Consider the following 55222-nt stretch of genomic DNA (forward strand, 5'->3'; position numbering starts at 1 on the left):
AATCGTCATGGGATCGGTCCTGTATGCGGGCGATCACCGCAACGGCAATGCCCGTGCGACTGTTCGATCAAGCAACACCGACAGAGGCGCCCGCACCGGGTTACGGCGAGATGATCGGCCGGGAATCTACCGAGCGGCCTCCGTCGTGCTGACTATGCACCAGCACCTCGCAGATACAGGAATCTCGACGTGCAAGGACAAAGAGGTGCTTCACAAGCTCGGGATTCCGGGTTCGCTCGCTCAGCGCGAGCGCCCCGGAATGACACTGTTATGGCAGTGTGCGCCGCCCCCCTACTCCACCTTCGCCTTGACCGGCTCGATCACCTCGAAGTTCGGCGAGAAGTCCTCGAACAGGCCGAACAGTTCGCGCAGCTTCAGCGGGTTGCCGCTGACCCAGAGGTCGCCGCTCAGCACCGCGCCGAGGAAGCCGCGCTGCTTCAGCGAGATCGCGTCGAAGGTGGCGCGGTTCAGGGTGACGCTGACGTCGGCGTTGTCGGACAGCTTACCGGAGACGTGAGTCAGCGCCGAGTTCTCCAGGTTCATGGTGTAGGTCTCCTTCAGATCGGTGAAGGTCCAGTTCACCACGATGTGCTTGCCTTCGGCCTTCGCCGCATTCAGCCGCACCGCGAGGAAGTCGAACGCCAGATCGATCGACACGCCCTTGAGTAGATCGGGATTGGACGTCACGGAGTCGGTCTTGATCAGGCCGTTGCGCAGCTCCTGCGCGCCGAGCAGATAGGCGTTGCGCCAGGTCGACGCTTCGGCCTGATAGCCAAGCTGCTCCAGCGCGTCAGCGCCGAGCGCGCGGGCTTCGGTGTTGGACGGATCGGCAAACACCAGCTTGCTGGCCACGGTCGCCACCCAGCGATACTGCCCGGCCTTGTAGTCGTCGCGGGCGCGCGCCAGCACCGCGGCGGCGCCGCCCATATACTCGATCTCCTTCTTGGCCTGCTCGGCACGCGGCAGCGGATTGAGATCGGCCGGGTTGGCGTCGTACCAGCCGAGATAGAACTGATACACCGCCTTGGCGTTGTGGCTGACCGAGCCGTAATAGCCCCGCGCGGCGAATTCACTCGTCAGCGACGGCGGCAGCGTCAGCCGTTCGGCGATTTCGGTCGGCGTCAGGCCGTGATTGAGCAGCCGCACGCTCTGGTCGTGGATGAATTTGTAGACGTCGCGCTGCTTCTTCAGATAGCCGACGACGCGGTCACGGCCCCACACCGGCCAATTGTGCTGGGCGATCACCACATCGGTCTTGTCGCCGTAGCGCTCGATCGCCTCGCCGATATATTTCGACCACAGCCGGCCGTCACGGATCGCGGCGCCGCGCAGGGTGTAGAGGTTGTGCAGCGTGTGGGTGGTGTCCTCCGCCATGTTCAACACCTTGAACTGCGGATAGTACGAAATCATCTCGGACGGCGCTTCGGATTCCGGCACCAGATGGAATTCGATCTCGACGCCGTCGATGCTGCGGGTCTCATAAGCCTGCTTGATCAGGTCGTTCGGCGCGATCAGCGACACCGTGCCCTTGGCCAGAGCCTTGCCGAGACCGGCGTCGACTTGGCCACGATCGCCGACCGGGAGCTGGGTGCCGAACTGGAATTGCGCGCGGCGGCTCATCGCGTTGCCGGCGATGACATTCTCGGCGACCGCATGCTCCATGAAGCCAGTCGGTGCGATCACCTTGACCTTGCCGCTGGCCGCGTCGGCTTCGTCGATCAGGCCACGCGCCCCGCCGAAATGATCGATGTGGCTGTGGGTGTAGATCAGCGCCACCACCGGCTTCTTCGGCCGGTGCTGGTAGTACAGATCGAGCGCCGCCTTTGCGGTCTGCACCGTCAGCGTGGTGTCGGTGATGATCAGCCCGGTGTCGCCCTCGACGATGGTGACATTGGCGATGTCGAGCCCGCGGACCTGATAGACCCGCTCAGCCACCTGAAACAGGCCACTGGCGAGGTTGAGCTGCGCCTGCCGCCACAGGCTGGGATTGACCGTCGCGGAGGGCTGATCGCCCTTGAGGAAGTCATACGGCTTCAAATCCCACGCCGCCGGCGCACCCGGCGGGCCGGGGACAACGCCGTCCGACAGCGACGCGATCAGGCCGCGCTGCGCGTCCTCGAAGTCGGCGCGGTCGGCGAGCGGCAAGGTCTTGGTGATTGCCTCATTGGCGGCGCGGGTCGCCGGCTCGGCGTCGTTGGGTTGCGCGGCGAGCGGCGTGGCCAGCAGCGCCAGCGCCGCGGCGGTCGCTAATATCATCGACGGTATAATTCGTGCCATGCTCAATCTCCGGAAGGGCACGGATCATCACCCGGTTCCCGCCGCAATGACCATTGCAATCCCGCCCGCGAAACCGAAATTTCCTCCCGCGATCTCGGCTCTCCACAGCTACGGTTTTCCCGCACTGCAAAGTATTCCGTAACGCGAATTGAACATGATCGCGCTTCACTGACACCACCAACGGCGGCAGCCCGCCGGGCGGCTGGGCGGAGGGAGAGTGACGATGCGCTATTCGGCCGAAGACCTGCAGGCCGCGACCCAGGCTGGCGTGATCACGCCAGCGCAGGAAGCGGCGCTCCGCACCTTCCTGGACGCACGTCACCCAGCGGACGCGAGCGACGGCCCGCGCTTCGATATCGTGCATCTGCTCTGGTATGCGGGCGCGCTGATCGTGATCAGCGCCATGGGGCTGTTCTCGACCATGGCGTTCGCCGGCCTTGGCGGCGCGGCGCTGACCGCCACCGCGCTGATCTACGCCGTCGCGTTCTGGTGGACCGGTCACTATCTGTGGCACGTGAAGAATCTACGTACGCCGGGCGGGCTGTGTATCGCCGTGGCGGTCGGGATGATGCCGCTGGCGGTGTATGGCGTGCAGGAGGCGTTCGGGCTGTGGTCGGAATTCGGCAAGCCCGACACCGTTCGCAGCTTCTACATCTGGGTCAAAGGCAGCTTCATCTTCATGGAGCTTGCCACCATCGTGGCGGCGCTGGTGGCACTGGCGTTCTACCGCTTTCCGTTCATCGTGTTTCTGATGGCGGTGGCGCTGTGGTTCCTGTCGATGGACCTGGTGCCGTGGATCACCGGCACGCCGCACGGCGATTTCGAAACCGCCCGCAAGGTCTCGATCGGCTTCGGCGCCGGCATGGTGATCGCCGCGATGCTCGTGCATCTGCGCCAGCGCAGCGGCGACTTCGCCTTCTGGCTGTACCTGTTCGGCGTGATGACGTTCTGGGGCGGCATCACCGCGACCTCGAACGGGACCAACCTAGACAAGGCGCTGTACTGCGCCATGAACGTGATCTTCCTCGGCATCGCCGTGGTGCTGGGCCGGCGGGTGTTCGCGGTGTTCGGCGCGCTCGGGATCGCGATCTATCTCGGCGATCTCGCCGAAAAACTGTTCCGCGACTCGCTGCTGTTCCCGTTCGCGCTGTCGCTGATCGGCATCGCCATCATCGCGCTCGGGCTGTTCCTGCATCGCCGCCAGCCGGCGATCGAGGCATGGTGCGACGCGCGGCTCCCCCACGGGATGAAGCGGCTGCGAGTGGCGCCGACATAAGCAAAACGCGCGCGGGCGGCCGCCCTTTATTCGCCGGGCGCTTCGCCCCATATTGCCGGCATGGCGAAGACTCCTGACAAGCCTGGCAAGCCGGCAAAAACCCCAAAATCCAAAGCACATCGGCCCGACGTGAAGCCGATTGGGCCGGCGCTCGCCGAGCTTCTGAATCCGGCGCTCAATCGCGGCGATGCGGGTCTCGGCTCCGGCACCGGCTTGCAGCCGCCGCCGGACAATTCGCACGACCGCCGCACCGGCGGCGAAGCCGCCGTGCATCGCGGCCGCGCTTCGACGGCGAAGGTGGGCGACGGCGCCACACCGCGGCCGACGGCGCTACAGCCCTATCCGCAGCCACCCGGCGCGAGCCGAGGGGGCCTGAACGAGGCGCCGCAGGCGAATTACGGAACTGCCGCCACCATTCCGACACTCGATCCGGAGCTGGCGCGGCAGCTCGGCCTGCCGACCGAGGAGGACGACGCCGAAGCGCTGGCTCGTCCGCCGCGCAGCAAGATGGAGGCACTCGGCGTCAAGGCCACCGCCGACGCACTGGAGAGCCTGATCCGCGACGGCCGCCCCGAATTCAAGGGCGAGGACGGCGGCGTCAAGCTATGGGTGCCGCACCGACCGCCGCGCCCGGAGAAGTCCGAAGGCGGCGTGCGCTTCGTGCTGAAATCCGATTACCAGCCGCGCGGCGACCAGCCGCAGGCGATCAAGGAGCTGGTCGAAGGCATCGACCGCAGCGATCGCACCCAGGTGCTGCTCGGCGTTACCGGCTCGGGCAAGACCTACACCATGGCCAAGGTGATCGAGGCGACGCAGCGCCCGGCCATCATCCTGGCGCCGAACAAGACGCTGGCGGCGCAGCTCTACGGCGAGTTCAAGAACTTCTTTCCCGACAACGCCGTCGAGTACTTTGTCTCGTATTACGACTACTACCAGCCCGAAGCCTACGTTCCGCGCACCGACACCTATATCGAGAAGGATTCCTCGATCAACGAGCAGATCGACCGGATGCGCCACGCCGCGACCCGCGCGCTGCTGGAGCGCGACGACGTCATCATCGTCGCCTCGGTGTCGTGCATCTACGGTATCGGCTCGGTCGAGACCTATACGGCGATGACCTTCGCGCTGAAGCGCGGCGAACGGATCGACCAGCGCCAGCTGATCGCCGATCTGGTCGCACTGCAATACAAGCGTACCCAGGCCGACTTCACCCGCGGCACCTTCCGGGTGCGCGGCGACGTCATCGACATCTTCCCGGCGCACTATGAGGATCGCGCCTGGCGGGTGAAGATGTTCGGCGACGAGATCGAGGGCATCGAGGAATTCGACCCACTCACCGGTCACAAGCAGGACGAGCTGGAATTCGTCAAGATCTACGCCAATTCGCACTATGTGACGCCGCGGCCGACGCTGATCCAGGCGATCTCCTCGATCAAGACCGAACTGAAGTGGCGGCTCGATCAGCTGCACGCCCAGGGCCGGCTGCTGGAAGCGCAACGTTTGGAGCAGCGCACCACCTTCGACATCGAGATGATGGAAGCGACCGGCAGCTGCGCCGGCATCGAGAACTACTCACGCTATCTGACCGGCCGCCGGCCCGGCGAGCCGCCGCCGACGCTGTTCGAATACGTGCCCGACAACGCGCTGGTGTTCGCCGACGAAAGCCACGTCTCGATCCCGCAGATCGGCGCGATGTTCAAAGGCGACTTCCGCCGCAAGGCGACGCTGGCCGAATACGGCTTCCGGCTGCCGTCCTGCATGGATAACCGGCCGCTGCGGTTCGAAGAATGGGACATGATGCGGCCGCAGACCGTGGCGGTGTCGGCGACGCCGGCGGCGTGGGAGCTGAACGAGAGCGGCGGCGTGTTCGTCGAGCAGGTCATTCGCCCGACCGGGCTGATCGATCCGCCGGTCGACATTCGCCCGGCCCGCACCCAGGTCGACGATCTCGTCGGCGAGGTCCGCGCCACCGCGGCGCGCGGCTATCGCACGCTGATCACCGTGCTGACCAAGCGGATGGCCGAGGACCTCACCGAGTTCCTGCACGAACAGGGCATCCGCGTGCGCTATATGCACAGCGACATCGACACCATTGAGCGCATCGAGATCATCCGCGACCTGCGGTTAGGAGCGTTCGACGCGCTGGTCGGCATCAACCTGCTGCGCGAAGGTCTCGACATTCCGGAATGCGCGCTGGTGGCGATCCTCGATGCCGACAAGGAAGGCTTCCTGCGCAGCGAGACCTCGCTGATCCAGACCATCGGCCGCGCCGCGCGAAATGTCGACGGCAAGGTGATCCTCTACGCCGATCAGATCACAGGCTCGATGCAGCGTTCGATCGACGAGACCAACCGCCGCCGCGAGAAGCAGATCGAATACAACACCGCGCACGGCATCACGCCGGAGAGCGTCAAGAAGTCGATCGGCGATATTCTGAACAGCGTGTACGAGCGCGACCACGTGCTGGTCGAGATCGGCGACGGCAAGGGCGCTGGCTTCACCGACGACGCCGCGGTGATCGGCCACAATTTCGAGGCGGTGCTGGCCGATCTCGAAACCCGGATGCGGGAAGCCGCCGCCGATTTGAACTTCGAAGAAGCCGCCCGCCTGCGCGACGAAGTCAAACGCCTGCGCGCCACCGAGCTCGCAGTGATCGACGATCCAACGGTGAAGCAGCGCGGCGTCGCGGCAAAGGCCGGCAGCTACGCCGGCGCCAAACGCTACGGCGACGCCGCGAACTTGCCGGCCGATGCCAGCAAAGGCGGACGCGGGAAGGCTGGAGCGCGCGGCGGCGCCGCCACTTCACCCTCCCCCTTGCGGGGAGGGTCGGCCGAAGGCCGGGGTGGGGGTACCCCAGGCACAGCGTCAAAAGTCCACAAGCCCGACCTCGACGAAATGGGCATCGCCGGCTTTCACGAGTTCAAGAAAGTCCAGCGCCCCAAGCCGCGCAAACCCTCGCTCGACGAGATGGGCCCGGGCACGGAGAGCAAGATCTATCAGCCGACCTCCAGCCGCGAAGCCGGCCCCGAATTCGGCCCCTCCCCCCGCTCGACCGGCGGCGCGCCGGGAAAGCGGGGTGGGTGGAAGAAGAGGTGACATGCCGCCGGCGGGGCATTCCGCTTGCGATATTCCCCAACGGGGAATAGCTTGTTCGGATGATCCGCTCGTTTCGAGATCCGGCGACCGCGCGGCTGTTTGCCGATGAGGACGTGCCGCGGTTTCGCGCGATCGAGCGGCAGGCTCGTCGAAAGCTGCTGCTGCTGGATGGCGCCGCCAAACTCGACGATTTGCGGCAACCTCCGGGCAACAGGCTTGAGGCCTTGAAGGGCGATCGCCGCGGCCAATACTCGATCCGCATCAACGATCAATGGCGGATTTGCTTCGAGTGGCGTGAGGACGGCGCAGAAATGGTCGAAATCGTGGACTATCATTAGAGGCTGGCGGCATGGCCAAACCAAAGCAGCTCCCCCCGATCCCTCCTGGCGAGATTCTGATCGAGGAATTCATGCGCCCGAACGGGATCAGTCAGAACCGGCTGGCGCGCGATATCGACATCAACCCGGCCCGGGTCAACGACATCGTGCACGGCCGCTCTGCGATCACCGCCGCCGTCGCCCTGCGGCTGGCGAAGTACTTCGGCACGACGCCCGAACTCTGGATGAACCTGCAGGCGTCCTACGACCTGCGCCGTGCCCGCGCTGCGGACTGGCCCGCCATCGAGCCGCGCGTCCGCGTGCTCGCCGCGGAGTAGACGCTACGGCTCTTTCGCCGAGCTCCCGTGGCAGTGCAGCGGGCTGCAAGCGGCGGCGCGCCAACCCCAGCGACGACGCGAGCGGGAAGCCTCGGCAGCCCGGCACTCTTACTCTTCGATCAGAACCCCGACCGCCGCCGCTACCTCGGACCGATCCTCGATCAACACATACTCCCCGCGTCCCAACGTCGCCGCGCTCGCCGTGACCACCGCGCGCTTCGGGCAGATGCCGAGGCAGCTGGTGGTGACGAGCTTCGGCCGCTTGCCACGCTGCGCAGCGGCGGCGCGCTTCAGTTCGGCCTTCAGCGCCTGCTTCAGCTTCTTGCCGCCGTCGATCTTGGACAGGCATTTGACGCAGATCAGCACCGGCGGCGGGCGTTTGGGGCGGGCGATAGAGGGGGAGGATTTGGCGGGCATGAACGTAATATAGGGACGATCTGCGATCGTAGGATGGGTTGAGCGCAGCGAAACCCATCAGGCCCCATGCACGCGGGTGATGGGTTTCGCTTGCGCTCAACCCATCCTACCAAGCCTCATCGGCTGCTCCGTCATTGCGAGGAGCGTAGCGACGAAGCCATCCAGCTCCGTGCACGCGGCTGGATTGCTTCGCTGCTCGCAATGACGAAGCGGAGCGGGAAAGCCTCAAGAAGACGTGGATGGCCGGGACGAGCCCGGCCATGACGGCGTGGAGAGGTCGTGAAAAGCAAAAAGGGCGACGCGTGTGGCGTCGCCCTTTTCGATGACTTAGCAGTGCTGCGCGGGATTGATGGGTTTCGCTTTGCTCAACCCATCCTACGAAATCCCGCAGTCTCGCCTCACACCCGCTCGATGATGATCGCCGGGGCCATGCCGCCGGCGGCGCACATCGTCACGAGGCCGCGCTTGAGATTGCGGCGCTCGAGTTCGTCGAGCACGGTGCCGATCAGGATCGCGCCGGTGGCGCCGATCGGGTGGCCCAGCGCAATCGCACCGCCGTTGACGTTGACCTTGGAGCGGTCGAGGTCGAGATCGCGCATGAACTTCTCGGCGACAACCGCGAACGCTTCGTTGATCTCCCAGAGGTCGATATCGTCCTTCGTGAGGCCGGCCTTCTGCAGCACCTTCTTGGCGGCCGGCACCGGGGCGTTGAGCATCAGAGTCGGATCGTCACCGATATTGGCCATCGCCAGGATCTTGGCGCGCGGCTTCAGGCCGTGCTTCTCGGCATATTCCTTCGAGGTGAGCAACACCGCCGCGGCGCCGTCGACCACGCCCGAGGAGTTGCCGGCGTGATGGACGTGCTTGATGTCGACGTTCGGATACTTCTGGTTGATCAGCTTGCGATAGGTGGTGCCCTTGTCGTCGAGCGGATAGTCGGCCATCGCGGTGAAGGCCGGCTTCAGCGCGGCGAGGCCTTCGGCGGTGGTTTCGGGACGCGGATACTCGTCCTTCGCCAGTACGACCTTGCCATCGTCGTCGACCACCGGAACGATGCTCTTGTCGAAGCGGCCTTCCTTGATGGCGATCTCGGCGCGGCGCTGGCTTTCCAGGCCGAGCGCGTCGAGCGCCTCGCGGCTGATGCCTTCCATGCTGGCGATCGCGTCGCCGCAGATGCCCTGGTGCGACTGCGGATGCACCTTGGCGAGGCGGGCGTTGCCCGAGCCCATGCCGAGCGGCGGCTTGCCGGCCGCCATGTCCTCGGCGGCCATCGCGGCGGTCAGCGACATCATCTCGGTGCCGCCGGCGATCACCACGTCTTCCATGCCGCTCATGATCTGCGCCGCGGCGAAGTTCACCGCGGTGATGCCGCCGCCGCAGAAGCGGTCGAGCGTGGTGCCGGAAGCCTTGATGTCGTAGCCGGCGTCGAGTGCGGCCATGCGGCCGAGGTCGCCGCCCTGCTTGCCGCGCTGGGTCGAGGTCGACCAGATGATGTCGTCGACGTCGGCGGTGTTGAGCTTGTTACGTTCGGCGATCGCCTTCAGCACGGTGGCGGCGAGGTGCTGGGGATGCATGTCGGCGAGAGCGCCCTTTCCGACTTTGCCGATGCCGCGGGGGGTGCGGACTGCGTCGATGATGTAGGCGTCTGCCATCTTGTTCTTCTCCCGATGTTGTTTGCGGTTTGTTGGGGCTTGGCGGCGAGATTGTCCGAGACGAGAGCGAAGTCAAGCCGCGGCAGCGATGCCGCACCATGCAATCTGTGGCGCGCGCCGGGTTATGCCGCGCGGCGGAACTGACGAATTGCCAACTGCGGTGCGCCTCTGCATAGTCGCGCGCCAACAAGACACTTCTGGGGGACTACCAACATGGCCGAGGCCGATCTCGACGCGATCATCCGGCAGCTCGCAAAACAGCAGACCAAGGCGCTCACCGCCGCGGTGAAGAAGCGCCGCGACGCGCTGCTGGCCCGCGCCGCCAAGGCCAAGGATGCCGGCGGCAAGGCACAGGGCAAGGCGCTGGCGACCGCCGCCTATGAGCAGGGTCTGGCCGCGGCGAAGCGGCTGCAGACCGCCGCCGACAACGCCGCCGATGCCTACGCCCGCGCGATGCGCAAGGCGGCCGAAGATGCCGCAGCGGCCGCCGCAGCGGCTTCCAAGCCGAAGGCGGACGACAAGCCCAAGCCGACGGCTAAGTCCAAGACCTCTGCCAAGCCCAAGGCGACCGCCAAGCCGAAGCCGGCGAAGGCGGCGGCCGACAAGGCCGAGACCAAGCCGGCCAAGACCGGCGCGAAGACGAAGGCGGCCAAGAAGGCCAAGCGCTGAGCCAGTTCGGCCGTTGAGATGGGCGGCTCGTCCGCCCGTCTCGCTCCAAGCCCGCGGCTCGCGCTCCGCATCACCTCACGATCCGCGAATCAGATGGCGCAACGTGCCGCTATCTTGCGATGCTGATGCGCCGTGCGGCTCACCGGCCGGTATCGCCTAGCTGACGTTTGCAGCCTCGGTACGCTATCCGCCTCGGACTATTCCAGGCACGCGCCGGGCGATTACTCGATATCGGGCGCAACTACTCGAAAGCTGCAGAGAAGCCGGCAAAACCATGGCGGTTTAGTCCGACCAATGCCTGTGAAACGGGCGTTTAGAGCCGGCATTTCTAAATTTGTGCAATGCACAAAATACGATTGCAATTAGCTCTTAGTGTAACTAATCGGAACCGACAGCGCAGCAAATTGCAAAGGGCAAGGCGACCACCGCGTCGCCAGGTGCCGCTGCTTGCATCGACAATCAACCTTTCCCAACGGGATTGCCAATGACAGAGCATAGTCTCTGGCGGTTCTCGCGTGCATTGCATCGCGCCCTTAACGACCGTCAGACTGAAGACCTCGCCACCATCATCGACGACAATATCGACTGGGCGATCTACGGCCCGATCGACATGTTTCCCTTCTTCGGTGCCCGCCAGGGCAAAGAAGCCGTCCTCGAAGTCTGCCGCCAGATCGCCGACAGCGTGCGGATCTATCGCTATCACCGGGAGTCGGTGATGCTGGGGATCGACTCCGCCGCCTCGATGGTCCGCTACTCGCTGACCGCCGCCGGCACTAACCGGCCGATCAGCGTGCGCATGGCGCTGTTCACGCAGTTTCACGGCGGCCGGCTGACCAATCTGCGGATGGTGCTCGACACCTTCGACCTGGTCGAACAGGCGCTCGGCCGCCCGATCCATCTGCCCAAGATCGCCTGAGACAATCGTCCAAGTTGTGGTGCTGCCGGCGTCTCCCCTGAGGCTGGCAGCCGCGTCGTTAATGGGACGTTGAGGATTGTCGCCGAAACACCGAGACGGCGCCGCAGAACGGCCGCGATGCGGTCAAATTGCGCTGGAGTCATGCGGCGGCAGATTACGTGCGGGGGATCCCCGCGCGGCGTGACGCTCACACAGGGGACCAACCGAATGAACGCCATTCCTTCCGAGAAGATCGAGACCACCGAAACCGACGAGAACCTCGCCGCCGTTTCCGAGGTCGAAGCCGGGATCCGCGACTTCGTCCGCAACGACATCGCCTATCTGCGCCGTCCCTCGGCGATGACCTCGACCACCGACACCGCCGCCGCTCCGGCCGCGACGCTCGGTCTCGAAGGCACTGCCGAAGCCGCGGTGAACAACGTCAATTCGCTGATCCAGCGCGTTGCCGGCACCTCGCTCGGCGAGATCGAAAACCTGATCGGTGAGCTGGAGACGCTGCGCGACCTGCTGCACGCCGAAGGTCAGCGGGTTCAGCGCGAGATCTCGAGCTACGCGCAGCTCAGCCAGGCGGCGATGAAGTCGACCCGGATGATCGCCGACAACGTCGCGCAGTGGAAGCGCGCCGCCGAGACCCTGCGTCACGGCTGATCCGGCGTTGCCGGGCGAGCCCGGCAATCACCGCTCTGAAAACGCAAAAGCAGCCATCGCGAGGTGGCTGCTTTTTTGCGTGCGATCTCGGATTTTAGAGAGGATGGCCGGCGGGGACGCCGGCAGCCGCGAGCTTTAAGCTCAGCGGTCGGAGAGCGTGGTTGCGGAGTCGAGGCTGTAGGAGCCCACCGCGTAACCCTTCACAACCATTCCGGTGGTGATCATCACCGCCAGCGTCACGGTGGCGAAGATCACGCCCACCCATTTCAGTCCAGCTTGGTCAGCCATTGTCTTCAATTCCCTCAGCCCTGCGTTCGTCGACCGTGACGCTCGCAGGGTTCACAACGTCTTAATATCCCGGCCGTTCCGGGGCCGTCTCGGTCAAAAGCCTCGCATTTGGTTAAAATGCGAACGGCTGTGTCCCCCTCGCCTCAGTTCACTCCGCGTTCGGCCGGCGCGGCACGAACGCCGTGGCGAGGAACGAGAACACCACCTCGCCGCGCTGATTGATCCCGGTGTTACGGGCCTGCATGATTCCCCACTGCGGCCGCGAATCAGACGGCCGCAGACTTTCGACCTGCTTGTAGTAGGTGATGGTGTCGCCAGCCAGCACCGGCTTGAGCCAGCGCAGCTCGCGGAAACCCGGGGACGGACCGCCGGTCGCCACCAGCTCGCCGCGCTTGGCAGCCTCGGCGGATTCCCGCTGCGCGTCCGCCACCATCAGCTTCATGCACACCGCGGCGACGTGCCAGCCGGAGGCAGCGAGGCCGCCGAACAGCGAGTTCTTGCCGGCCTCCTCGTCGAGGTGGAACGGCTGCGGATCGAACTGCGCCGCGAACGTCTTGATCGCGTCGGCCGTGAACGTGAACGTACCGACCTCACGGCGTTCGCCGATCGTCATGTCTTCCAGGAAACGCATGGTGATCGTTATCCGTTGCTGCCGGCGGCGCTGGTCGCGTCCGCGTCGCGGCGCTTGACGATGATCGGCGACACCATCTCGCTCAGCATCTGGCCGTGGCCGTTGCGCACGTAGCACTTGAAGGTGACGATCCCGGTTTCGGGCCGGCTCTTCGACACCCGTGCTTCGATCACTTCGACGTCGAGCAACAGATCGTCACCGGGGCGCAGCGGCGACATCCAGCGCATCTCGTCGACGCCCGGTGAGCCGAGCGACGCGGTGTCCTTGATGAAGCCGTCGTACATCATCCGCATCATCAGCGACGACAGATGCCAGCCCGAACCCGACATGCCTTTCAGCATCGAGGCGTTGGCGGCGTGGTCGTCCAGATGCATCGGCTGCGGATCGTATTCCGAAGCAAAAGCGATGATCTCCTCGCGCGTCACACGGCGAGGTCCATAGCGGCCGAAGTGGCCGGGCGCGAAATTTTCGAAGAACAGGGTTGTCATGGCATTTGCTGGTGGGAGGCCCGATTGTGGCCGTTATTGCGGTCGATCACAAGCCCATCATTCGGTTTGTTGGGGGAGACCACCGATGTTCAATTTTCGGGACCTGTTTCAATGGGACCGCTTCATCACGCCGACCATCATCAAGACCTTCTACTGGCTGGTGATCGCGTTGACCGTGCTGTTCGGCATTTCCGGCGTGTTTTCCGGGCTGGCGGCGATGGCGGTGAGCCCGTTCGGCGGTTTCATCCTGGTGCTGTCCAGCCTCGCCTCGATCCTGGTCGGGATCGTGTTCTCGCGCATCGTCGCCGAGTTCGTGCTGATCGTGTTCCGCATCAACGAACACCTCGGCGCGATCCGCGATCAGCAGGGATTCAGATAAGCCGCGACGAGGTGTCGCTCGTCATTCCGGGGCGCGAACGCAGTTCGCGAACCCGGAATCCAGAGATTGTTGCGAACAGAGATTCCGGGTTCGCGCTTCGCGCGCCCCGGAATGACTCGCTGAAAGGACGGCGCTCGAAGAGTTTCGCCGTCAGCCTTAGGTATTAAACCTGAAGTGCATCACGTCGCCGTCGGCGACGACGTATTCCTTGCCTTCCAGCCTGAGCTTGCCGCCGTCGCGGGCGCCGGCTTCGCCGCCGAGACGAATATAATCGTCATAGGCAATGGTCTCGGCGCGGATGAAGCCCTTCTCGAAGTCGGTGTGGATCACCGCCGCAGCCTGCGGCGCCTTGGTGCCCTTGGTGATGGTCCAGGCACGGGCTTCCTTCGGACCGACCGTGAAGTACGTGATCAGGTGCAGCAGCTCGTAGCCGGCGCGGATCAGCCGGTCGAGACCGGCTTCGTGCAAGCCCAGCGTGTCGAGGAAGTCGGTGCGCTCTTCCTTCGACAGCGTGGCGATTTCGGATTCGATCTTGGCCGAGATCACCACCGCGACCGCGCCCTCTTCCTTGGCGCGCGCCATCACCTGTTCGGAGAAGCTGTTGCCTTCGGCAGCCGAGCCTTCCTCGACGTTGCAGACGTACAGAACCGGCTTGGAGGTCAGCAGGCCGAGCATCCGGAACGCGCGCTCCTCCTCGGGCTTGCGCTCGAGGAAGCGCGCCGGCTTGCCGTCGCGCAACAGCGTCAGTGCGCGGGTGACCAGCTCGAGCTGCTCCTTGGAATCCTTGTCGCCACCCTTGGCCTTCTTGGTCAGGTTGTCGACGCGCTTTTCCAGGCTGTCGAGATCGGCGAGCATCAGCTCGGTCTCGATGGTGTCGATATCGGCGAGCGGCGCGACCCGGCCCTCGACATGGGTGATATCGCCGTCCTCGAAGCAACGCACCACATGCGCGATCGCATCGACCTCGCGGATGGTGGCGAGGAACTGGTTGCCGAGGCCTTCGCCCTTGGAGGCGCCCTTCACCAGACCCGCGATGTCGACGAAGGTCAGGCGGGTCGGGATGATCTGCTGCGACTTGCCGACCTCGGCCAGCTTATCGAGCCGCGGATCCGGCACGGCCACTTCGCCGACATTCGGCTCGATGGTGCAGAACGGATAGTTCGCCGCCTGCGCCGCCGCAGTCTCGGTCAGCGCGTTGAACAGCGTCGACTTGCCGACGTTCGGCAGACCGACGATCCCGCATTTGAAGCCCATGATATGTCCTGCTGTTCGAGGCCGACGCCGCAACTAAGATACCGCGTCATACGCGGGCTTGACCCGCGTATCCATCTCCTTCGCGAGAAGATGGATCGCCGGGTCAAGCCCGGCGATGACGCTGTTACTTGTTGCTGCCCTTCGGCTCGCCCTTGTCGTTGTCGTAGAAACCCTTCGCCTGCATCGCCAGATGCACCTTGTTGGCGAAGGAGGCGTCCTTACCCTTGGCGATCAGGCCGGCGTTGTCGGCGGCGATCTCGCACAGCGCTTCGACCCACGGCCGCTCGCTCTTGGCGAAATCCCCGAGCACGTGATTGTGCACCAGCTCCTTCGCGCCCGGATGGCCGACGCCGAGCCGCACGCGAAGATAATCGTTGCCGATATGCGCCGAGATCGAGCGCAGGCCGTTATGCCCGGCAATCCCGCCGCCGACCTTCACCCGAACTTTCGCCGGCGGCAGTTCGATCTCGTCGTGAAACACGGCGACCTCGCTCTGGCCGATCTTGTAGAAGCTCGTCGCTTCCTGCACGGCGCGGCCGGACTCGTTCATGTAGGTGAGCGGCTTGAGCAGTGTGATGCGCTCGCCGTCGAGCACGCCGTCTGCGGTCTCGCCCTGAAAACGACGGCGCCATGGCGAGAAGCCATGACGCCGCGCGATTTCGTCGATGACCATGAAGCCGATGTTGTGCCGGTTGCCCTGGTACTTCGACCCGGGATTGCCCAACCCAACGAACAGCCGCATGACGCGGAACCCCGCGCCGGATTACTTCTTCTTGGCCGGCGCAGCAGCCGCGGCCGGAGCCTTGGCGGCAGCAGCCGGAGCCTTCGCCGCAGCAGCCGGGGCAGCAGCGGCCGCAGGCGCGGCACCCGCCGCAGCCTTGTCGTCGTTGTAGCCCGACGGCGGCACGATGGTGACCAGCGTGACGTCGTCACGCGACACCGACTTGACGCCGGTCGGCAGCGCGATGTCCGACAGATGCAGCGACACGCCGATGTCGAGGGTCGACACGTCGGCTTCGATGAACTGCGGAATGTTCTCGGCCGGGGCTTCGAGCTCGACGGTGTGGGTGACGATGTTGAAGGTACCGCCGCGCTTCACGCCCGGAGCCACTTCGAGGCCCTTCAGGTGCAGCGGCACGCTGACGCGGATGGTCGCGCCGGCGCCGAGCCGCAGGAAGTCGACGTGGATCGGGAAGTCCTTCACCGGATCGAGGTGATAGTCGCGCGGAATGACGCGATGCTTCTTGCCGTCGAGGACGACGTCGAACACCGTGGTCAGGAACCGGCCGGCGAGAATCCGCAGGCGGAGTTCTTTCTCTTCGACCGAGATCGGCAGCGGGGATTGGTTGTCACCGTAGATCACTCCGGGCACGCGGCCGGCGCGACGCTCAGCCCGGGCGGCCCCCTTGCCGCTCTTCGGACGTGCGGTCGCCTTCAGTTCCAAGACGCTCGTCATCTGCTTAAGTCCTTGATCTGTAAAAAGTTAAAGGCCGCAAAGCGGCCCATTGCACACGTCGCGGCAAGCCTCCAGGGGTGCGGGGGCCGCGGACGTGGCCGGTTTCTAGCCGCAAAGGCCGCAAATGACAAGGAAATCGCGCCTTCGGAGCACGGCCTCATCCTGAGGAGCCCGGCGCCGCCCGCAAGGCGGCGGCGGGCGTCTCGAAGGATGCGCCCGGGTGTAAGCTTGACCTCATCGGCCTTCATGGTTCGAGACGGCCGCTTCGCGGCCTCCTCACCATGAGGGACTCAGGTAGGGTAAATTGGCGACTGTCCGCCGTCCTTACGCCAGCGCGGTCGGAGGCTCGGAGCCACCACCCTGGCGGGCTTCCAGCGCGGCGATCCGGGCCTTCAGGGCTTCGTTCTCTTCGCGGGTCAGGCGGACCATTTCCTTGAACGCCTCGAACTCCTCGCGCTTCACCAGATCGAGGTCGCGCAGGATCTTCTCGGCTTGGCTGCGCACCACCCCGTCGATCTCGCGCTTGACGCCCTGGGCGGCACCGGCAGCGTCGTTCATCAGGCGGCCGATCTCGTCGAAAAGCCGGTTGTTGGTCTGGGTCATGGTCGAGATCTCCGTCGCGCGTCTTGCGCGGTTGCAAGCCAAACGGGCATTGGCGGTGACAATGGCGATGGATCGGGCCTACTTCAAGGCCGCCAGGCGGGACCTGCGCCGGCCCGATCCGATTTGCCATTCCTTGCGACGTTCGCACCCCCGTCGCAAGGTCGATTTAAGCATCGGTCTGGACGACACGCGGCGCCAATTGACGCTGTACCGTTGCGGGCTTTGGAGATAAGCCAAACGAACAATGCCATTCTTCGCCGTCGCCTTTCCCGTGTTCGATCCGGTGGCCGTCGCGATCGGTCCGTTCGCGATCCGCTGGTACGCGCTGGCTTACATTGCCGGCATCGTCATCGGCTGGCTGTATGCCCGGATGCTGCTGCAGCGACAGCGGCTGTGGGGCGGCCCGTCGCCGATCTCGCTGGAAGCGTTCGACGACTTCATCCTGTGGATCACCATCGGCATCATTCTCGGCGGCCGCACCGGCTACGTGCTGTTCTACAATCTCGACTTCTTCATCCGGCATCCGGCTGAGATCTTCGAGCTGTGGAAAGGCGGCATGTCGTTCCACGGCGGCTTCATGGGCTGCGTGCTGGCGGTCGTGCTGTTCGGGTGGAAGCGCAAGGTGCCGATCCTGTCGCTCGGCGACATCACCTGCGCGGTCGGCCCGATCGGGCTGTTCCTCGGTCGCATCGCCAACTTCATCAACGGCGAATTGTGGGGCCGCCCGGCCGACGCCTCGGTGCCGTGGGCGATGGTGTTTCCCAATGCCGGCCCGCTGCCGCGGCATCCGAGCCAGCTCTATGAAGCCGGACTCGAAGGCATCGGCCTGTTCGTGATCCTGGCGCTGATGATCCGCGCCGGCGCCCTGAAGCGGCCGGGCCTGATCATCGGTGCGTTTCTCACCTTCTATGGCCTTGCCCGCATCACCGGCGAATTTTTCCGCGAGCCCGATCCGCAGCTCGGCTTCCTGTGGGGCGGGCTGACCATGGGCATGCTGCTGTCGGTGCCGATGGTGATCGTCGGCATCGTGGTGATGATCACGACGTGGCGGCGTGGGCGCGTCACGCCCGCGGCGGCGGCGACACCTTCCAGCGAGGCAGCCTCATGATCGACCAGACGGCGCTCGCCACCGAGATCAAGCGGCTGATCAAGGCCGCCGGCCCGATGCCGGTGTGGCGCTATATGGAATTGTGCCTCGGCCATCCCGAGCACGGTTATTACGTCACCCGCGACCCGCTCGGGCGCGAAGGCGACTTCACCACCTCGCCCGAGATCAGCCAGATGTTCGGCGAACTGCTGGGGCTGTGGTCGGCTTCGGTGTGGAAGGCCGCCGACGAGCCGGAGACGCTGCGGCTGATCGAGATCGGCCCGGGCCGCGGCACCATGATGGCGGACGCGCTGCGCGCGCTGCGGGTGCTGCCGGTCCTGTACCAGTCGCTCAGCATCCATCTGGTCGAGATCAATCCGGTGCTGCGTCAGAAGCAGCAGACCATGCTGGCCGGCATCCGCAACATTCACTGGCACGACAGCTTCGATGACGTGCCGGAAGGCCCTGCGGTCATCCTCGCCAACGAATATTTCGACGTGCTGCCGATCCACCAGGCGATCAAGCGCGAAACCGGCTGGCACGAACGGGTGATCGAGATCGGCGCATCCGGCGAATTGGTGTTCGGCGTCGCCGCCGATCCGATCCGCGGCTTCGAGGCATTGCTGCCGCCGCTGGTGCGGCTGGCGCCGCCCGGCGCCGTGTTCGAATGGCGGCCCGACACCGAAATCCTGAAGATCGCCAGCCGAGTGCGTGACCAGGGTGGTGCGGCGCTGATCATCGATTACGGCCATCTGCGCAGTGACGTCGGCGACACCTTCCAGGCGATCGCCAGCCACAGCTACGCCGATCCGCTGCAGCATCCCGGCCGCGCCGACCTCACCGCACATGTCGATTTCGATGCGCTCGGCCGCGCCGCCGAGAGCGTCGGCGCCCGCGCCCACGGCCCGGTGACGCAAGGCACATTCCTGAAACGGCTCGGCATCGAGACGCGCGCGCTGTCGCTGATGGCCAAGGCGACGCCGCAGGTGTCCGAAGACATCGCCGGCGCGCTGCAGCGCCTGACCGGCGAAGGCCGCGGCGCGATGGGCTCGATGTTCAAGGTGATCGGAGTGTCCGATCCCAAGATCGAGACGCTGGTCGCGCTCAGCGACGACACCGACCGCGAAGCCGAGCGCCGGCAAGGGACCCACGGATGATCATTACCTCGCCGCTGCTCGGCGCTGCGCCGGGCCTGCGCCATGCGTTCTTCACCCGCGAGGGCGGTGTGTCGGACGGCATCTATGCCGGACTGAACGGCGGCATCGGCTCCAACGACGATCCGGCCAAGGTCGCCGAGAACCGGCGGCGGATGGCGGAAGCGCTCGGCGTCACGCCGGAGCGTTTCCTCACCGTCTATCAGGTGCACTCGCCGGACGTCGCCGTCGCCGAAGCGCCGTGGGACCAGGCGAGCCGGCCGAAGGCGGACGCCATCGTCACCCGCACGCCGGGCCTGGCGATCGGCGTCACCACGGCCGATTGCGGCCCGATCCTGTTCGCCGACCCAGCCGCGCAAGTGATCGGCGCCGCCCATGCCGGCTGGAAGGGCGCGCTGACCGGCGTGCTGGAATCCACGCTGGACGAGATGGAGCGGCTCGGCGCCCAGCGCAGCCGTGTGGTCGCGGCGATCGGTCCACTGATCCGGCAGCCTTCTTATGAAGTCGGCGACGAGTTCGTCGCCCGCTTCACCGCGGCTAACCCGGCCTATGCGGCCTTTTTCACTGAAGCGGAGCGGCCCGGCCACGCGATGTTCGATCTCGGCGGCTTCATCCGGATGCGGCTCGAGGCCGCCGGCGTCGGCATGATCGATGACCTCGGCATCGACACTTATCCGGACGAGCGGTTCTTCTCCTATCGCCGCACCACCCATCGGAGCGAGCCGGACTACGGCCGCCACGTCCACGCCATCGTGCTCGACCCGGACGCCTGAGACCGGCCAAGCCTCGCCGAAGCTTGCCAAAGATGAACGGGAATTAACCACGTTCGTTTACGCCCGAGGCGACGCCGATCCATCTAATATTTTGAAAATTTTAGAGAAATTGATTTTTTCAGCCTGCAAAGGATTAACCTGGTACTCGCCCCGCCCTAGACCTTAATGCATTTTAACGATATCGCTTCCGTCGTTCGGCGGCCGCTGCGCCGCGCTTTCGACGGGACCCTGCATGTTGGCTCGCCTGCCCCGCCAGATCGCCACGCGCACCACGCGCACCGCCCTCCTGCTCACTTTGCTGACCGGCCTCGCCGGCTGCGTCACCCAAGGCGGCACCGGCCCGATGGCCTCGGCTGGCGGCAGCGGCGTCGCGTTCGAATCCATCGACGGCCCGCCGCCGCAGGTGTTCGACCGCATGGTCGCGGTGCTCGACAGCGAATCCAAGCTGCGCCAAATCCCGGTGGTGTCGCGCGAAGGCGGCGCGGCATATCGCGTCCGCAGCTATCTGTCGGCACAGGTCCGCGGCAACCGCACCAATATCGCCTGGGTGTGGGACGTGTACGATCGCAACCAGCAGCGCACGTTGCGGCTGTCGGGCGAGGAACCGGCCGGCAACGGCCGCGATGCCTGGCAGCAGGCCGATGACGTCGTGCTGCGCCGGATCGCGCAGGCCGGCTTCACCGGGATGAGCGGCTTGGTGAACGGCGGGTTACCTGCCGACACTGCACCCGCCGCAGCCCCGGCCGAGCGCGGCCCGGCGATCGCAAGCGCCGAGCCGGCACCGGCCGCGAGCAGCGATGCGCCCTCTGCAGCCCTGAGTTTCGCTGCACGCTGATTGCTGCAATTGCACGCTACATAGGTCGAATCCGCACCGGAAAACCGTCACAACGGGTTGCCATCGCTGGCGACCGGCTGGTATCACCTCGCTCGCAAAACAGTCCGATTTCGCGAGTCAACCGATATGCTGAACGTAGTATCCACCGCGCCGAGGGGGGACGCGTCGATGTCGGGCAAGAACGGATCGGTCAAACTGGTCGCCGGCAATTCCAACCCGGCTCTGGCGCGCGACATCGCCGAATGGCTGAAGATGCCGCTCACCAAAGCGAGCGTCCGCCGCTTCGCCGATAACGAAGTCTTCGTCGAGATCCAGGAGAACGTCCGCGGCTCGGACGTCTTCATCATCCAGTCGACGTCGTTTCCGGCCAACGACCACCTGATGGAACTTCTGATCATCACCGACGCGCTGCGCCGTGCCTCGGCGCGCCGTATCACCGCGGTGATCCCGTATTTCGGCTACGCCCGCCAGGATCGTAAGGTCGGCTCGCGCTCGCCGATCTCGGCCAAGCTGGTCGCCAACCTGATCACCCATGCCGGCGTCGACCGGGTGATGACGCTGGACCTGCATGCCGGCCAGATCCAGGGCTTCTTCGACATCCCGACCGACAACCTCTACGCCTCGCCGGTGATGGTGCGCGACATCAAGGAGCGCTTCGACCTGTCGAAGGTGATGGTGGTGTCGCCCGACGTCGGCGGCGTGGTCCGCGCCCGCGGCCTCGCCAAGCGCCTCAACACCCCGCTGGCGATCATCGACAAGCGCCGCGAGCGCGCCGGCGAGTCCGAAGTGATGAACGTGATCGGCGACGTCGCCGGCTACACCTGCATCCTGCTCGACGACATCGTCGACTCCGGCGGCACGCTGGTGAACGCCGCCGAAGCGTTGCTCGCGAACGGCGCGACCGCGGTCTCCGCCTACATCACCCACGGCGTGCTGTCCGGCGGCGCCTGCGCCCGCATCAGCAACTCCAAGCTCAAAGAGCTGGTGATCACCGACTCGATCCAGGCCACCGAAGGCGTCTGCAAGGCGCCGAACATCCGCACCATCACCATCGCGTCCCTGATCGCCGAAGCGATCGGCCGCACCGCGGCGGAAGAGTCGGTGTCGAGCCTGTTCGACTAAGTTTCCCTGACCTCCGTCGTCACTCGACGCAATCAGCCTCTCTTTTGTCATTCGGGGGCGCGCCCCAATCGCGCTGCCTCTCTGTGTGTCATTCCGGGGCGCGAGCAGAGCTCGCGAACCCGGAATCCATAACCACCGCCGGTGCTGTGGAGCACGGCGGGACGACGGCTGTGCGCGACTAACGAACACAGGGAATATGGATTCCGGGTTCGCGCTTCGCGCGCCCCAGAATGACGAACGAGAGGTCTATTTTCGGAAGCGCGTCGAAGGACCTACTTCAACTACACGATCCCCGCCGCGACCTGACCGCGCAGGCGTTCGAGGCTGAGCAGGGTGTCGGCACAGGCGTGGGCGACTTCGGCGCCCTTGGCGGCGAAGTGCCGCTGGAAGTGCTCGGTGTTCGACTCGCCGCGCTCGAAGCTGTGCGGCGTCGCCACCGCGGAGAACACCGGCACCTCGGTCTTGAGCTGCACGTCCATCAGCGCCTGGATCACCGTCTGGGCAACAAAGCCGGTGAGACCGTCATCGACCACGAGGCCGGCCGCGACGATCGCGGTGTAGCGCCGGGTCTTCGCCAGCATCTGCACGTGCAGCGGAATCTCGAACGAGCCCGGCACTTCGAACAGATCGACCTGCGAGGCGACGATGCCGCGCTCGACGATCTCGCGCACGAACGACTCCCAGCAACCGGCGACCACGTCGCGATGCCACGACGACTGCACGAAGGCGACGCGCTGCGGCTTGGCGAAGCGCGGATACGACCGCTCGGCCGGCGGCGGCGCAGTCTCGGCAGGATCGGTCACGGTTTCGGTCATCGGTGGGCTCACTGGGCTGTCATCTGAAGGTCGGCTCAGGCTACCAGCGGCCGCCCCTGAATCAAAGGTTGACCATGCGGCGAAAGACTCGTGTGGAGCGAATTCCGCGCCCCGGACTCGGCTGACGCGAATCCGATTCCGTTTTGTTCTCGCGCCGCTCGCTCCGCTGTGGAGGGTTACTCTTTGGTTGTGGAATTGGCGAAGCCCGGGATTGCGCCGATTCCGCAAATCACATCATTTCATCCCTGCAACCTCGGTTCGTCCGGACTAATCCTTCCGACGCGAGCACAGGTACAGGCGCGTACCGGCCTGCCTCATGCGTATCAGCATATTCCAACGTAAGGTCGAGACGGCATGCCCTTGCTCGAAGGCATCATCGATTCACGAAATAATCCGCTCGCGGTCGTCGAAGACATCGCGGCATCGAACGACCTCGCCTTCGAGCGTTCCGGCGAGGATGAAATCACCATCGTCGCCAAGGGCCAGTGGACCGACTACACGCTGTCGTTCACCTGGATGAACGAGATCGAAGCGCTGCATCTGGCCTGCGCGTTCGACATGAAAGTGCCGGCGGCGCGCCGCAACGAAACGCTGCGGCTGATCGCAGCGATCAACGAACAGCTCTGGGTCGGACATTTCGACGTGTGGAATCACACCGGCACCGTGATGTACCGGCAGGCGCTGGTTCTGCCGGGCGGGCTGGCCGCCACCGAAGCGCAGTGCGAGACCATGCTGATCAGCGCGATCCACGCCTGCGAACGTTACTATCCGGCGATCCAGTTCACGGTGTGGGCCGGCAAGACCGCCGCCGAAGCGATGAGCGCGGCGATGTTCGACACTCAGGGCGAGGCGTGATCCAGGCGCCGCGCATCGTCGTTCGCGACGGCGCCTCCGAGCTCGACCGCGCCGCGATCCTGCGCGCGCTGATTACCCACAATGAGAAGGCCGGCGGACCATCGGGCTTTCAGCAAGTCTGCCTCGTGGTCGAAGACCCTGACACCGGCGAGACCACCGGCGGGCTGTGGGGCCGGATCATTTACGACTGGCTGTTCGTCGAATTCCTTGCCGTTCCGGAGACGGCGCGTCGCAGCGGGCTCGGCACCGAGCTGCTGAGCCGCGCCGAGCAGATCGCCAAGGACCGCGGCTGCGCCGGGGTGTGGCTCGATACCTATCAGTTTCAGGCGCCGGACTTCTACCGCAAGCACGGCTATCAGGAGTTCGGCCGCATCGCCGATCACCCGCGCGGATCGCAGCGCCTGTTCTTCATGAAGACCTTCTGATCGCTACGCGCGGGGCACAGCGCTTGTGACCCCTTCGAGCATCCAATAAAACCCGGCTGGAACACGCCGCCGTCGCGGCGCGGATGGATGTTTGCGATGACCAGCTCTGCTCAATCTCCCCTGCAACAGCTCGGCGGCACGGTGGTTCTCGCCGGCGCCGGCAAGATGGGCGGCGCACTGCTCACCGGCTGGCTGGCGCAGGGGTTGGACGGCGGCGACGTCGTGGTGATCGAGCCGCATCCGACCGACGAAATCGCCGCGCTGAGCGCGCGCGGCGTCCGCCTCAATGCATCTGCCAGCGATGTCGGCGCGGTCTCGACGCTGGTGGTCGCGGTGAAGCCGCAGATGTTCGCCGAAGCCGCCGCGGCGCTGCGCGGCTATGTCGGGCCCTCGACCCTGGTGGTGTCGATTATGGCCGGCAAGCCGATCGCAGCGCTCTCCGAGCAGCTCGGCGGCCACGTCGTCCGCGCGATGCCGAATACGCCGGCCGCGATCGGCCGCGGCATCACCGTCGCGGTCGCGGCCTCTAGCGTCACCCCCGCGCAGCGCGGCATTGCCGATGCGCTGCTGCGCGCCACCGGCGGCGTCGAATGGGTCGACGACGAAGCCCTGATCGATGCCGTAACGGCGGTATCCGGCTCGGGCCCGGCCTACGTGTTCCTGCTGGCCGAAGAACTCGCGCGCGCCGGCGTCGAAGCCGGCCTGCCCGAAGACCTCGCGATAACGCTTGCCCGCGCCACCGTCGCCGGCTCCGGCGAGTTGCTACACCGCTCCGACCTCGATGCCGCCACGCTGCGCAAGAACGTCACCTCCCCCGGTGGCACCACCGCAGCCGCGCTCGAGGTGCTGATGGCGGAGGACGGCTTCCGCCCGCTGCTGACCCGCGCGGTCGCCGCAGCAACCAAGCGGTCGAAGGAACTGGCGAAGTAGGTAGAATACCGACGTCATGCGCGGGCTCGACCCGCGCATCCATCGCGCGCGCAAGCGCGCCGAGATAATGCTCTGCACATTTCACGAAGAGGATGGATCGCCGGGTCGAGCCCGGCGATGACTATCTTCCGTTGGCGGCGTCGCCCCACACACCCACGTCATCGCCCGGCTTGACCGGGCGACCCAGTATTGCAGTGTGCTGATGATAAGTAACTGGCGCCCTGCAATACTGGATCACCCGCATACGCGGGTGATGACGGCGGAGAGTGGGGTTAGCGCTTCGGCCTACACCGGCACCCGCACCGTCGCGCGCAGGCCGCCCATCGGGCTGTCGCCGAGGGTGATGTCGCCGCCATGCGAGCGGGCGATGTCGCGGGCGATGGCGAGGCCCAGCCCGGTGCCGCCTTCGTCCTGGTTGCGGGCGTCGTCGAGCCGCAGGAACGGCTTGAACACTTCCTCGCGCATCGCCATCGGAATGCCGGGGCCGTCGTCGTCGATCGTCACCGTCAGATAGCGGTGGTCGCGTGCGCCAGTGATCGCGATGGTATGAGCGTGGCGGGCGGCGTTCGACACCAGATTGGCGAGGCAGCGCTTGAATGAGGCCGGCTTCACCGTCACCACCGGCTGGCCGGTGAAGGCGACACTGACGACGTGGCCATGGCGTTCGGCGTCGGAGCGCAATTCCTCCAAGGCCGCCGCCATATCGGTCGGCTGCGCCTGCTCGCCACTGTCGCCGCGCGCGAAGGCCAGATACGCTTCCAGCATCGCCGACATCTCATCGACGTCCTTGCGCATCCCTTCGGTCTCGGGCGCATCGCCGATCAGTTCGAGTTCGAGCTTGAAACGAGTAAGGATCGTGCGCAGGTCGTGGCTGACGCCGGCGAGCATCGCGGTGCGCTGTTCGATCGAGCGCTCGACACGGGCCTTCATCTCGATGAACGCATAGGCGGCGCGGCGCACCTCGCGGGCGCCGCGCGGCCGGAAGTTCGGCACGTCGCGGCCCTTGCCGAAGCTCTCGGCGGCATCCGCCAGCCGTAGCACCGGCCGGATCTGATTGCGCAGGAACAGCACCGCGACGATCAGCAGCACCGTCGACGTGCCGACCATCCACAGCAGGAAGATCTCGGAGTTCGACGCGTAGGCCGCGCTACGCAGCGCAAACACCCGCATCACCGCATCGTCGAGCTGAATGCGGATTTCGACCAGGCTGGAGCGGCCCACAGTATCGATCCAGAACGGCCGTGCGATCTGCCGACTGATCTGCTTGCTGATCGATTGATCGAGCAGCGAGAAGAATGGCTTCGGACCAGGCGGCGGCATTTCGCCGGGGCCGAGGAAATCGACCACGAGCCCAAGCCGGGTCTGCGCGATCCGCCGCAGCACCGCCTTGTCCTTGTCCTGCGGATAGCTCTTGTAAACGTCGATCAGCGTCGCGATGTCCTGCACCACCGCCGCCGACAGCCGCTGCGTCACCGTGTTCCAGTGCCGCTCCATGAACACGAAGGCGATCACCGACTGCAGCAGCACCATCGGCACGATGATGATCAGCAGCGCGCGGGCATACAGCCCCTTCGGCATGAAGTCGTTGAAGCGCTGTCCCAGATAACCATTGGCCGCCGACACCCGCCCATAGGCAGAGCGGATCAGCGTCAGCCCGGTGTCGAGCGTGCTCATGACGAAGACGGCCCAAATGCGCGAGCGCTGTCCCGTTCAGCGCCGATGCTGAAAGCAACGCACCCGCCCCCAGCATGGCGAGCTCCCTCGCCCCGCCCTTGCGGGGAGAGGTTGCACGGTGCCTGGGGCAAAGCTCTGCTCATCACCAAACTAATCAGGCCCTACGGCGCCGCCACCAGGCGATAGCCGATGCCGCGGACGGCTTGCAGGAACAGCGGGTTGGCGGGGTCGCGCTCGATCTTGCGGCGCAGGCGGTTGATCTGGACGTCGACCGCGCGCTCATTGGCATTGCCGGCGCCGCTGAGATCGCCGCGCGGCACCGTCTCACCGGGCGCCGCCGCCAGCATCCGCAGCATGTCGCGCTCGCGGTCGGTCAAATGGACGATCTCGTCGCCCTGGCGCAGTTCGCCGCGCTCGATGTGAAACACGTAAGGCCCGAATGCCACCGTCTCGGCCTTGGCGGCCGGCGCCGGCGCGGTGCGCTTGAGAATATTGCCGATCCGCAGCAGCAGTTCGCGCGGCTCGAACGGCTTGGCGACGTAGTCGTCGGCACCGATCTGCAGCCCTTCGATCCGGCTCTCCGCCTCGTGCCGGGCGGTGAGCATCACAATCGGCACGTCCGAGGTTTCGCGGATCGAGCGGGCGAGATCGAAGCCGGTCTCGCCGGGCATCATCACGTCGAGGATCAACAGATCGAAGTCGAGGCCGGCGAGCTTGGCGCGGGCGTCGCGCACGCTCTGCGCGGTGGTCACCCGATAGCCCTCGGAGGCGAGAAACCGCGACAGCAGATCGCGGATGCGGCGATCGTCGTCGACCAGCAGCAGATGCGGCGCATCGTCGGCGGGGCGGATCGGCTTCTTCGCCAGTGCTGCGAGCTGGATCACGTCACGTCCTTTGCGGTGGCGCCGCCGTGCAGGATGGTCTGGAGCACCTTGTCCGGATCGTCCCGATCGATCATGGCGCGCAGGAATTTGGCGACCGCCTCGGCGCCGCCGGGAGCGAGGTCGCGCAGCGCGCGATCGATCCGCTCGGTCTGCAGCCGGGCGAGTTTCTCCACCAGCGCCTCGCCCTTCGGGGTGGCGAAAAGAAGGCGCTGGCGGCGGTCGCTGTCGCCGGCCTTCTGCACGATGTAGCCCTCGTCCAGCAGCTGCTTCAGCACCCGGCTGAGCGACTGTTTGGTGATCCGCAGCACGTCGAGCAGATCGGCCACCGTCAGGCCGGGATAACGGCAGACGAAATGCACCACCCGGTGGTGGGCGCGGCCGAATCCGAACGCTTCGAGCACATGGTCGGCGTCACCGACGAAGTCCCGATAGGCGAAGAACAGCAGCTCGATGATGTCCCACCGCGGCGGATGCGGATCAGGGGCGGCCGGCGAGCGCTCGCCGGACGGCCGGACCATCTCGTTGAAATTTATGTCAGCCATGTTGACATATCAGGTCTTTATGTTACAAAACCGCCGACCAAGACGAAATAATCGACTATTCCGCTTGCGACCCCTGCCCGTGCAGTCCGATAAAGGAAGCTGCCCGGCGGCCTGCATGCGATGGTCGGACGGCTCGGCCGAAACATTAGCGGAGTTCGGCAATTCCGCCAAAACATCTCCCGGCGATGCGCCGGGACCGATAACCACTTTTGCGGCCGGCTTTCGCAGCCGGATCCGCGACAACCACGGCCACCCGCAGGCGCGCCGGTCCAGGAGAAGATCGATGGGAGTTTCGTTCGATAAGATCGACGGCTCGCTCTGGCTGAACTTCGACATCCAGCCTTCGGCGACCCCGACCCCCGACAAGGAACGCGACGCGAAGCTGGAAAACCTCGGCTTCGGCCGGGTCTTCACCGACCACATGGCGATCGTCCGCTTTGACCAGGCGCACGGCTGGCACGGCGCCCGCATCGAGGCGCGCTCGAACTTCCCGCTCGATCCGGCCCACGCCGTGCTGCACTACGCGCAGGAAATCTTCGAAGGCCTCAAGGCCTATAAGCGCGACGACGGCGGCGTGAACCTGTTCCGCCCCGACGCCAATGCGCGCCGCTTCCGCGACAGCGCCGACCGCATGGCGATGGCGCAGCTGCCCGAGCAGGTGTTCATCGAGGCGATCGAGCAGCTGGTGAAGATCGACCGCAACTGGATTCCGGGCGGCGAAGGCAGCCTGTATCTGCGGCCGTTCATGATCGCCAGCGAAGTATTCCTCGGCGTCAAGCCGTCGGCGGAGTACATCTTCTCGGTGATCGCCTCGCCGGTCGGCTCGTACTTCAAGGGCGGCCCCGCCCCGGTGTCGATCTGGGTGTCGGAGACCTACACCCGCGCGGCGGTCGGCGGCACCGGCGGCGTCAAGTGCGGCGGCAACTACGCGGCCAGCTTGCGCGCCCAGGCCGAGGCGATCGAGCGCGGCTGCGACCAGGTGGTGTTCCTCGATGCGCTCGAGCGCCGCTACGTCGAAGAGCTCGGCGGCATGAACGTGTTCTTCGTGTTCGACGACGGCTCGCTGTCGACGCCGCCGCTCGGCACCATCCTGCCCGGCATCACCCGCGACTCGATCATCACGCTGGCGCGCGACGCCGGCCGCGTGGTCCGCGAGGAGCCGTACACGATCGATCAGTGGCGCGCCGACGCGGCCTCCGGCAAGCTCAAGGAAGCGTTCGCCTGCGGCACCGCCGCGGTGATCTCGCCGATCGGCAAGGTGTGCTCAAACCACGGCGACTTCACCATCAACGGCGGCCAGGCCGGCGAGGTGGCGATGGGCCTGCGCAAGCAGCTCGTCGACATCCAATACGGCCGCACGCCGGACAAGCACGGCTGGATCCGCAAGGTGATCTGAGCCACCTCTCGACGGGCTATTTCGGGGCGCTGACGAAGTCAGCGAACCCGGAATCTCTCTTTGGTAACAAGCTTCAGACCCGACCGCAGCGTAACCTCTCCCGCTTGCGGGAGAGGTCGGATCGCGCATCGATCCGGGTGAGGGCACTCCTCTCTACGGATCGCTGGCTCACTGCCTGGGGCGCCCTCACCCCGGCCCTCTCCCGCAAGCGGGAGAGGGAGCGCGCCGTGCTCGGGGCGCGGCCGCGCACTACGCGTCGACGCCCAACTACCTCCGCCCGAACAGCTTCTCGATATCGGCCAGCGTCAGTTCGACATAGGTCGGGCGGCCGTGGTTGCATTGGCCGGAGTTCGGCGTCGCTTCCATCTCACGCAGCAGTGCGTTCATCTCTTCGGGCTTGAGCACGCGCCCGGCGCGGACCGAGCCGTGGCAGGCCATGGTGGCGGCGACGTGCATCAGGCGGCGCTCCAGCGGCAGCGCTTCGTCCCATTCGGCCATGTGCTCGGCGAGATCGCGCAGCAGGCCTGACGCATTGGTCTTGCCGAGCAGCGACGGCGTTTCGCGCACCGCAACTGCGCCGGGGCCGAAGCTCTCGATGACCAGGCCGAACTTCGCCAGCTCCTCGGCCCGCGCGACCAGGCGCTCAACCGTCGCCTCGTCCATCTCGACGATGTCGGGGATCAGCAGGATCTGGCGTTGCACGCCGTTGGCGTCGAGCGAAGCTTTGAGCCGCTCATAGACGATCCGCTCGTGCGCGGCGTGCTGATCGATCACGATCAAACCGTCGCGGGTCTGCGACACGATGTAGGTCTCGTGGATCTGCGTGCGCGCAGCACCGAGCGGCCGGTCGAGCAGATCCGGCGTCACCTCGGTCGGACGAATGTCGGCGCTCGGCGCGCCGACATCGAACGCCGCCTGCGTACGCTCGGCAAACGACGGCGCCGCACTGCCGCCGACCGGGTAGGACGGCGACGAACGCCAGTCCCAATTCGCCGGCGGCATCGAGGCAGGACGAAATGTCGAGATCACGCTGCTGGCGCTGTTGGCCGCGGTGCGCCGGCCTTCGCGTGCCAAGCCATCCTTCAGCGCGTGCACTATCAGCGCGCGGACCAGACCGGAGTTGCGGAACCGCACCTCGGTCTTGGCCGGATGGACGTTGGCGTCGACCTCGCGCGCATCCAGCGTCACGAACAGCGCCACCACCGGATGGCGGTCGCGCGGCAAGTAGTCCGAATAGGCGGCGCGCACCGCCCCTAAGATCAGCTTGTCGCGCACCGGGCGGCCGTTGACGAACAGATACTGCCCGAGCGCATTGGCTTTGGTCAGCGACGGCGCCGCCGCGAAGCCTTCGACGATCACGCCCTCGCGCTCGGCGCGGACTTCGATGGCGTTGGCGCGAAACTCGGCGCCGAGAATGTCGCCGAGCCGGATCAGTTGCCCCGGCGCGCCCGGCAGCGCCGCCGCCCAGGTCACCGGCGCGCGCTCTTCGCCGGCCAGCGTGAAGGCCACGTCCGGCCGCGCCATCGCCAGCCGCCGCACCACTTCGCGGATCGCTTCGGCCTCGGTGCGATCAGTCTTGAGAAACTTCAGCCGCGCCGGCGTTGCAAAGAACAGATCGGCGACTTCGACGCGGGTCCCCTGCGTTAGCGCGGCCGGCGCGATCGGGGTCTTGTCACCGCCTTCGACCCGCAGGCTCCAGGCGTGCGGCTCGGTTGCATGGCGCGTGGTGATCGACAGCCGAGCCACCGCCCCGATCGACGGCAGCGCTTCGCCGCGAAACCCGAGGGTGCGGATCTGCAGCAGGTCCTCGTCATCGAGCTTGGAGGTGGCGTGACGATCGACCGCGAGTGCGAGATCGGCTGCCGTCATGCCGGAGCCATCGTCGGCGATGACGATCTTCCGCCGCCCGCCGCCGTCCGAAAAGATGTCGATCCGGCTGGCGCCGGCATCGATCGCATTCTCGACCAGCTCCTTCACCACGCTCGCCGGCCGCTCCACCACCTCGCCGGCGGCGATGCGGTTGACGATGGTTTCGGGAAGTTGGCGGACGGGCATACGGCGACTCTTTGTGGACCTGAAGTTTAAGCGACCTTGGTGCGGATGGCGATGCGGCGGCAAACCAGAGCTCTCTTCACCCTCCCCTGGAGGGGGAGGGTCGGCACGCGGTCCGCGAAGCGGAGTGCGTGACGGGGTGGGGTGAGCCGCGGGCGCGGCGGATGAACTCTTCGCCACCCCACCCCGCTCGCTAAAGCGAGCGACCCTCCCCCTCCAGGGGAGGGTAAAGGGACTCAATCATCGAAGCTCTTGCCGCTCCGCCCGGCCTTGATGTCGCCGCGGCGCTTCTTGCCTTCGAGGCGGCGCTTCTTCGAGCCCAGCGTCGGCCGGGTGGCGCGGCGCGGGATCGGGCGCACCAGCGAAGCCTTCAGCAATTCTTCGAGCCGCTCCAGCGCATCGGCGCGGTTGCGCTCCTGGGTGCGGAAGCGGTCGGCGCGGATGACGATGACGCCGTCCTTGGTCATGCGCTGGCCGGCGAGCCCGACCAGCCGCGCGGCGGCATCCTCTGGCAACGCGATCTTGGCAGTGTCGAACCGAAGCTGGGCCGCGGTCGACAGCTTGTTGACGTTCTGCCCGCCCGGCCCGGAGGCGCGGATGAAGCTGATCTCGATGTCGTCGTCCTCGATCACGAGGTTGCGGCTGATCCGCAGCATGGGGCACCAAAGCGGTTGATGCCGCGCGGACCGCACGGCGGCCTGCTGTTTAGCACGGTCGAGCCGCTTGCGCCCCCTCTCCCCGCCGGCGGGGAGAGGTTCAGTCGTGCTCGGAGAGAGGTCGCGGCGAATGCGAGTCTGAGCGTGGTGCTAATTCGCCCGCGGCACCGGCGGAGCGCCGGCCGGTTTGACGGCCGGTTGGGCTGCAGCCTGGGGCTGGCGGCCGACCACCACGGTGAGCAGACCGTTCGACCACAGCCGCTGCGCGACGCGCTTGGCATCTGCCAGCGTCACCGCGTTGACCACTTCGCTGCGCTTGTCGATGTAATCGATCGGCAGGCCGTCGTTCTGATACTGCAGCAGCGCCTGCGCCAGCTTGGCCGAGGTGTCGAGCGACAGCATCTGCGAGCCGTTGATGTAGGACTTCGCCTCGGCAAGCTCCTGCTCGCTCGGCCCCTGCTCGCCGATCCGCTTCACCTCGGCGGTGATGGCGTCGATCGTCTCGGTGGCGCGGTCGGCGCGGGTGCCGGTCGAGCCGATGAACAGCGCCGAATGCTGCATCCACAGCAGCTGCTCGTAGATCGAATAGGCGAGCCCGCGCTTCTCGCGCACTTCGCGATACAGCCGCGACGACAGCGAACCGCCGCCGAGGATGTGATTGACCACATAGGCGGCCATGAAATCCTGATCGTCGCGCTTGATGCCCGGTCCGCCGAACATCACCACGGTCTGCGGCACGTCGAGCGTGACGTTGGTCCGCTGCGGCGGTTTGGCGGCGACGACGTCCGGCACCGGCGTGAGCTGCGCCTTGGCCGGCAGGCTACCGAAGGTGTCGTCGAGCAGCTTGGCCAGCGTAGCGGCATCGACGTCGCCGACCACAGCGATCTTCAGCGTGTCCTTCGCCAGCACCCGGCCGACATAGCCCTTCATGTCCTCGATGGTGACCTTGGGCAGACTCTCCGGCGTCCCGGTTGAAGGTCGGCCATAGGGGTGATCGCCGAACGCAACTTCAAGAAACTTGCGGCTGGCGAGGTTGTTCGGATCGAGCGCCTGACGGCGCAGCGTCGACAACAGCTGCGCGCGAATCCGCTCGACGTCCTTCGGCTCGAACCGCGCCTGGGTCATCGAGGTGTGCAACAGACCGAACGCTTCGTTGCGGTCGTCCTTCAGCATCCGCAGCGAGCCGCGGAAGTAATCGCGGGTCACCGAGTAGGACAGTTGGATGGCGCGGCGATCCAGCCGCTCATGGAACGTCGCCGAATCCATGTCGCCGGAGCCTTCGTCGAGCAGGTTGGCGACCATGTGGCCGACGCCCGGCTTGTCGGCCGGATCCTGGCTGGCGCCGCCGTCGAACGAATACTCCATCGAGATCAGCGGCACGGTGGCATCCTGCACGAACCACGCGACCAGACCGCCGGGTGTCACCAGCCGCTGGATCTTGGCGGCCGCATGAGACGGCACCGCGGACAAAGCGACCGCCAGGCCGACGCAGGCGGCAAGCGCGAATTGCTTGGCAAAGCCGGCGCGGGTCACGACGAGAGCAGCGGTCAGGCGCCGCGCGGACAACAGATCGATGCTCACGAGCGCTTCTCCTCCTGCTTGGCGGCGGGTCCGGTGACCAGATAGCCGGTCGCCGAGCGATTGCGGTCGAGCCACTGCTTGGCGGCGGCACGCACATCATCGGACGTAACGGCACGGATGCGGTCGGGCCAGCTCTGCACGTCCTGGACGCTGAGGCCGGTGGTCAGCGCCTGACCGTACCAGCGCGCCAGCGTCGCCTGATTGTCCTGCGCATAGACCGCGGCGGCGATCAGCTGGGTCTTGACGCGCTCCAGATCCTCGGAGCGAACCGGATTGGCGACGACATCGGCGATCACTTCGTCGATCTTCTTCTCGATCGCCGCAAAATCGACACCCGGCTTCGGCGTGCCGGCGACGATGAAGTAGCTGTCGTCGAGCGCATTGCCCTGGTAGTTGGCGCCCACCGTGATCGCCAGCGGATTGTCGATCACCAGCGCGCGGTACAGATACGAATTGCTGCCGTGGCCGAGCAGTTGCGCCAGCACTTCCAGCGCAGCGCTGTCGCCCTTGGCGCCGGTGTGGGCCGACGGCACCAAATAATAGCGCCGCACCGCCGGCTGTTCGACGCGCGGATCAGCGAGCGTCACCGTGCGCGGCCCCGCCGGTGTCGGCTCCTGCGGGCGGATACGCTGCGGCGGGATCGCCGGCTGCGCCGGGATCGTTCCATAGATCCGCTCGGCCAGCGGGCGGACCTCATCGGCCTCGATGTCGCCGGCGATCACCAGCGTGGCGTTGTTGGGCGCGTAGAACCGGCGATAGAACGCCAGGGCATCCTCGCGATCGAGCTTGGCGATCTCCTGATGCCAGCCGATCACCGGCCGGCCGTAGGGATGGTTGAGATACAGCGCCGCCATGATCTGCTCGGTGAGCCGCGCATCCGGATCGTTGGCGACCCGCATGTTGTACTCTTCGAGCACGACGTCGCGCTCCGGCAGCACGTTCTCGTCCTTCAGCACCAGGCCGGTCATGCGGTCGGCCTCGAACGTCATCATCTGTTCGAGGTGGGACTTCGGCACGCGCTGGAAGTAGCCGGTGAAGTCGTAGGAGGTGAACGCATTCTCGTTGCCGCCGATCTTCAGCACGGTCTGCGAGAACTCGCCGGCCGGATGCTTCTCGGTGCCCTTGAACATCAGATGTTCGAGGAAATGCGCCAATCCCGATTTGCCGGGCGTCTCGTCGGCGGAGCCGACCTTGTACCAGATCATCTGCGTGACCACCGGCGTGCGGTGATCCGGGATCACCACCACCCGAAGGCCGTTCTGCAGCGTGAAGGTCGCGGGCGGCGCGGCGGTGACGGTCTGCGCGGCGGCAGGCGTCCCGACCACCACGGCGGCAAGGACGGCGAGCGCGGCGAGCGGGCGGCGGCGCGGAGCGGCGGATGCGGTCATATCAGGCATCATCCAGGCTGGAGGACGGATCAGGCCGAGCGCCTGTCCGAAGAACAAGGCGCAAACCGTCGGCAGCGGCGCTGACGCGCACGCTGTTCGACAGAACGAGAGATGGGAATGCCGCGCGATGCGGCGAGCCGGGGTGAACGAGGACAGACGGCAACCAGGCTCAATTGCTGGTTTCTTTGCCCGACATGATGTCCATTCGCTTGCTGCCGAGCGCTTCCTTCGGTCCGGTGCCGTAGGCGAAGTTCGGCGACGGCGTCTGGTAGCCGGACGGCGGCTGGGTCAGGTTCTCGCGGGTCGGCTCGCCGGTGAAGGTCGCGGTTTCGGTCTTGCTGCCTCCGCCGAGCACGCCCCACAACGAGCCGTTGAAGCCGAGCTGCGAGGGGCTCAACATCGGATTGTTCTGCTGGTTGCCGGGCTGCATCGGATCGTTGCCGCCCTTGGCGGCGTCGGCGCGGACCGATTTGAGCTGCGACGGCGTCAGCGGCTGGGCCGATTCCCACGGATTCGGCTTGGCCTTGGCTTCGGCCGCTTTGATTTCCTTGCGGCGCTGCAGGTCGGCGTCCTTCGGCCAGTTCGGCGCCGGCGCGGCGGCCGCGGCGGTTTCCGGCGGCGGCAGTTCGAGCTTCGGCGGCACCACCAGCGGCGAGCGCTCGCGATAATTGATGCCGGAATTGTCCATGTTGGTGGCGCCGATGCCGGACATCAGGCCCTTGATGATCTTTTCCTCGAAGGTGGAGTCGTCCGCCTCTTCCTGGTCCTGGGCGCGGGCGATTCCGACCGTCAGCACCATGCCGACCCCGAGGGCAACGGCGGCGACCCGGGCGGTGCGGAGCAGCGCGGCGGTGGACGTTCCCGTCTTCGGAAGGCGGCTGTCGGTCTGGCGCATGGCGTTGATCCTATTCACGTCTTGCGATCGGGCCGCAACCCGGAAGCAGGCCCAATTCCGCGCGGTCGGTATCGGCCGGGATCAGGGCGCTTTTGCGGCGGGTAGCCCTATCAGGGAGTCATACAGCAGGGCTGCCACCCCGACAACAATCGCCACGTCGGCGATGTTGAACACGTACCAGTTGTAGGTTTTGCCGCCAATTTCGGCGTGAAGCAGGGCAAAATCGACCACCGCGCCATAGGCCAGCCGGTCGATCGCATTGCCGATCGCCCCGCCGATGATCAGACCGAGACCGATCGTCGCAAGTTTGGTGGTGGAGCGCGCCATCCAGATCGCCAGCGCCACCACGGCCACCACTTTGAACGCCAGCATCAGCATCTGCCCGGTCGGCCCCTGGCCGGAGAACCAGCCGTAGGAAATCCCGGTGTTCCAGGCGAGCACCAGATCGAAGAACGGAAGCACCTGCACCACGCCCTTCCGCGCCAGCTCGAACCCGTGCAGCAGCCAAAGCTTGCTGGCCTGGTCGAGCGCCAGCGCGACGATGGCGGCGAGAACGCCGAGGCGGACGGGGGTCATGATGCAGCGCCCATCCCAAAACGAGGCGTCGTCATGCTCGGCGATGACGGCGAAGGAACCACCGGCACGGCCCCCTCATCCTGAGGAGCGGCGTCTTCGCCGCGTCTCGAAGGATGAGGGCCACGCCACCTCATGGTTCGAGACGCGCGCCCGAGGGCGCGCTCCTCACCATGAGGGGCCGGTGCGCGTGTCACGCCTCTCAAGACGCCGCGCCGCCCAGCGCCTTCCACTCCCGCAGCGCCTGAGCGTCGCGGGGGGAGACGTCGGGATACTCGGCGTCCGAGCCGACGCTCGACAGGATCTTCCACGACCGGGCGCATTTGGTGCCCTGCGCCCGCTCGATCACTACGCCGACGTCGGCGAGCTCCGGCAGCCGGAACGCATCGGCCGGCGGGGTGTCGTTGCCACGCAGGATCTCGACCATCGCGTTCGAGGTGATGCAGATCTCCGCCCAGTCGACGTCGAACAGATCGCCCATGAAGGCTTCCGGCAGATAGATCATCGGCGAGGCTTCGAGCGACGAGCCGATCCGCTTCGCGGCTCGCTCGACTTCCAGCGCGCCGGTGACGACCTTGCGGATCGTACGGATCACCCGCCACTTTTTCTCCAGCGCCTCGTCGCGATATTCGCCGAGGTCGAGCGGGAACAGCGTCAGGTGCACGCTCGGCTCGGCGTCAGGCCGGTACATGCCCCACGCTTCGTCAGCGGTGAACGACAGCATCGGCGCCAGCCACTTCAGGATCGCGTCGCAGATGATGTCGATCGTGGTCAGCGCCGCCTTGCGCGCCAGCGACGACGGCGGGTCGCAGTACAGCGTGTCCTTGCGAATGTCGAAATAGAACGCCGACAGCTCGGTGTTCATGAACGCCGCCAGCGAGGCCACCACGGTCTTGTAGTCGAACTCCGCATAGGCAGCGCGCACCGTCGCGCTCTGCTCGGCGAGCTGATGCAGCATCAGCCGCTCCAGCTCCGGCATGTCGGCGAACGCCACCGCCTCGTCGCGCTTGAAGTGATGCAGCGTGCCGAGCATCCAGCGGATCGAGTTGCGCAGCTTGCGATAGGTCTCGACCACGTTCTTGAGTATCTCGGGGCCGATGCGCTGATCGTCAGCGTAGTCGGTGGCGCACACCCACAGCCTCAGGATATCGGCGCCGGAGGACGCGATCACCTTGGCCGGATCGGTGGTGTTGCCGAGCGACTTCGACATCTTGCGACCCTGCTCATCGAGCGTGAAGCCATGGGTCAGCACGACGTCGTAGGGCGCGCGGCCGCGGGTGCCGCAGCTCTCGAGCAGCGACGAATGGAACCAGCCGCGATGCTGATCGCTGCCTTCCAGATACATCACCGTATCGGCGCCGCCGTCGACCTTGCGGCGGATGCCGGCGAGGCCGGGGAAGTTCTGCGCATCTTCCAGCACGAACGCATGGGTCGAACCGGAGTCGAACCAGACGTCGAGAATGTCGTCGACCTTTCGCCAGCCTTCCGCGGCGCGATCGCCCAGGAAGCGCTCAGCCGCGCCTTCGGCGTACCAGGCGTCGGCGCCTTCCTGCATGAAGGCTTCGGCGATGCGCGCGTTGACTTCGTCGTCGACCAGGATCTCGGCCGAGCCGTCCCCGGTCTCACGCACGAACACCGCAATCGGCACGCCCCAAGCACGTTGCCGCGAGATCACCCAGTCTGGCCGGCCAGAGATCATGCCGGTGATGCGGTTCTGCCCGGCCGGCGGCACCCATTGCGTGACGGAGATGGCGTGCAGGGCGCGATTGCGGATGGTGTCATCGACCGGTTCATCGTCGATGAATTCGACGTCGTCGAACTTTATCGGAGGAAGCTCTGGCAGAAGTGCGTCCGTTATCGGCTTGTCCATCGCAATGAACCACTGAGGCGTATTGCGATAGATCACCGGCTTTTTGGAACGCCAGGAGTGTGGATACTGATGCTTGAGCTTTGAGCGAGCGAGCAGCATTCCAGCGTCGCCAAGTTGCTCGATCACGGCGTCGTTAGCGTCGGCTTTTTCGCCTTTATCATTTAGAACACGTTTGCCCGTGAAGCCCGGCGCCTGTTCGGTAAAGGCACTGTTTTCATCGACAGTGTAAGGGATAGTCGACTTGATCCCCCATTCTTGCAGCTTGCGCGCAAAGCGGGTCCATATTTCAAAGTCGTCGCGCCCGTGCCCAGGCGCAGTGTGAACGAACCCCGTTCCGGTATCGTCAGTAACATGATCGCCCCACAGGAGCGGAACCTTGAAGTCGTATCCGGGGATTGTTCGCGCGAAGGGATGCGAGCAAGTTAGAGAGATACTCTGTGCGGGATCGTCGAACTCTACATTAGACAGCCTTTTGCCAACCACCCTGGCTTGATTCAAAACTGATTCTGCAAGCTTGTCAGCGAGAACCAACCTCTCACCGACTTTCGTCCAATTATCAGTCGGAGCTTCGGTCACTTCGTAGAGGCCGTACTCGATGTCCAGCGAGAAGCTGATCGCCCGATTTCCCGGGATGGTCCATGGGGTGGTCGTCCAAATTACAACTGAGCTTTGTAGCAGCGCGTCGCGGAGATTTCGCTTCTCCTCGAGGTGCTCGGGCGTCATCTGCTCATGAGGCTCACCCAAGCGGGCTTCGATCACCGGAAACTTCACCCACACCGTATCCGAGGTGTAGTCCTCGTAATCGACCTCGGCCTCGGCCAACGCGGTCTTTTCGACCACGCTCCACATCACCGGCTTGGAGCCGCGATACAGCGTGCCGTTGGCGGCGAACTTCATCAGCTCGCGGGCGATCTGCGCCTCGGCGAAGTAGTTCATCGTGGCGTAGGGATGATCCCAGTCGCCGATCACGCCGAGCCGCTTGAACTCCTCGCGCTGCACGTTCAGCCATTTGGTGGCGTAGGCGCGGCACTCCTTGCGGAACGCGATGATCGCCGCGGAGTCCTTGAAGTTCGGCTTCGGCTTACCCTTGGAGCGGTAGTTCTCTTCCTCGATCTTCCACTCGATCGGCAGGCCGTGACAGTCCCAGCCGGGCACGTAGTTGGAGTCGAACCCGAGCATCTGCTGGCTCTTGGTCACGACGTCCTTGAGGATCTTGTTCAGCGCATGCCCGATATGGATGTTGCCGTTGGCGTAGGGCGGGCCGTCGTGCAGCACGAATTTGGCGCGGCCCCGGGCGCTTTCGCGCAGCTTGCCGTAGAGGTCCATCTCCTCCCAGCGCTTCAGCAGCTCCGGCTCGCGCTGCGGCAGTCCGGCGCGCATCGGAAACTCCGTCTGCGGCAGGAAGAGCGTTTTGGAATAATCGTTGACGTCGGATTTTTCAGGCTTGTCGGACATGGAAGCTCTGGGTCAAGAGGCGCTGACACGATCGATCGCGATGAAGTGAGACGGGTCCCGGTCTTGCGCCGAACTCAAAGCTCAGGCGGAAGCCGGGCCGATAATGCTGATGATGGCGCGCCGTGCAGACATGCGGGCATTCATTAGCAGGCGGTCGCAGGATCGCAAAGCCCTGCGGCGGTCATCCTTGCGTCTGGCCGCCCTTCCCCAGCGGCTTGGCCGGGTTGCCGCCGACGATCGAATGGGGGGCGACGTCGCGGGTCACGACGCTGCCGGCTCCGATCACGGCACCGTCGCCGATGCTGATGCCGGGCAGGATGATGGCACCACCGCCGATCCAGACGTCGTTGCCGATCGTCACCGGGCGGCCGAACTCCAGGCCCTCACGGCGGGTGGCGGCGTCGCGCGGATGGTCGGCGGCGTAGATCTGCACCGCCGGACCGATCTGGGTGCGATCGCCGATCCGGACCGGCATGATGTCCAGGATCACGCAGTTGAAATTCAGAAAAACGTTATCGCCGAGGAAGATGTTGTAGCCGCAGTCGCAGAAGAACGGCGGCCGCACCACCGCGCTCTTGCCGACATGGCCGAAATGCTCGGACAGCAGCACGTGCCGCTCCGCCGCCGGCAGCGCGCCCGAGGCGTTGTAGCGGACGATCCAGGCCTTGTTGGCGGCCTCGTCGGCGGCGAGCTCCGGGCTGCCGGGGCGATACAGCTCGCCCGCCAGCATCTTCTCCTTCTCGGTCCGGTTCATCGCAACCTGCCGAGCTTGGGGAACGCGCCGTGGTCGGCGGCGAGCGCCGCGCGGGCGCGGGCGGAGTCGTCGTCCATCTGCCGGATCAGCGCCTCGATGCTCTCGAACTTCTCCTCGTCGCGGATGAAGGCGATGAAGGCGACGTCGAGCGTCTCGCCGTACAGCGGTTCATTGAAATCGAACACGAACACTTCGAGCAGCGGCGCGCCATTGTCGAAGGTCGGGCGGCGGCCGAAATTCGCCACCGCGTCGTAGTGCTTACCGCCGCGGCCGACCCGCACCGCATAAATGCCGTGCTTCAGGCGGCACTCCGGATCGAGCCTGATATTGGCGGTCGGATAGCCAAGGTCGCGGCCGCGCTTGTCGCCATGGATCACCTCGCCGGTGACGAACCACGGACCGCCCAGCATCTCGGTGGCGGCAGCGATGTGGCCCTCCTCCAGGCATTTGCGGATCGCGCTCGACGACACCGGATGGTCGCCGAAATCGACATGCGGCTGGACGTCGACTTCGATCCCGAGCGACGGCGCTTCGGCGACCAGCATCGACGGCGAACCACCACGGCCCTTGCCGAAGTGGAAATCGTAGCCGATCGCGATGCCCTGCACGCCGAGCCGGCCGATCAGCTCGTGCTGGATGAAGTCGTGCGCCGTGGTTGACGCCCGACGCGCGTCGAAGCTGAGGATCACCGCACCGTCGAGTCCGGTGCCGGCGAGCAGCCGCAGCTTGGCGGTCTCGTCGGTGAGCCGGAATTGCGGCACGTCGGGGCTGAAGAACTTGCGCGGGTGCGGCTCGAACGTCACCGCCAGGGCCGGCGCCTTCTTGATCCGCGCCATGTCGAGGCAGGCGCCAATCACGGCCCGGTGGCCGCGGTGGACGCCGTCGAAATTGCCCATCGCCACCACCGCGCCCTTGGGGATCACGGCCGTCGGCGTATCGTCGCGGATTACGGCAAAGCCTGTCATTTGGGATTCAGTTCATCGCGTTCAGGAGGGACCCGGACCGTGACGCGGAGCCGCGCGCGGTGTCAAGCCATCGTGCGGCCTGGGACACCTTCGGGAAGGTCTGCAGCGAGGCGTGGGGGGCTCAACCGCCGCGCAGCGGCGGGACTTCGAGCTGGTCACGGCGGCAGGCGCGGCGGTCGATTTCCTCGCAGGCCCGGAATTGCAGATCCTTGCTCATGCAGATCCGCACCTCGCTGAGCCGCTTGCGGTCGCACATCACCGCAATCGCCGAATTCGACAGGCCCGGATTGACCTTGATGAAGGCGGCCTCGACCTCGTCGGCGGTGACGGTGCGCGGCTCCTTGGCGTCGATGAAGTCCGGCGGAATCCGGACCGCGGCGCGGGCCTTGCGGATCTGCTCGAAATAGCTGCGCTGCGACAGCCCTGCGCAGGTGCCGTGCTTGTCCCACTCGTTATAGATCAGCCCCGGCGCCGGCATCAGGTCGAGCATCGAGTCGACGATGCGGCGGTCGAGCCGAGGCGCGGGACGCTCGCAATATTCCGGAAAGCCGCGCTCGTATTGCGGCCACAGCCCGTGGACCACGAAGGCGAACGGCCGGCCGCCGCACTGCAACTGCTGCGAGCGGCCGCTGAGGCCGCGTTCGGACGCCTGCTCGCAATAAGACGGCGACCACGACAGCGCCAGCACGTAGAAATCGAACGCACCGGGCGCATTCTGACGGCGATCCTGCGCCTCGGCTGCGGCCGAGGTGAACAGAGCCCCCACCACCGCGCAGGCGGCGATCAACGACCGTCGTCGACGTACAAATCCAAGCATGTGACAGGGCCCTGCTGCTGGAAGTGCGAAAAGCCTACCAGGACTCAGGAACGTTTCAAGAACGCAAATGGTCGATAGCGCCGCGGTTCAGCGCGGCGCGCCGCTCAGGGCTTGGCGGCCTTGCAGGCCGGATTGAACGCCCAATTGCGGTCGACGCCGACAACGCAGAACTCGACGCCATCGGTGAAGCCGGCGAGACCGCCGTCCTCGATGACCGAGAAATACACCGGACGGGTCTTGCCGTCGTTCAGCAGCGCGTCGGCGGCACAGAAGCGGCGCGGAATGTTGTCGCTCTGCCAGGGACGGAACGCGACGTCGCGGACCTTCGCATACGCAGTGATGCGCAGATCCGAATTCCAGAAGGTGCCTTCCTTCTCGGCGAACTGGTGGGTGATCGACGGCAGCGCCGCTTCGCATGGCGGCAGATTGCCGTCATAACGCGGACCCGACAGCCAGAAGTTCATCTCCAGCGGATTGGCCGCCTGAGCGGTGGGCGCCAGCGCGAACAGGCCAAGCAAGGCCGCGACCGCGGCGACGGGCGTTTTCAACGTCGAAATGAATCGCATGGCTCATCCACCGGAATTCGATGCGGCGGACGGTGCCGCGAAGCCATGCCAAGGTCAAGTGCGGGCCGGCCACACCTCGGCAGAACCCCACGCGGAACGCGGGGCGTGTTCTTTCCATTCTCATGGCGGCGTTCTAGACTCGAACGCAGCGACAGAGGGAGATCACGATGCGATTGATGGGGGCTGCCGGCTTGGCCGTTCTGGGTGCGGTGCTGGCAAGCACGGCGGCGCGCGCCGATTATGTGCCGCCGTTCAAGGGCAATGATACCGGCGGAATCATCTCCACCAGCCTGATCGGCCACGCCGACGTCCGCGCCATGGCGGTCGATCACTGCGCCCGCTACGGCAAGGTGGTGAAGCTGCTCGGCGTGCAGGCCAATTACGGCGGCTACATCTCGTTCGCGTGCCGCTGGGTGCCGTATGGCGCCGACGAGCGGCCGCTGCGCACCAAATACTGATCGGAGCCGCAGCGATGAGCCGTCGCCATCCGTCTCGCATCTGGCTGCTTTCCCTGCTGCTCGCCGCGCCAGTGACGGCGGCACAGGCGATCGACCTGCCGACCCGCAAGCCGGGACTGTGGGAGCTGAAGATGCAGGGCTCCGGCTCCGGGCAGAACGTCGCGATCCAGCACTGCACCGACGAGACCATCGACAAGAAGATGAATGCGGCGGTGCAGCCGCTGGCCACCGAAGCCTGCTCAGCGCCGACGATCCAGAAGACCGCGACCGGCTACACCAACGATTCGGTGTGCAAGGTCGCTGGAATGACCACGACCTCGCACGCCGAGATCACCGGTGACTTCAATTCGGCCTACACGGTCAAGGTGACATCGCACAACGAGAACCCGCTGCCCGGCGTTCCCAAGGAGTCCGCCACGACGCTGGATGCGAAATGGCTCGGCCCCTGCAAGGACGGCCAGAAGCCCGGCGACATCGTGATGCCCGGCGGGATCAAGATGAACATCGCCGACATGGACAAGCTGAAGGCGCTGTTGCCGAAGTCGAAGTGACGGCCCCGGAAGCTGGCGCAAAAGTCACACCCGCCGACCTTCATCGGTACCTCCGTTGACAGCGGAGGCGCTTGCCGCAATGTTACATTGTAACGTTGCGTGGCGGGGGACGACGCCGGCACCGTGAGAGGCTGGGGCGGCATGGATTGGGTGCGGACGAACATCCGGTGGGGCGCGCGGCTGGCGTTGATCGCGCTCGCCCTGCAGTTCGCCGCCGCGTTCGGCCACTTCCACGGATTCGAACCGCCTGCGCTGCAGATTGCCCAGGCCGACTCGGCCAATGGCCCAGCCGAACCCGATACTGACCATCATCACCCCGGCGTCGACCTCTGCGCGATCTGCGCAGTCGTCTCGATGGCGAGCCTGGCGCTGGCCGCGACACCGCCGGCGCTGCCGCCGCAGCAGGCGCATTCCTTCCACTACCGCCTCGCCGTCCTCGACGACGCCGAATTGTCGTCACCGCCCGCCGGCTTTCAGCCGCGCGGCCCCCCTTTGTCCTGACCGCCGATCCCTTGTGAATGCCGCGCCGAGCCGGTCTCCGGCGGCGTGCGGACCAACGTGATCGATCTGCGTCGTCGCAGATCCCGGCTCCGCTGCGAGCCGGCAGTCAGGACAGAACCATGTCATCTCGCCTCAAGACCGGGCTGTTGCTCGGCACCGCAACGCTCGCCGCGTGCAGCGCCGGCGCGCCGGCCGCGCGCGCCCAAACCGCCCTCCCCGAAGTCACCGTCACGGCGCCGAGCCCGATTCAGCGCCGCCACCACACCGAAGCGAAGCCGCGTCCGGCGACGCGCGTCGCGGCTCCAGCGAGGCAGCGCGGCCCCGCGCCGGCCGAAACGCCGCCAGTCGCCCAGGCCACCCCGGCGCCGCAGCCCGGCATCCTGCCGATCGTCACCGACCAGTTCGCCACCGTCACGGTGGTGCCGAACGAAGAAATCCGCCGCAGCGGCGGCGGCACGCTGGGCGATCTGCTCGGCAACAAACCCGGCATCAGCGCCTCGCAATACGCGCCCGGCGGCGCCAGCCGCCCGATCATCCGCGGCCTCGACGTCAACCGTGTCAGCATCATCGAGAACGGCACCGGCAGCAACGGCGCGTCCGACCTCGGCGAAGACCACTTCGTGCCGGTCGATCCGCTCTCCACCAATCAGGTCGAAGTGATCCGCGGCCCGGCCACGCTGCGCTACGGCTCGACCGCGATCGGCGGCGTGGTCAGCGCCACCAACAACCGGATTCCCGACGCGCTGCCGCCCTGCGCGCAGCCGTTCCAGAGCTATGGCCTAGCCAAGCCGCCGACGCTGTTCGGCGGCGCCGGCTGCATGAACGGCGAAGTCCGCAGCGCCGTCAGCTCGGTCGATCGCGGCGTCGAAGGCGCGGTGCTGCTCGATGCCGGCGGCAACAACGTCGCGGTCCATGCCGACGTCTATGGCCGCAATGCCGGCGACTACAATGTGCCGAGCTATCCGTATGCGGCGCCCGGCATGCCGTTCAACGGTCGCCAGCCGAATTCCGCCGCGACTGCCGCGGGCGCCTCGGTCGGCGGCTCGTATCTGTTCGACGGCGGCTTCATCGGCGCGTCGGTCACCCAGAACAATTCGCTGTATCACATCCCCGGCGTCGAGGGCTCACAGGTCGGCACCCGGATCGATGCCAAGCAGACCAAGTTCAATGCCAAGGGCGAGTATCGTCCGGATGCGGCCGCGATCGACGCGATCCGGTTCTGGGTCGGCGCCACCGACTACAAGCACAACGAAGTCGGCCAGGCGACGGCCGGCGATCCGACCACCGACGGCGTGCGCCAGACCTTCACCAATCGCGAGCAGGAAGGCCGGCTCGAGGTGCAGCTCGCGCCGTTCAACGCCGGCTTCGCGGCGATCACCACCGCGGTCGGCGTCCAGGCCAGCCATCAGGAACTGACGGCGCCGAGCCCGGACGATCCAGGCAGCCCGCTGAACGGTCTGTTCGATCCGAACAAGAACACCAAGGCGGCCGGCTACGTCTTCAACGAGCTGCAGTTCACCAGCACCACCAAGGCGCAGGTCGCCGGCCGCATCGAGCATGTCGAACTGTCTGGCACCACGCCGGCGTTCGTGCCGGAGATCTTCGACCTCAACACCGATCCGAGCGCGATCGGCCCGGCGACCCAGCGCAACCTGTCGTTCACGCCGAAGAGCTTCAGCGTCGGCCTGATCCAGGCCCTGCCGTGGGATCTGTCGGCGAGCATCACCGGGCAATATGTCGAGCGCGCGCCGAAGCCGGCCGAACTGTTCTCGCGCGGCGGCCACGACGCCACCGCCACCTTCGACATCGGCAATCCCAACCTGAAGATCGAAACCGCCAAGTCGGTCGAGGTCGGGCTGCGCCGCGCCACCGGACCGTTCCGGTTCGAGATCACCGCCTACTACACCCAGTTCAGCGGCTTCATCTATCGGCGGCTGACCGGCAACACTTGCGACGACGCCTCCTGCGTCGATCCCGGCACCGGCACGCTCGAATTGAACCAGGCGATCTACTCGCAGCGTGACGCCACCTTCAAGGGCGGCGAATTCCAGAGCCAGCTCGACGTCGCCCAGCTCTATGGCGGCACCTTCGGCATCGAGAACCAGTTCGACATCGTGCGGGCGACCTTCGCGGACGGCACCAACGTGCCGCGAATTCCGCCGATGCGGGTCGGCGGCGGCCTGTTCTGGCGCGATGCCAACTGGCTGATGAAGGTCAACCTGCTGCACGCCTTCGCGCAGAACGACGTAGCGCCGATCGCCGAAACCACGACGCCCGGCTACAATCTGCTGAAGGCCGAAGTCAGCTACCGGACCAAGCTCGACCCCAACGCCTGGGGCGCGCGCGAGATGCTGGTCGGCATCGTCGGCAACAATCTGCTCAACGAAGACATCCGGATCGCGACGTCCTACAGCAAGGACAACGTGCTGATGCCCGGCATCGGCGTGCGGGCCTTCGCGAATTTGAAGTTCTGAGCAGCCATGGGCGCGGGGCGCCTCACGACGTCATTCCGGGGCGCGAGCGCAGCTCGCGAACCCGGAATCCAGAAGTTGTGGAAACGCTCCCGTCTCCCCATCGAGATTCCGGGTTCGTCGCTACGCGACGCCCCGGAATGACGCACGAGATCAATTGCCGGCACGCGCGAAAACACGCCGCTGGACTCGGATGAAACGATGAACTGGGTGCGGACGCATATCCGACTGGGAACGCGGCTGGCGCTGATCGCGCTGGCGCTGCACTTCGTCGTGGCGTTCGGTCACCTCCACCAGATCATCACTCAGTCGGTCGTGCTCGCACTCACGGCCGCCGATCCGGCTGCGCCCGACGGCGATCCTCAGTCCGACGACGACGCCGACAGTTGTACGGTCTGCGCCGTGATGGCGATGGCGGATGCGATGCTCGACGCATCGCCGCCCTCGTTGCCGCTGCGGCAGGCCACCACGCTCGTGCATCGCGTGCCGGATCTCGTCCTGATCCGGTCCGGCGGCATCCGCACCGCCTTCAATCCCCGCGCTCCTCCCGCCTGCTGACATCGATCCCTGTGAGCCAAGAGATCGCGCCATGCCGCGCGCTCTCGATGTCAGCCAAGCCCGTCGGCCATCGACGGCAAGCCATCGCCCGCACCAGCGGCGACGATCAGCATCGCCCGCGCACGCACGCATGGCTTCGAGGAGACCCACATGCTTTGTCACATCAAACGCGGCCTTGCGGCGTCGAGCTCAGCCACGCTGCTGTTAGCCGCTCTGAGTTCACACGGTCTGGCGCAGAGCGCGGCGCCGACCAGCCGCGGCGCGACACCGCTTCCGGAAATCGACGTGATCCAGCCGCAGCGTGCGCCCCAGCCGGCTCGGCGTCCGAAGACTCAAACCGCAGCCCGGGCGCGCCGCGGCGCGGCGACCACTTCCCCGCAGCACGATGCCCAAACGCCGCCGCAAACCGCGGCACAAGCCGTCGCGGCCAAACATGCGGGCTTCGATGCGGCGCGGCAGGCGATCTTCGCGCCGAATGGCGCCAGCGCCTTCGACGTCAATCACGAGGCAATCCTGGCGCTGCCGCAGGGCGCCAATGCGACGCTCGACAAGGTGCTGCTGCAGGCGCCGGGCGTATCGCAGGACTCCGCCGCGAGCGGCGATCTGCACGTCCGCAACGAGCACGCCAATGTGCAGTACCGCATCAACGGCATCGCGTTGCCCGACGGTGTCAGCGGCTTCGGCCAGATGCTCGACACCTCGCTGGTCGGGCGACTGACGCTGCTCACCGGCGCGTTGCCGGCGCAATACGGTCTGCGCACAGCCGGGGTCGTCGACATCACCACGCGCACCGACGCCTTCAACAACAGCGGCACCGTCAGCGTCTATGGCGGCAGCCGCCAGACCATCACGCCGAGCGTCGAATATGGCGGCACGGCCGGCAACACCCAGTACTTCGTCTCCGGCCGTTACTTCGGAACAGGCCTTGGGCTGGAGAACCCGACCTCGTCGCCGAACGCGATCCACGACGATTCCCAGCAAGGCAGAGGCTTCGCCTATCTGTCGACCGTGATCGACGACTCGACGCGACTGACCTTCATCGGCGGCGGCTCGGCAAACAACTACCAGATCCCCAACAACCCGGGCCAGACGCCGGGCTTCACCGCGTTCGGCGTATCGAACTTCGACTCGGCGCTGCTCACCGAGACCCAGCGCGAGCGCAACGGCTTCGGCGTGCTGGCACTGCAGAAGTCGATCAACGGCTTCGACCTGCAGCTGTCGGCGTTCTCGCGCTATAGCACGCTGCACTTCACGCCCGACACGATCGGCGATCTGGTGTTCAACGGCGTCGCCTCGGACGTCTATCGCAAGAGCGTCGCCAGCGGCATTCAGGCCGACGGCTCGTACCGGCTCAGCGATGCGCACACGCTGCGCGGCGGCTTCCAGGTCACCGCCGAGCAAAGCCGGGTGACCAACTCCTCGGTGGTTCTGCCGCTCGACGACAGCGGCAATCCGCTGGACGCGCCGTTCGGCGTCGTCGACTCCAGCAGCAAGCTCGGCTGGCTGTTCAGCACCTATCTGCAGGACGAATGGCGGGTCACCAACACGGTGACGCTGAACTCCGGCCTGCGGTTCGACCAGATGAACGAATACACGAGCGCCAACCAGCTCAGCCCGCGCATCAGCCTGACCTGGAAGCCGTTCGAGGACACCACGTTCCACGCCGGTTATTCACGCAACTTCACGCCGCCCGCGCAGGTGCTGGCGGCGCCGACCAATCTGGCGCTGGTGCAGAACACCACGCAGCAGCCCGCCGTCAACGCGAGCAGCCCGGTGCTGCCTGAGCGCTCGAACGTGTTCGATGTCGGCGTCACGCAGAAGCTGCTGCCCGGCCTCGAAGTCGGTATCGACACCTACTACAAGACCGCGCGCGATCTGCTCGACGATGGCCAGTTCGGCGCCGCCTATGTTCTGTCGGCGTTCAACTACGACCGCGCCGAGAATGTCGGCATCGAGTTCAAGGGCGCGTACACCAGCGGCAACTTCCGGATCTACGGCAACCTGGCGCTGGCACGGCAGATCGCCACCAAGGTCGTCTCCAACCAGTATCTGTTCGATCCGGACGAGCTCGCCTACATCGCCAGCAACTACATCTACACCGACCACGCGCAGTTGGTGACGGCGTCGGCCGGCGCGTCCTATCGCTGGCACGACACCAATTTCAGCGCGTCGATGATCTATGGCAGCGGGCTGCGCTCGGGCTTTGCCAATATCGGATCGCTGCCGTCCTACACCCAGGTCAATCTCGGCGTGTCGCACGACTTCTATCTGGTGAGTGCGACCAAGCCGACCACGGTGCGGTTCGACGTCGTCAACCTGTTCGACAGCGTGTACGAAATCCGCGACGGCTCGGGGATCGGCGTGTTCGCGCCGCAATACGGTCCGCGGCGCGGCTTCTATGTCGGCCTGGCGCAGAAGTTCTGAAGCCGTCCCACAGCAAGGCGCGTCAGCGCGCCTTGCTCCAATCCGGGCGGATCGCACCGCCGACGCCTTCGAATGCACCCTCGGCGAGTTCAAGCACCAGCAGGCGGGCCGCATCGACGGGGCCGGGCATGGTGACGCGGCCTTTCGGAATCCGCTTGAAGCCGACCCGGCTGTAATACGGCTCGTCGCCGACCAGCACGATCAGCTTGTGGCCCTGCGCGCGCGCATCGGAGATCGCGCGGTCGAGCAGCAGCCGGCCGACGCCGCGCGACCGGAACGGCGGCTCCACCGTTAGCGGGCCGAGCAGCAGCGCCGGCGTGTCGCCGACCAGGATCGGCAACTGCCGCACCGAGCCGACCAGCAGCGTGCCGATCCAGGCGGTGAACGACAGCTCCGGGAGATGATCGACATGCTCGCGCAACCGATAGGCGCTGAGCACGAAGCGGCCGGGCCCGAAGGTGCGCTCGTGCAGCCGCTCGATGGCCTGCGCGTCGTTCGGGGATTCGGGCAGAATGGTGAGTTTCAGATCGGACATGGCGGAGGCGAGATAGCACCGCCTCCGCATCAGGTCCATTGCCAGGCTAGACCCGCTCGGGGATGCCGCCCCTCACCTTGGCACCGTCCGAGCCACCGGCGGGCGCATCTTCATCTCCGGCCGAGCGTTGGGCGGCGCCCTTGGCGCGCGCCACATAGACGGTCTGCGAGCCGGCGGCAAAGCCCGTCCCGGCCGCCTCGACCAGCTCCAGGATTTTCAGCATCAGATCTTCCTGCACTTCCAGGAAGGTGTCGCCATCCACCGCATGCACATAGGCGAAGATCTCGACCTTGAGGGCGGCCGGCGCCAGCCCGATCAGCCGCACCCGGGCCGGGTCGTTGTCGACGTCCGGATGGTCGAGCAGCATCTCCCGCAGCGAAGCCAGCAGCGTCCGGATCTGATCGGAGGAGGTCTCGTAACGAAGCTCCAGAATCGGGTGGAACCAAAACTTGTCGCGGCGGCTGAAATTCTCGATCTGCAGCGCCGCAAGCGCGCCGTTCGGCACCGTCACCACGGTGCGATCGAGGGTGCGGATGCGGGTCGAGCGCATCCCGATGTCCTCGATGGTGCCGGAGGTGTCGCCGAACTTGCAGAAATCGCCGACCCGCATCGGCTGGTCGGTGACCAGCGTCAGGCTGCCGACCAGATGCTCGATGGTCTTCTGCGCGCCGAGAGCGATCGCGATACCGCCGATACCGAGGGCGGCGAGGCCGGCGGTGACGTTGTAGCCGAGGGCGTTGAAGCCGACGATGATCGCAAACGCGATGATGACGAACTTGACGCTGCGGCGGATGAAAGTGACCGCCGACAGCATCGACAGTCGGCCCCGCAACGTCATGCGATCGATCGCGAACGCCGCCAGCGAATCCACGACACGCCAAATGATCCAGGACAGCGCGACCCAGCCGAGCAGTTCGATGGCGCCGGACAAATGCTGGCGCGCCACGATGGCGACGCCGGCGAGTGACATTGCGATCCGCAGCGCCCAGGCGGTCAGCAACAGCCGCACCGGCAGCGCTGAGGCTTCCAGCACACGCCTGATCCGCGAGTCGCCGGTCGAACGACGCAACTTGAGGATGATGAATCCGATTGCGCCGGTGATCAACCAGACCGCGCCGAAGCACACGAACGCCAGCACGACCACCGCGATCCAGTGGCCGATCGGCACACCGGCGAAGCGGTATTCGTCGCGCAGCGCATAGGGCAGCAGCTTGTCGACCGAGCTCGACACCACCGTGCGCGACAGCTCGGGCAGTTCGGCCACCGTGCGGGCGGAGACCAGCCAGATCTTGACGCCGTCCTTGCCCTCGACGCGCTGCGCGATCAGGTCGACCGTGCCGTGGTCGGTGCGCACCATGCCGAACTTCTCTTGCTCGGGCGGCAGGCTGTCGTCCTGGTCGCCCTGCGGTTCGGTGCTCAGCCGCAGCCGCGAATACACCACGCCGCCGCGGTCGAGGATGCGCTGAAGCTGCTGCGCGACGCTCGGGCCCCAGGCGTCTTTCTCCTGGCTGAGGTCGAGATACATCGCGGCGCGTTCGTAGTTCTGCTCGGCGGCGGCGGCGATGAAGCCTGCCACCATGCCGGCCGGCGTCTCGCGGCCAAGCGGGTCGGTCGGCGCCGCGGGTTGCGTGGGCGCCGCACCATTGCCGTTGGTGCCGGGGATCTGGGCGAAGGCAGAACTCGCGACCACAAGAGTCATGGTCGCGACGAGGATCAGGGCTCGAAACAACGCGCGTGCAGATGACGTCAAAATCGCTCCTCTTGAACGGACAGGCGCAGAATCGGGACGAATCGTCCACTTGGGCTCCACCGTCTCCGGCGCCCTGCGATCCCAGCGCAAAATGCTTCAGCCGCACCGATAGTCAGGAAATGGGCCATCTCTGTGGTCGCGCGTGACCAGCAACACGAGGGAACCCGGATGGTCAAGTTCGGGCCGACGCCCAGCGCTTTGGCGATTTTACCGCCAAGTCGCGATCGGCGGCCGGCCCTCGAGCACTTCGGCGATCCGCAGCCGGGTCCCCGGCGTCGTTTCGGCGGGCAGCGCGTCGGCGGCGAAGAAGCCGCAGGCAATGATCTCGTGGTTCGGCTCCGGCGGCCGATCCTGTTGGTATTGACGCACCACATAGACCGCAACATGGTCGCGCGGCGACACGTGGCTGTTGAAGAAGATGCCGTGCAGCGCCGGCGCCCCGGTCAACGCGATGCGGCCCTCCTCCATCAGCTCGCGGGTGAGCGCATCGACGAAGCTCTCGCCGACCTCGACCCCGCCGCCCGGCAGATGCCAGCCGCCGACATAAGAGTGCTGGATCAGGAACACCCGGTCCTGCGGGTCGAGCACCACGCCGCGCGCACCCAGCGTCATGCCGCGGGCGAACCGCCAGTACAGATGAAACATCCGGGTCAGGACCGGCTCGAATTTCAAACGCAGATTCTGAACAGCGGTCACCGCCGGTGGCCCTCGCGCCAAGGCGCAGCGGAGGCTTGCGCCGGTCCGGCCAACTTGCCAAAACCGCACAGGTTTTCACAGGCGGCAGTTCGCGACCGGCTCGCAAGCACGCGGCGTCGCGACAGGATCGGGCGATGACCGTATTCACTCTGGCGCATCTGTCCGACCCTCATCTGCCGCTGCCGCCGAAGACCAGCCTGCGCCACCTCGCCTCCAAGCGTGCGCTCGGCTACCTGAACTGGCGGCGCAACCGCCATCTGATCCACCGCCGCGACATCCTCGATACGCTGGTCGCCGACCTACAGGCGCAGCAGCCGGACCACATCGCGGTCACCGGCGACCTCGTCAATATCGCGCTGGTCAACGAATTCGCCCCGGCGCGGCAATGGCTGGAGAGCGTCGGCCCGGCCGACCGGGTCAGCCTGGTGCCGGGGAATCACGACGCCTACGTCCGCTCCACCGCGCACCGCTTCGCCGAAACCTTTCCCGACTACATCAGCGGCGACGGCGCTAGCCCAGGCTTTCCGTATCTGCGCCGGCGCGAGGCCATCGCGATCATCGGGGTGTCGAGCGCGGTGCCGACCGCGCCGCTGCGCGCCACCGGCTGGCTCGGTGCGCCACAGCGTGCGGCGCTGGAAGCGCTGCTGCAGGGTCTCGCCGGCGAGCGGGTGTTCAAGGTGCTGCTGATCCATCATCCGCTGCAGTCGCGGTCGCGGCACAAGCGGCTGACCGACGCCGCCGAGCTGATCGCGCTGCTGCAGCGGCATCCGGTCGATCTGGTGCTGCATGGGCATGACCATGTCCACGCCACGGTCCGGATCGACACGCCGTTCGGCTCGATTCCGGTGGTCGGCGTGCCGTCGGCCTCGGCGATGAACGATCACCACCGCCCATCAGCGGCCTACAACCTGTTCAAGATCAGCGAAGGCAATGACGTCTGGCGCTGCGAGCACCGCATCCGCGGCTTTCAGGCCAGCGAGCTGATCGAGGATTTGCGGCCACCGGAGTGGCTGTAGCCAGGTCACTCCTGCTCTCCCCGTCATTGCGAGCGAAGCGAAGCAATCCAGCCCCGTGCACGAGGCTGGATTGCTTCGTCGCTTCGCTCCTCGCAATGACGGAGGGAGGTGGGAGTTGGTATTGACCGGGGGATGCGGTGCCAATGACGCCGCGCGGCGTCAGGAAATCCGCAGCGCCGCGAACAGTGCGAGCGCGAACAGCGCAAGCGCGCCGGCGATGAAGCCGAGCACGAAGGTCCATAGACCATTGCGACGCGGCGGTGCCGGGAGCGGCGGAGCAGCTTGGACCGGCGGCAACGACAGCGCCCGCTCGCGCTCGACCAACCGGCGGGCCACGTAGCTCGTCACCGCGTCGGCGATCTTGGCCGCCTCGTGGGATTCGGCCAGCACAATCCGGCCATAGGCGGTGTCCTGGACGAAGCGGTACATCCGCTTGTCCCGCCCCATCACCACATGGGCGACGACGTCGATCCACAGCCGCGGGGTGTCGCCCTGGCTGATGCCGCGATCGAACAGCTCAACCCCGCCAGGGATCTCGGCGAACAGCGGGTCGAGCGAGTCGTTGAGGATTTCGAGGCGGGCGATTTCGGCATCGCGCAGGTCGACGACCACGCCGGTGCGGTCAGCGGCCTCGATCCGAGCCTGCCGCAACGCATCCTTCAGCCGCATCGGCCTCGCCGCCGTGCCTACGGAGTTCTGAGCGTCCGCCATTCTCGACTTCAGCCTCGTGCCTGCCTGAGCCCGCCGCCGATTAACCTATCAGTAACCCTCCGGCCGCGAAAGCCGTTTACCGATCAACCAGTTGGCTCATCCACGGCAGTCTGAGGAGCGTTCCCGCATCCGGTTTGCGGGCCCCCGAAACGACGATGGCGGCCCTGCCGGGTTGCCCCGACAGGACCGCCAAAGTCCTTGGACGTCTTCTATCTCGTCAGCTCGCCGAGCGGCGCGTGCGCCGCCGCGGCTCAGGAGCACATCAGGCCGGGGTGACGGCCCGGTTCGGCTCTTCCACGATCGAGAACCGAACGCCTGCGCGATGGCGGTTCTCTTCGGAAAGGACCTTCCAGGCCTCTTCGGCCTCCTTGCGCGTCTTGAAGGGACCCTTCACCTGGGCCGACCCTTCGACGAGCTTGTGGAAGTTCATCGAACCGAACTCGCCACCGATCACCCAGAAGTTGCTGCCCGCTGTCATGGTCCTTCTCCTGCTTCTTTCCGTTTAGCTGAACTGGTTCATCGTGTTGTGTTCGCCGCCGGCCTTCAGAGCCGCGTCGCCGGCGAAGTATTCCTTGTGATCATCGCCGATGTCCGAGCCGGCCATGTTCTGGTGCTTCACACAGGCGATGCCCTGACGGATTTCCTGGCGCTGAACATTCTTAACATAACCCAGCATGCCCTGGTCGCCGAAATATTCGCGAGCCAGATTGTCGGTCGACAGCGCAGCCGTGTGGTAGGTCGGCAGCGTGATCAGGTGGTGGAAGATGCCGGCCCGCCTGGCC

General features: G+C 66.0%; 55 protein-coding genes and 1 pseudogene. 25 read left to right on the forward strand and 31 right to left on the reverse strand.

Features of this window, described 5'->3' with window-relative positions; all coding sequences use genetic code 11:
* Positions 1-291: 291 nt before the first annotated feature.
* Entirely contained in the window at positions 292-2277 is a 1986-nt protein-coding gene (locus tag DY467_RS20635) for an alkyl/aryl-sulfatase (protein ID WP_164638651.1), read from the reverse strand.
* Between the two features lie 223 nt (positions 2278-2500).
* Between DY467_RS20635 and DY467_RS20640 the strand changes: the two genes are divergently transcribed.
* From DY467_RS20640 to DY467_RS20655, 4 genes are read left to right on the forward strand one after another with little or no spacing between them, the layout of a single operon-like run.
* The gene (locus DY467_RS20640; protein ID WP_164638653.1) at positions 2501-3553 is read left to right on the forward strand and encodes a hypothetical protein; all 1053 of its coding nucleotides are present in this window, start codon (positions 2501-2503) and stop codon (positions 3551-3553) included.
* A 60-nt stretch (positions 3554-3613) separates the two neighbouring features.
* Positions 3614-6649 (forward strand): excinuclease ABC subunit UvrB, encoded by a 3036-nt coding sequence (gene uvrB / locus DY467_RS20645; protein WP_164638655.1) that lies wholly within the window; start codon positions 3614-3616, stop codon positions 6647-6649.
* Positions 6650-6708: 59 nt separating this feature from the next.
* Complete coding sequence (locus DY467_RS20650; RefSeq protein ID WP_164638657.1) at positions 6709-6987, forward strand: type II toxin-antitoxin system RelE/ParE family toxin; 279 nt, start codon at positions 6709-6711, stop codon at positions 6985-6987.
* Between the two features lie 11 nt (positions 6988-6998).
* On the forward strand, positions 6999-7304 hold the full coding sequence (locus tag DY467_RS20655) for a HigA family addiction module antitoxin (protein WP_012497553.1): 306 nt from the start codon (positions 6999-7001) through the stop codon (positions 7302-7304).
* A gap of 108 nt (positions 7305-7412) precedes the next feature.
* Here the strand turns inward: DY467_RS20655 and DY467_RS20660 are convergent, their stop codons facing one another.
* Both DY467_RS20660 and DY467_RS20665 read right to left on the reverse strand, forming a co-directional pair.
* Positions 7413-7721, reverse strand: a complete 309-nt coding sequence (locus tag DY467_RS20660; protein ID WP_205502603.1) for a (2Fe-2S) ferredoxin domain-containing protein — start codon at positions 7719-7721, stop codon at positions 7413-7415.
* Between the two features lie 398 nt (positions 7722-8119).
* Entirely contained in the window at positions 8120-9373 is a 1254-nt protein-coding gene (locus DY467_RS20665; protein ID WP_164638658.1) for an acetyl-CoA C-acetyltransferase, read from the reverse strand.
* A 213-nt stretch (positions 9374-9586) separates the two neighbouring features.
* Here DY467_RS20665 and DY467_RS20670 point away from each other — a divergent pair, with 213 nt between their 5' ends.
* The 3 genes from DY467_RS20670 (at position 9587) to DY467_RS20680 (ending at position 11606) form a co-directional block, all read left to right on the forward strand.
* On the forward strand, positions 9587-10042 hold the full coding sequence (locus DY467_RS20670) for a hypothetical protein (protein ID WP_164638659.1): 456 nt from the start codon (positions 9587-9589) through the stop codon (positions 10040-10042).
* A gap of 484 nt (positions 10043-10526) precedes the next feature.
* Complete coding sequence (locus DY467_RS20675; RefSeq protein WP_107345925.1) at positions 10527-10958, forward strand: nuclear transport factor 2 family protein; 432 nt, start codon at positions 10527-10529, stop codon at positions 10956-10958.
* Positions 10959-11165: 207 nt separating this feature from the next.
* The gene (locus tag DY467_RS20680; RefSeq protein WP_164638660.1) at positions 11166-11606 is read left to right on the forward strand and encodes a hypothetical protein; all 441 of its coding nucleotides are present in this window, start codon (positions 11166-11168) and stop codon (positions 11604-11606) included.
* Positions 11607-11747: 141 nt separating this feature from the next.
* Here the strand turns inward: DY467_RS20680 and DY467_RS26260 are convergent, their stop codons facing one another.
* From DY467_RS26260 to DY467_RS20690, 3 genes are all read right to left on the reverse strand, one after another.
* Positions 11748-11894 (reverse strand): hypothetical protein, encoded by a 147-nt coding sequence (locus tag DY467_RS26260; RefSeq protein WP_199851768.1) that lies wholly within the window; start codon positions 11892-11894, stop codon positions 11748-11750.
* A gap of 148 nt (positions 11895-12042) precedes the next feature.
* Positions 12043-12525: a MaoC family dehydratase gene (locus DY467_RS20685; protein ID WP_011159885.1), complete on the reverse strand. Its 483-nt coding sequence runs from the start codon at positions 12523-12525 to the stop codon at positions 12043-12045.
* An 8-nt stretch (positions 12526-12533) separates the two neighbouring features.
* Positions 12534-13013: a MaoC family dehydratase gene (locus DY467_RS20690; protein ID WP_107356890.1), complete on the reverse strand. Its 480-nt coding sequence runs from the start codon at positions 13011-13013 to the stop codon at positions 12534-12536.
* An 85-nt stretch (positions 13014-13098) separates the two neighbouring features.
* Between DY467_RS20690 and DY467_RS20695 the strand changes: the two genes are divergently transcribed.
* Positions 13099-13392: a DUF4282 domain-containing protein gene (locus tag DY467_RS20695; protein WP_011159887.1), complete on the forward strand. Its 294-nt coding sequence runs from the start codon at positions 13099-13101 to the stop codon at positions 13390-13392.
* A 156-nt stretch (positions 13393-13548) separates the two neighbouring features.
* On the opposite strand, the gene ychF is transcribed toward DY467_RS20695, so the two are convergent.
* From ychF to DY467_RS20715, 4 genes are all read right to left on the reverse strand, one after another.
* Entirely contained in the window at positions 13549-14646 is a 1098-nt protein-coding gene (gene ychF, locus DY467_RS20700; RefSeq protein ID WP_107356891.1) for a redox-regulated ATPase YchF, read from the reverse strand.
* A 124-nt stretch (positions 14647-14770) separates the two neighbouring features.
* Positions 14771-15388, reverse strand: coding sequence for an aminoacyl-tRNA hydrolase (pth, locus tag DY467_RS20705; protein WP_107356892.1), 618 nt, complete (start codon positions 15386-15388; stop codon positions 14771-14773).
* Between the two features lie 21 nt (positions 15389-15409).
* Positions 15410-16102 carry a 50S ribosomal protein L25/general stress protein Ctc gene (locus DY467_RS20710; protein WP_107345931.1) on the reverse strand — a complete coding sequence of 231 codons (693 nt, stop codon included), beginning with the start codon at positions 16100-16102 and terminating at the stop codon, positions 15410-15412.
* A 324-nt stretch (positions 16103-16426) separates the two neighbouring features.
* Entirely contained in the window at positions 16427-16705 is a 279-nt protein-coding gene (locus tag DY467_RS20715) for an accessory factor UbiK family protein (RefSeq protein WP_011159891.1), read from the reverse strand.
* Between DY467_RS20715 and DY467_RS20720 the strand changes: the two genes are divergently transcribed.
* The 6 genes from DY467_RS20720 (at position 16704) to DY467_RS20745 (ending at position 21676) form a co-directional block, all read left to right on the forward strand.
* Entirely contained in the window at positions 16704-16937 is a 234-nt protein-coding gene (locus tag DY467_RS20720) for a hypothetical protein (RefSeq protein WP_107356894.1), read from the forward strand. The two genes, DY467_RS20715 and DY467_RS20720, sit on opposite strands and share 2 nt — an antisense overlap.
* Positions 16938-16949: 12 nt before the next feature.
* Positions 16950-17813 carry a prolipoprotein diacylglyceryl transferase gene (gene lgt / locus DY467_RS20725; RefSeq protein ID WP_164638661.1) on the forward strand — a complete coding sequence of 288 codons (864 nt, stop codon included), beginning with the start codon at positions 16950-16952 and terminating at the stop codon, positions 17811-17813.
* On the forward strand, positions 17810-18949 hold the full coding sequence (locus DY467_RS20730) for a class I SAM-dependent methyltransferase (protein ID WP_164571679.1): 1140 nt from the start codon (positions 17810-17812) through the stop codon (positions 18947-18949). The genes lgt and DY467_RS20730 overlap by 4 nt, the downstream gene beginning before the upstream one ends.
* Positions 18946-19719 (forward strand): peptidoglycan editing factor PgeF, encoded by a 774-nt coding sequence (pgeF, locus tag DY467_RS20735; protein ID WP_164638662.1) that lies wholly within the window; start codon positions 18946-18948, stop codon positions 19717-19719. Before DY467_RS20730 ends, pgeF begins: the two co-directional genes overlap by 4 nt.
* Positions 19720-19951: 232 nt before the next feature.
* Positions 19952-20554, forward strand: a complete 603-nt coding sequence (locus tag DY467_RS20740; protein WP_164638663.1) for a hypothetical protein — start codon at positions 19952-19954, stop codon at positions 20552-20554.
* Positions 20555-20722: 168 nt separating this feature from the next.
* Positions 20723-21676 (forward strand): ribose-phosphate pyrophosphokinase, encoded by a 954-nt coding sequence (locus DY467_RS20745; RefSeq protein WP_107345936.1) that lies wholly within the window; start codon positions 20723-20725, stop codon positions 21674-21676.
* A gap of 281 nt (positions 21677-21957) precedes the next feature.
* Here DY467_RS20745 and DY467_RS20750 read toward each other — a convergent pair whose 3' ends face one another.
* Positions 21958-22491, reverse strand: coding sequence for a 6,7-dimethyl-8-ribityllumazine synthase (locus tag DY467_RS20750; protein WP_107345937.1), 534 nt, complete (start codon positions 22489-22491; stop codon positions 21958-21960).
* A 354-nt stretch (positions 22492-22845) separates the two neighbouring features.
* On the opposite strand from DY467_RS20750, the gene DY467_RS20755 reads away from it, so the two are divergent.
* From DY467_RS20755 to proC, 3 genes are all read left to right on the forward strand, one after another.
* Positions 22846-23346, forward strand: coding sequence for a type III secretion system chaperone family protein (locus DY467_RS20755; protein ID WP_107345938.1), 501 nt, complete (start codon positions 22846-22848; stop codon positions 23344-23346).
* A complete protein-coding gene (locus DY467_RS20760) occupies positions 23343-23771 on the forward strand; it encodes a GNAT family N-acetyltransferase (protein WP_164638664.1) in 429 nt (142 codons plus the stop codon). Before DY467_RS20755 ends, DY467_RS20760 begins: the two co-directional genes overlap by 4 nt.
* A 96-nt stretch (positions 23772-23867) precedes the next feature.
* Positions 23868-24701 (forward strand): pyrroline-5-carboxylate reductase, encoded by an 834-nt coding sequence (proC, locus tag DY467_RS20765; protein WP_502706450.1) that lies wholly within the window; start codon positions 23868-23870, stop codon positions 24699-24701.
* A gap of 285 nt (positions 24702-24986) precedes the next feature.
* Here proC and DY467_RS20770 read toward each other — a convergent pair whose 3' ends face one another.
* From DY467_RS20770 to DY467_RS20780, 3 genes are all read right to left on the reverse strand, one after another.
* Positions 24987-26375, reverse strand: coding sequence for an ATP-binding protein (locus DY467_RS20770; protein WP_164638667.1), 1389 nt, complete (start codon positions 26373-26375; stop codon positions 24987-24989).
* A gap of 161 nt (positions 26376-26536) precedes the next feature.
* The gene (locus DY467_RS20775; protein WP_107345942.1) at positions 26537-27259 is read right to left on the reverse strand and encodes a response regulator; all 723 of its coding nucleotides are present in this window, start codon (positions 27257-27259) and stop codon (positions 26537-26539) included.
* The gene (locus DY467_RS20780; RefSeq protein WP_164574107.1) at positions 27256-27801 is read right to left on the reverse strand and encodes a MarR family winged helix-turn-helix transcriptional regulator; all 546 of its coding nucleotides are present in this window, start codon (positions 27799-27801) and stop codon (positions 27256-27258) included. The genes DY467_RS20775 and DY467_RS20780 overlap by 4 nt, the downstream gene beginning before the upstream one ends.
* 283 nt (positions 27802-28084) lie before the next feature.
* On the opposite strand from DY467_RS20780, the gene DY467_RS20785 reads away from it, so the two are divergent.
* The gene (locus DY467_RS20785; protein ID WP_164638670.1) at positions 28085-29197 is read left to right on the forward strand and encodes a branched-chain amino acid aminotransferase; all 1113 of its coding nucleotides are present in this window, start codon (positions 28085-28087) and stop codon (positions 29195-29197) included.
* Between the two features lie 267 nt (positions 29198-29464).
* On the opposite strand, the gene mutL is transcribed toward DY467_RS20785, so the two are convergent.
* The 11 genes from mutL to DY467_RS20840 form a co-directional block, all read right to left on the reverse strand.
* Positions 29465-31252 carry a DNA mismatch repair endonuclease MutL gene (gene mutL / locus DY467_RS20790; RefSeq protein WP_164638672.1) on the reverse strand — a complete coding sequence of 596 codons (1788 nt, stop codon included), beginning with the start codon at positions 31250-31252 and terminating at the stop codon, positions 29465-29467.
* 233 nt (positions 31253-31485) lie between these two features.
* Entirely contained in the window at positions 31486-31905 is a 420-nt protein-coding gene (gene arfB, locus DY467_RS20795) for an alternative ribosome rescue aminoacyl-tRNA hydrolase ArfB (RefSeq protein WP_107345946.1), read from the reverse strand.
* 150 nt (positions 31906-32055) lie between these two features.
* Positions 32056-33438: a M16 family metallopeptidase gene (locus DY467_RS20800; RefSeq protein WP_349627671.1), complete on the reverse strand. Its 1383-nt coding sequence runs from the start codon at positions 33436-33438 to the stop codon at positions 32056-32058.
* A 44-nt stretch (positions 33439-33482) separates the two neighbouring features.
* Entirely contained in the window at positions 33483-34874 is a 1392-nt protein-coding gene (locus DY467_RS20805; RefSeq protein WP_164638676.1) for a M16 family metallopeptidase, read from the reverse strand.
* Positions 34875-35043: 169 nt separating this feature from the next.
* Positions 35044-35769, reverse strand: coding sequence for a hypothetical protein (locus DY467_RS20810; protein ID WP_164638678.1), 726 nt, complete (start codon positions 35767-35769; stop codon positions 35044-35046).
* Between the two features lie 81 nt (positions 35770-35850).
* On the reverse strand, positions 35851-36345 hold the full coding sequence (gene lspA / locus DY467_RS20815) for a signal peptidase II (protein ID WP_164638680.1): 495 nt from the start codon (positions 36343-36345) through the stop codon (positions 35851-35853).
* A gap of 199 nt (positions 36346-36544) precedes the next feature.
* Positions 36545-39667, reverse strand: a complete 3123-nt coding sequence (gene ileS, locus DY467_RS20820) for an isoleucine--tRNA ligase (RefSeq protein WP_164638682.1) — start codon at positions 39665-39667, stop codon at positions 36545-36547.
* A gap of 181 nt (positions 39668-39848) precedes the next feature.
* The gene (locus DY467_RS20825) at positions 39849-40421 is read right to left on the reverse strand and encodes a sugar O-acetyltransferase (RefSeq protein ID WP_164638684.1); all 573 of its coding nucleotides are present in this window, start codon (positions 40419-40421) and stop codon (positions 39849-39851) included.
* The gene (locus DY467_RS20830; protein WP_164638686.1) at positions 40418-41386 is read right to left on the reverse strand and encodes a bifunctional riboflavin kinase/FAD synthetase; all 969 of its coding nucleotides are present in this window, start codon (positions 41384-41386) and stop codon (positions 40418-40420) included. Before DY467_RS20830 ends, DY467_RS20825 begins: the two co-directional genes overlap by 4 nt.
* Before the next feature lie 121 nt (positions 41387-41507).
* Entirely contained in the window at positions 41508-42203 is a 696-nt protein-coding gene (locus tag DY467_RS20835) for a ribonuclease T2 family protein (protein WP_164638688.1), read from the reverse strand.
* A gap of 104 nt (positions 42204-42307) precedes the next feature.
* On the reverse strand, positions 42308-42769 hold the full coding sequence (locus DY467_RS20840) for a hypothetical protein (RefSeq protein WP_107345956.1): 462 nt from the start codon (positions 42767-42769) through the stop codon (positions 42308-42310).
* Positions 42770-42936: 167 nt separating this feature from the next.
* On the opposite strand from DY467_RS20840, the gene DY467_RS20845 reads away from it, so the two are divergent.
* From DY467_RS20845 to DY467_RS20870, 6 genes are all read left to right on the forward strand, one after another.
* Entirely contained in the window at positions 42937-43227 is a 291-nt protein-coding gene (locus DY467_RS20845; protein WP_107345957.1) for a hypothetical protein, read from the forward strand.
* 14 nt (positions 43228-43241) lie between these two features.
* Complete coding sequence (locus tag DY467_RS20850; RefSeq protein WP_164638690.1) at positions 43242-43778, forward strand: DUF3617 domain-containing protein; 537 nt, start codon at positions 43242-43244, stop codon at positions 43776-43778.
* A gap of 99 nt (positions 43779-43877) precedes the next feature.
* Positions 43878-44279, forward strand: coding sequence for a hypothetical protein (locus DY467_RS20855; RefSeq protein WP_349627670.1), 402 nt, complete (start codon positions 43878-43880; stop codon positions 44277-44279).
* Between the two features lie 119 nt (positions 44280-44398).
* Positions 44399-46753 (forward strand): TonB-dependent receptor, encoded by a 2355-nt coding sequence (locus tag DY467_RS20860; RefSeq protein ID WP_164638691.1) that lies wholly within the window; start codon positions 44399-44401, stop codon positions 46751-46753.
* Positions 46754-46951: 198 nt separating this feature from the next.
* Positions 46952-47308 (forward strand): DUF2946 family protein, encoded by a 357-nt coding sequence (locus DY467_RS20865; protein WP_164638693.1) that lies wholly within the window; start codon positions 46952-46954, stop codon positions 47306-47308.
* A 150-nt stretch (positions 47309-47458) separates the two neighbouring features.
* On the forward strand, positions 47459-49732 hold the full coding sequence (locus DY467_RS20870; RefSeq protein WP_164638695.1) for a TonB-dependent receptor: 2274 nt from the start codon (positions 47459-47461) through the stop codon (positions 49730-49732).
* Positions 49733-49754: 22 nt separating this feature from the next.
* Here DY467_RS20870 and DY467_RS20875 read toward each other — a convergent pair whose 3' ends face one another.
* From DY467_RS20875 to DY467_RS20885, 3 genes are all read right to left on the reverse strand, one after another.
* A complete protein-coding gene (locus DY467_RS20875; protein ID WP_104512931.1) occupies positions 49755-50267 on the reverse strand; it encodes a GNAT family N-acetyltransferase in 513 nt (170 codons plus the stop codon).
* A 46-nt stretch (positions 50268-50313) separates the two neighbouring features.
* Positions 50314-52017: a mechanosensitive ion channel family protein gene (locus tag DY467_RS20880; protein WP_164638697.1), complete on the reverse strand. Its 1704-nt coding sequence runs from the start codon at positions 52015-52017 to the stop codon at positions 50314-50316.
* A gap of 207 nt (positions 52018-52224) precedes the next feature.
* Positions 52225-52713: an NUDIX domain-containing protein gene (locus DY467_RS20885; RefSeq protein WP_164638699.1), complete on the reverse strand. Its 489-nt coding sequence runs from the start codon at positions 52711-52713 to the stop codon at positions 52225-52227.
* A 134-nt stretch (positions 52714-52847) separates the two neighbouring features.
* Here DY467_RS20885 and DY467_RS20890 point away from each other — a divergent pair, with 134 nt between their 5' ends.
* A complete protein-coding gene (locus DY467_RS20890) occupies positions 52848-53729 on the forward strand; it encodes a metallophosphoesterase family protein (protein ID WP_164638701.1) in 882 nt (293 codons plus the stop codon).
* A 159-nt stretch (positions 53730-53888) separates the two neighbouring features.
* Here DY467_RS20890 and DY467_RS20895 read toward each other — a convergent pair whose 3' ends face one another.
* From DY467_RS20895 to DY467_RS20905, 3 genes and pseudogenes are all read right to left on the reverse strand, one after another.
* Positions 53889-54440: a hypothetical protein gene (locus DY467_RS20895; RefSeq protein WP_164638703.1), complete on the reverse strand. Its 552-nt coding sequence runs from the start codon at positions 54438-54440 to the stop codon at positions 53889-53891.
* A gap of 262 nt (positions 54441-54702) precedes the next feature.
* Positions 54703-54918: a DUF4170 domain-containing protein gene (locus tag DY467_RS20900; protein ID WP_013504258.1), complete on the reverse strand. Its 216-nt coding sequence runs from the start codon at positions 54916-54918 to the stop codon at positions 54703-54705.
* Between the two features lie 24 nt (positions 54919-54942).
* Positions 54943-55222 (reverse strand): annotated as a pseudogene (locus DY467_RS20905) (isocitrate lyase); the annotation flags it as partial.

This window comes from Rhodopseudomonas sp. BR0G17 (genome assembly GCF_010907025.1).
Lineage (GTDB): Bacteria > Pseudomonadota > Alphaproteobacteria > Rhizobiales > Xanthobacteraceae > Rhodopseudomonas > Rhodopseudomonas palustris_H.

Excerpts from the sequence above, each read along its gene's own strand:
- DY467_RS20785 (WP_164638670.1), top strand. The coding sequence starts at position 28,085 with ATGGGAGTTTCGTTCGATAAGATCGACGGCTCGCTCTGGCTGAACTTC.
- pgeF (WP_164638662.1), top strand. The coding sequence starts at position 18,946 with ATGATCATTACCTCGCCGCTGCTCGGCGCTGCGCCGGGCCTGCGCCAT.
- DY467_RS20900 (WP_013504258.1), bottom strand. The coding sequence starts at position 54,918 with ATGACAGCGGGCAGCAACTTCTGGGTGATCGGTGGCGAGTTCGGTTCG.
- DY467_RS20710 (WP_107345931.1), bottom strand. The coding sequence starts at position 16,102 with ATGACGAGCGTCTTGGAACTGAAGGCGACCGCACGTCCGAAGAGCGGC.
- DY467_RS20780 (WP_164574107.1), bottom strand. The coding sequence starts at position 27,801 with ATGGCTGACATAAATTTCAACGAGATGGTCCGGCCGTCCGGCGAGCGC.
- DY467_RS20715 (WP_011159891.1), bottom strand. The coding sequence starts at position 16,705 with ATGACCCAGACCAACAACCGGCTTTTCGACGAGATCGGCCGCCTGATG.
- DY467_RS20805 (WP_164638676.1), bottom strand. The coding sequence starts at position 34,874 with ATGACCGCATCCGCCGCTCCGCGCCGCCGCCCGCTCGCCGCGCTCGCC.
- DY467_RS20680 (WP_164638660.1), top strand. The coding sequence starts at position 11,166 with ATGAACGCCATTCCTTCCGAGAAGATCGAGACCACCGAAACCGACGAG.
- DY467_RS20755 (WP_107345938.1), top strand. The coding sequence starts at position 22,846 with ATGCCCTTGCTCGAAGGCATCATCGATTCACGAAATAATCCGCTCGCG.
- DY467_RS20750 (WP_107345937.1), bottom strand. The coding sequence starts at position 22,491 with ATGACCGAAACCGTGACCGATCCTGCCGAGACTGCGCCGCCGCCGGCC.
- lgt (WP_164638661.1), top strand. The coding sequence starts at position 16,950 with ATGCCATTCTTCGCCGTCGCCTTTCCCGTGTTCGATCCGGTGGCCGTC.
- DY467_RS20640 (WP_164638653.1), top strand. The coding sequence starts at position 2,501 with ATGCGCTATTCGGCCGAAGACCTGCAGGCCGCGACCCAGGCTGGCGTG.
- DY467_RS20870 (WP_164638695.1), top strand. The coding sequence starts at position 47,459 with ATGCTTTGTCACATCAAACGCGGCCTTGCGGCGTCGAGCTCAGCCACG.
- lspA (WP_164638680.1), bottom strand. The coding sequence starts at position 36,345 with ATGACCCCCGTCCGCCTCGGCGTTCTCGCCGCCATCGTCGCGCTGGCG.
- uvrB (WP_164638655.1), top strand. The coding sequence starts at position 3,614 with ATGGCGAAGACTCCTGACAAGCCTGGCAAGCCGGCAAAAACCCCAAAA.
- DY467_RS20875 (WP_104512931.1), bottom strand. The coding sequence starts at position 50,267 with ATGTCCGATCTGAAACTCACCATTCTGCCCGAATCCCCGAACGACGCG.
- DY467_RS20745 (WP_107345936.1), top strand. The coding sequence starts at position 20,723 with ATGTCGGGCAAGAACGGATCGGTCAAACTGGTCGCCGGCAATTCCAAC.
- ychF (WP_107356891.1), bottom strand. The coding sequence starts at position 14,646 with ATGGGCTTCAAATGCGGGATCGTCGGTCTGCCGAACGTCGGCAAGTCG.
- DY467_RS20835 (WP_164638688.1), bottom strand. The coding sequence starts at position 42,203 with ATGCTTGGATTTGTACGTCGACGACGGTCGTTGATCGCCGCCTGCGCG.
- pth (WP_107356892.1), bottom strand. The coding sequence starts at position 15,388 with ATGCGGCTGTTCGTTGGGTTGGGCAATCCCGGGTCGAAGTACCAGGGC.
- DY467_RS20650 (WP_164638657.1), top strand. The coding sequence starts at position 6,709 with ATGATCCGCTCGTTTCGAGATCCGGCGACCGCGCGGCTGTTTGCCGAT.
- mutL (WP_164638672.1), bottom strand. The coding sequence starts at position 31,252 with ATGCCCGTCCGCCAACTTCCCGAAACCATCGTCAACCGCATCGCCGCC.
- DY467_RS20825 (WP_164638684.1), bottom strand. The coding sequence starts at position 40,421 with ATGAACCGGACCGAGAAGGAGAAGATGCTGGCGGGCGAGCTGTATCGC.
- DY467_RS20860 (WP_164638691.1), top strand. The coding sequence starts at position 44,399 with ATGTCATCTCGCCTCAAGACCGGGCTGTTGCTCGGCACCGCAACGCTC.
- DY467_RS20840 (WP_107345956.1), bottom strand. The coding sequence starts at position 42,769 with ATGCGATTCATTTCGACGTTGAAAACGCCCGTCGCCGCGGTCGCGGCC.
- DY467_RS20660 (WP_205502603.1), bottom strand. The coding sequence starts at position 7,721 with ATGCCCGCCAAATCCTCCCCCTCTATCGCCCGCCCCAAACGCCCGCCG.
- DY467_RS20895 (WP_164638703.1), bottom strand. The coding sequence starts at position 54,440 with ATGGCGGACGCTCAGAACTCCGTAGGCACGGCGGCGAGGCCGATGCGG.
- DY467_RS20685 (WP_011159885.1), bottom strand. The coding sequence starts at position 12,525 with ATGCGTTTCCTGGAAGACATGACGATCGGCGAACGCCGTGAGGTCGGT.
- DY467_RS20665 (WP_164638658.1), bottom strand. The coding sequence starts at position 9,373 with ATGGCAGACGCCTACATCATCGACGCAGTCCGCACCCCCCGCGGCATC.
- ileS (WP_164638682.1), bottom strand. The coding sequence starts at position 39,667 with ATGTCCGACAAGCCTGAAAAATCCGACGTCAACGATTATTCCAAAACG.
- DY467_RS20695 (WP_011159887.1), top strand. The coding sequence starts at position 13,099 with ATGTTCAATTTTCGGGACCTGTTTCAATGGGACCGCTTCATCACGCCG.
- DY467_RS20850 (WP_164638690.1), top strand. The coding sequence starts at position 43,242 with ATGAGCCGTCGCCATCCGTCTCGCATCTGGCTGCTTTCCCTGCTGCTC.
- DY467_RS20675 (WP_107345925.1), top strand. The coding sequence starts at position 10,527 with ATGACAGAGCATAGTCTCTGGCGGTTCTCGCGTGCATTGCATCGCGCC.
- DY467_RS20740 (WP_164638663.1), top strand. The coding sequence starts at position 19,952 with ATGTTGGCTCGCCTGCCCCGCCAGATCGCCACGCGCACCACGCGCACC.
- DY467_RS20670 (WP_164638659.1), top strand. The coding sequence starts at position 9,587 with ATGGCCGAGGCCGATCTCGACGCGATCATCCGGCAGCTCGCAAAACAG.
- DY467_RS20655 (WP_012497553.1), top strand. The coding sequence starts at position 6,999 with ATGGCCAAACCAAAGCAGCTCCCCCCGATCCCTCCTGGCGAGATTCTG.
- DY467_RS20730 (WP_164571679.1), top strand. The coding sequence starts at position 17,810 with ATGATCGACCAGACGGCGCTCGCCACCGAGATCAAGCGGCTGATCAAG.
- DY467_RS20635 (WP_164638651.1), bottom strand. The coding sequence starts at position 2,277 with ATGGCACGAATTATACCGTCGATGATATTAGCGACCGCCGCGGCGCTG.
- DY467_RS20690 (WP_107356890.1), bottom strand. The coding sequence starts at position 13,013 with ATGACAACCCTGTTCTTCGAAAATTTCGCGCCCGGCCACTTCGGCCGC.
- DY467_RS26260 (WP_199851768.1), bottom strand. The coding sequence starts at position 11,894 with ATGGCTGACCAAGCTGGACTGAAATGGGTGGGCGTGATCTTCGCCACC.
- DY467_RS20845 (WP_107345957.1), top strand. The coding sequence starts at position 42,937 with ATGCGATTGATGGGGGCTGCCGGCTTGGCCGTTCTGGGTGCGGTGCTG.
- DY467_RS20830 (WP_164638686.1), bottom strand. The coding sequence starts at position 41,386 with ATGACAGGCTTTGCCGTAATCCGCGACGATACGCCGACGGCCGTGATC.
- arfB (WP_107345946.1), bottom strand. The coding sequence starts at position 31,905 with ATGCTGCGGATCAGCCGCAACCTCGTGATCGAGGACGACGACATCGAG.
- DY467_RS20890 (WP_164638701.1), top strand. The coding sequence starts at position 52,848 with ATGACCGTATTCACTCTGGCGCATCTGTCCGACCCTCATCTGCCGCTG.
- DY467_RS20865 (WP_164638693.1), top strand. The coding sequence starts at position 46,952 with ATGAACTGGGTGCGGACGCATATCCGACTGGGAACGCGGCTGGCGCTG.
- DY467_RS20810 (WP_164638678.1), bottom strand. The coding sequence starts at position 35,769 with ATGCGCCAGACCGACAGCCGCCTTCCGAAGACGGGAACGTCCACCGCC.
- DY467_RS20770 (WP_164638667.1), bottom strand. The coding sequence starts at position 26,375 with ATGAGCACGCTCGACACCGGGCTGACGCTGATCCGCTCTGCCTATGGG.
- DY467_RS20720 (WP_107356894.1), top strand. The coding sequence starts at position 16,704 with ATGGTCGAGATCTCCGTCGCGCGTCTTGCGCGGTTGCAAGCCAAACGG.
- proC (WP_502706450.1), top strand. The coding sequence starts at position 23,868 with ATGACCAGCTCTGCTCAATCTCCCCTGCAACAGCTCGGCGGCACGGTG.